Origin of the sequence: Citroniella saccharovorans, assembly GCF_035481615.1 — a bacterium.
GTDB classification, from domain to species: domain Bacteria; phylum Bacillota; class Clostridia; order Tissierellales; family Peptoniphilaceae; genus Citroniella; species Citroniella saccharovorans.
Genome location: NZ_JAYKOT010000003.1, coordinates 1,211,097 through 1,266,981 on the forward strand (window position 1 = coordinate 1,211,097; position 55,885 = coordinate 1,266,981).

67 protein-coding genes, 3 pseudogenes and 1 other annotated feature (2 of these 71 only partly in view) are annotated in these 55,885 nt (G+C 31.1%); of the genes and pseudogenes, 5 read left to right on the top strand and 65 right to left on the bottom strand.

What is annotated here, in order from left to right:
• From rpoB to VLK81_RS08515, 14 genes and pseudogenes are all read right to left on the bottom strand, one after another.
• Positions 1 to 3,167: the 5' portion of a DNA-directed RNA polymerase subunit beta gene (rpoB, locus tag VLK81_RS08445; RefSeq protein WP_324620179.1), read on the bottom strand. 700 nt of this gene lie to the left of the window's left edge; the window shows 3,167 of its 3,867 coding nt (coding positions 1-3,167); its start codon is at positions 3,165 to 3,167; its stop codon lies off the left edge, out of view.
• Between the two features lie 321 nt (positions 3,168 to 3,488).
• A complete protein-coding gene (rplL, locus tag VLK81_RS08450; protein WP_324620180.1) occupies positions 3,489 to 3,875 on the bottom strand; it encodes a 50S ribosomal protein L7/L12 in 387 nt (128 codons plus the stop codon).
• 16 nt (positions 3,876 to 3,891) lie between these two features.
• Positions 3,892 to 4,449 carry a 50S ribosomal protein L10 gene (rplJ, locus tag VLK81_RS08455; protein WP_324620181.1) on the bottom strand — a complete coding sequence of 186 codons (558 nt, stop codon included), beginning with the start codon at positions 4,447 to 4,449 and terminating at the stop codon, positions 3,892 to 3,894.
• A 26-nt stretch (positions 4,450 to 4,475) separates the two neighbouring features.
• Positions 4,476 to 4,598, bottom strand: a sequence feature (ribosomal protein L10 leader region).
• Positions 4,599 to 4,645: 47 nt separating this feature from the next.
• A pseudogene (rplA, locus tag VLK81_RS08460) lies at positions 4,646 to 5,375 on the bottom strand (50S ribosomal protein L1).
• Positions 5,376 to 5,418: 43 nt separating this feature from the next.
• Positions 5,419 to 5,844: a 50S ribosomal protein L11 gene (rplK, locus tag VLK81_RS08465; protein ID WP_324620182.1), complete on the bottom strand. Its 426-nt coding sequence runs from the start codon at positions 5,842 to 5,844 to the stop codon at positions 5,419 to 5,421.
• Between the two features lie 80 nt (positions 5,845 to 5,924).
• A complete protein-coding gene (nusG, locus tag VLK81_RS08470) occupies positions 5,925 to 6,485 on the bottom strand; it encodes a transcription termination/antitermination protein NusG (RefSeq protein ID WP_324620183.1) in 561 nt (186 codons plus the stop codon).
• Positions 6,486 to 6,494: 9 nt separating this feature from the next.
• A complete protein-coding gene (gene secE, locus VLK81_RS08475) occupies positions 6,495 to 6,716 on the bottom strand; it encodes a preprotein translocase subunit SecE (protein ID WP_324620184.1) in 222 nt (73 codons plus the stop codon).
• Between the two features lie 22 nt (positions 6,717 to 6,738).
• Positions 6,739 to 6,888, bottom strand: coding sequence for a 50S ribosomal protein L33 (gene rpmG / locus VLK81_RS08480; protein WP_324620185.1), 150 nt, complete (start codon positions 6,886 to 6,888; stop codon positions 6,739 to 6,741).
• Between the two features lie 377 nt (positions 6,889 to 7,265).
• Positions 7,266 to 7,613, bottom strand: coding sequence for a type II toxin-antitoxin system PemK/MazF family toxin (locus tag VLK81_RS08485; RefSeq protein ID WP_324620186.1), 348 nt, complete (start codon positions 7,611 to 7,613; stop codon positions 7,266 to 7,268).
• Between the two features lie 6 nt (positions 7,614 to 7,619).
• Positions 7,620 to 8,777 carry an alanine racemase gene (gene alr / locus VLK81_RS08490; protein ID WP_324620187.1) on the bottom strand — a complete coding sequence of 386 codons (1,158 nt, stop codon included), beginning with the start codon at positions 8,775 to 8,777 and terminating at the stop codon, positions 7,620 to 7,622.
• A gap of 8 nt (positions 8,778 to 8,785) precedes the next feature.
• Complete coding sequence (locus VLK81_RS08495; RefSeq protein ID WP_324620188.1) at positions 8,786 to 9,130, bottom strand: ADP-dependent NAD(P)H-hydrate dehydratase; 345 nt, start codon at positions 9,128 to 9,130, stop codon at positions 8,786 to 8,788.
• A pseudogene (gene acpS, locus VLK81_RS08505) lies at positions 9,102 to 9,988 on the bottom strand (holo-ACP synthase). Before acpS ends, VLK81_RS08495 begins: the two are co-directional and overlap by 29 nt.
• Complete coding sequence (locus VLK81_RS08510) at positions 9,985 to 11,259, bottom strand: amidohydrolase (RefSeq protein WP_324620190.1); 1,275 nt, start codon at positions 11,257 to 11,259, stop codon at positions 9,985 to 9,987. The pseudogene acpS and the gene VLK81_RS08510 overlap by 4 nt, the downstream one beginning before the upstream one ends.
• The gene (locus tag VLK81_RS08515) at positions 11,259 to 12,605 is read right to left on the bottom strand and encodes a GTP pyrophosphokinase (protein ID WP_324620191.1); all 1,347 of its coding nucleotides are present in this window, start codon (positions 12,603 to 12,605) and stop codon (positions 11,259 to 11,261) included. Before VLK81_RS08515 ends, VLK81_RS08510 begins: the two co-directional genes overlap by 1 nt.
• 144 nt (positions 12,606 to 12,749) lie before the next feature.
• On the opposite strand from VLK81_RS08515, the gene VLK81_RS08520 reads away from it, so the two are divergent.
• A complete protein-coding gene (locus VLK81_RS08520; protein ID WP_324620192.1) occupies positions 12,750 to 13,256 on the top strand; it encodes an inorganic diphosphatase in 507 nt (168 codons plus the stop codon).
• A gap of 296 nt (positions 13,257 to 13,552) precedes the next feature.
• Here VLK81_RS08520 and VLK81_RS08525 read toward each other — a convergent pair whose 3' ends face one another.
• The 3 genes from VLK81_RS08525 to VLK81_RS08535 all read right to left on the bottom strand — a co-directional run bounded on the left by VLK81_RS08525 (position 13,553) and on the right by VLK81_RS08535 (position 16,437).
• Positions 13,553 to 14,479 (bottom strand): 2-keto-3-deoxygluconate permease, encoded by a 927-nt coding sequence (locus VLK81_RS08525; protein WP_324620193.1) that lies wholly within the window; start codon positions 14,477 to 14,479, stop codon positions 13,553 to 13,555.
• Between the two features lie 17 nt (positions 14,480 to 14,496).
• Positions 14,497 to 15,681: an amidohydrolase gene (locus tag VLK81_RS08530; protein WP_324620194.1), complete on the bottom strand. Its 1,185-nt coding sequence runs from the start codon at positions 15,679 to 15,681 to the stop codon at positions 14,497 to 14,499.
• A gap of 372 nt (positions 15,682 to 16,053) precedes the next feature.
• Positions 16,054 to 16,437, bottom strand: coding sequence for an ATP-binding protein (locus tag VLK81_RS08535; protein WP_324620195.1), 384 nt, complete (start codon positions 16,435 to 16,437; stop codon positions 16,054 to 16,056).
• A gap of 170 nt (positions 16,438 to 16,607) precedes the next feature.
• Between VLK81_RS08535 and rd the strand changes: the two genes are divergently transcribed.
• Positions 16,608 to 16,769: a rubredoxin gene (rd, locus tag VLK81_RS08540; protein WP_324620196.1), complete on the top strand. Its 162-nt coding sequence runs from the start codon at positions 16,608 to 16,610 to the stop codon at positions 16,767 to 16,769.
• 41 nt (positions 16,770 to 16,810) lie between these two features.
• On the opposite strand, the gene VLK81_RS08545 is transcribed toward rd, so the two are convergent.
• The 18 genes from VLK81_RS08545 to VLK81_RS08630 form a co-directional block, all read right to left on the bottom strand.
• A complete protein-coding gene (locus VLK81_RS08545) occupies positions 16,811 to 17,488 on the bottom strand; it encodes a TMEM164 family acyltransferase (RefSeq protein WP_324620197.1) in 678 nt (225 codons plus the stop codon).
• 116 nt (positions 17,489 to 17,604) lie between these two features.
• Positions 17,605 to 18,192, bottom strand: coding sequence for a ribosome biogenesis GTP-binding protein YihA/YsxC (yihA, locus tag VLK81_RS08550; RefSeq protein WP_324620198.1), 588 nt, complete (start codon positions 18,190 to 18,192; stop codon positions 17,605 to 17,607).
• Positions 18,193 to 20,523: an endopeptidase La gene (gene lon / locus VLK81_RS08555; protein WP_324620199.1), complete on the bottom strand. Its 2,331-nt coding sequence runs from the start codon at positions 20,521 to 20,523 to the stop codon at positions 18,193 to 18,195. It lies immediately after the preceding gene.
• A gap of 76 nt (positions 20,524 to 20,599) precedes the next feature.
• The gene (clpX, locus tag VLK81_RS08560; RefSeq protein ID WP_324620200.1) at positions 20,600 to 21,817 is read right to left on the bottom strand and encodes an ATP-dependent Clp protease ATP-binding subunit ClpX; all 1,218 of its coding nucleotides are present in this window, start codon (positions 21,815 to 21,817) and stop codon (positions 20,600 to 20,602) included.
• A gap of 8 nt (positions 21,818 to 21,825) precedes the next feature.
• On the bottom strand, positions 21,826 to 22,416 hold the full coding sequence (clpP, locus tag VLK81_RS08565; protein ID WP_324620511.1) for an ATP-dependent Clp endopeptidase proteolytic subunit ClpP: 591 nt from the start codon (positions 22,414 to 22,416) through the stop codon (positions 21,826 to 21,828).
• A gap of 33 nt (positions 22,417 to 22,449) precedes the next feature.
• On the bottom strand, positions 22,450 to 23,796 hold the full coding sequence (gene tig, locus VLK81_RS08570) for a trigger factor (protein ID WP_324620201.1): 1,347 nt from the start codon (positions 23,794 to 23,796) through the stop codon (positions 22,450 to 22,452).
• Between the two features lie 72 nt (positions 23,797 to 23,868).
• Entirely contained in the window at positions 23,869 to 24,597 is a 729-nt protein-coding gene (locus VLK81_RS08575) for a DegV family protein (RefSeq protein WP_324620202.1), read from the bottom strand.
• A complete protein-coding gene (locus VLK81_RS08580; RefSeq protein ID WP_324620203.1) occupies positions 24,566 to 24,694 on the bottom strand; it encodes a hypothetical protein in 129 nt (42 codons plus the stop codon). The genes VLK81_RS08575 and VLK81_RS08580 overlap by 32 nt, the downstream gene beginning before the upstream one ends.
• Positions 24,694 to 26,040: a phosphoglucosamine mutase gene (gene glmM / locus VLK81_RS08585; RefSeq protein ID WP_324620204.1), complete on the bottom strand. Its 1,347-nt coding sequence runs from the start codon at positions 26,038 to 26,040 to the stop codon at positions 24,694 to 24,696. The genes VLK81_RS08580 and glmM overlap by 1 nt, the downstream gene beginning before the upstream one ends.
• A complete protein-coding gene (locus tag VLK81_RS08590) occupies positions 26,037 to 26,237 on the bottom strand; it encodes a hypothetical protein (RefSeq protein WP_324620205.1) in 201 nt (66 codons plus the stop codon). The genes glmM and VLK81_RS08590 overlap by 4 nt, the downstream gene beginning before the upstream one ends.
• Positions 26,185 to 27,402 carry a CCA tRNA nucleotidyltransferase gene (locus VLK81_RS08595; RefSeq protein WP_324620206.1) on the bottom strand — a complete coding sequence of 406 codons (1,218 nt, stop codon included), beginning with the start codon at positions 27,400 to 27,402 and terminating at the stop codon, positions 26,185 to 26,187. The genes VLK81_RS08590 and VLK81_RS08595 overlap by 53 nt, the downstream gene beginning before the upstream one ends.
• On the bottom strand, positions 27,395 to 28,612 hold the full coding sequence (locus tag VLK81_RS08600) for a CdaR family protein (RefSeq protein WP_324620207.1): 1,218 nt from the start codon (positions 28,610 to 28,612) through the stop codon (positions 27,395 to 27,397). The genes VLK81_RS08595 and VLK81_RS08600 overlap by 8 nt, the downstream gene beginning before the upstream one ends.
• A complete protein-coding gene (locus VLK81_RS08605; RefSeq protein ID WP_324620512.1) occupies positions 28,587 to 28,877 on the bottom strand; it encodes a DNA integrity scanning protein DisA nucleotide-binding domain protein in 291 nt (96 codons plus the stop codon). Before VLK81_RS08605 ends, VLK81_RS08600 begins: the two co-directional genes overlap by 26 nt.
• Positions 28,843 to 29,424, bottom strand: a complete 582-nt coding sequence (locus VLK81_RS08610) for a diadenylate cyclase (protein WP_324620208.1) — start codon at positions 29,422 to 29,424, stop codon at positions 28,843 to 28,845. The genes VLK81_RS08605 and VLK81_RS08610 overlap by 35 nt, the downstream gene beginning before the upstream one ends.
• 1 nt (position 29,425) lies before the next feature.
• Positions 29,426 to 30,616: a CapA family protein gene (locus VLK81_RS08615; RefSeq protein ID WP_324620209.1), complete on the bottom strand. Its 1,191-nt coding sequence runs from the start codon at positions 30,614 to 30,616 to the stop codon at positions 29,426 to 29,428.
• Between the two features lie 82 nt (positions 30,617 to 30,698).
• Positions 30,699 to 30,956: an HPr family phosphocarrier protein gene (locus VLK81_RS08620; RefSeq protein WP_324620210.1), complete on the bottom strand. Its 258-nt coding sequence runs from the start codon at positions 30,954 to 30,956 to the stop codon at positions 30,699 to 30,701.
• A 54-nt stretch (positions 30,957 to 31,010) separates the two neighbouring features.
• Positions 31,011 to 31,562 (bottom strand): rubrerythrin family protein, encoded by a 552-nt coding sequence (locus VLK81_RS08625; protein WP_324620211.1) that lies wholly within the window; start codon positions 31,560 to 31,562, stop codon positions 31,011 to 31,013.
• 77 nt (positions 31,563 to 31,639) lie between these two features.
• Positions 31,640 to 32,131, bottom strand: a complete 492-nt coding sequence (locus tag VLK81_RS08630) for a ferritin (RefSeq protein WP_324620212.1) — start codon at positions 32,129 to 32,131, stop codon at positions 31,640 to 31,642.
• Between the two features lie 188 nt (positions 32,132 to 32,319).
• Here VLK81_RS08630 and VLK81_RS08635 point away from each other — a divergent pair, with 188 nt between their 5' ends.
• Entirely contained in the window at positions 32,320 to 33,603 is a 1,284-nt protein-coding gene (locus VLK81_RS08635) for a S41 family peptidase (RefSeq protein WP_324620213.1), read from the top strand.
• A 77-nt stretch (positions 33,604 to 33,680) separates the two neighbouring features.
• Here the strand turns inward: VLK81_RS08635 and VLK81_RS08640 are convergent, their stop codons facing one another.
• From VLK81_RS08640 to gcvT, 7 genes are all read right to left on the bottom strand, one after another.
• Positions 33,681 to 34,313 (bottom strand): phosphatase PAP2 family protein, encoded by a 633-nt coding sequence (locus tag VLK81_RS08640; RefSeq protein ID WP_324620214.1) that lies wholly within the window; start codon positions 34,311 to 34,313, stop codon positions 33,681 to 33,683.
• Between the two features lie 86 nt (positions 34,314 to 34,399).
• Complete coding sequence (gene lpdA / locus VLK81_RS08645; RefSeq protein WP_324620215.1) at positions 34,400 to 35,806, bottom strand: dihydrolipoyl dehydrogenase; 1,407 nt, start codon at positions 35,804 to 35,806, stop codon at positions 34,400 to 34,402.
• Positions 35,807 to 35,820: 14 nt separating this feature from the next.
• A complete protein-coding gene (gene gcvPB / locus VLK81_RS08650) occupies positions 35,821 to 37,287 on the bottom strand; it encodes an aminomethyl-transferring glycine dehydrogenase subunit GcvPB (RefSeq protein WP_324620216.1) in 1,467 nt (488 codons plus the stop codon).
• A complete protein-coding gene (gene gcvPA / locus VLK81_RS08655; RefSeq protein WP_324620217.1) occupies positions 37,280 to 38,635 on the bottom strand; it encodes an aminomethyl-transferring glycine dehydrogenase subunit GcvPA in 1,356 nt (451 codons plus the stop codon). Before gcvPA ends, gcvPB begins: the two co-directional genes overlap by 8 nt.
• Positions 38,636 to 38,646: 11 nt before the next feature.
• Positions 38,647 to 39,018 (bottom strand): glycine cleavage system protein GcvH, encoded by a 372-nt coding sequence (gcvH, locus tag VLK81_RS08660; RefSeq protein ID WP_324620218.1) that lies wholly within the window; start codon positions 39,016 to 39,018, stop codon positions 38,647 to 38,649.
• Positions 39,019 to 39,046: 28 nt separating this feature from the next.
• Positions 39,047 to 39,319, bottom strand: a complete 273-nt coding sequence (locus VLK81_RS08665; protein ID WP_324620219.1) for a glycine cleavage T C-terminal barrel domain-containing protein — start codon at positions 39,317 to 39,319, stop codon at positions 39,047 to 39,049.
• Complete coding sequence (gene gcvT / locus VLK81_RS08670) at positions 39,246 to 40,130, bottom strand: glycine cleavage system aminomethyltransferase GcvT (protein ID WP_324620220.1); 885 nt, start codon at positions 40,128 to 40,130, stop codon at positions 39,246 to 39,248. The genes VLK81_RS08665 and gcvT overlap by 74 nt, the downstream gene beginning before the upstream one ends.
• A gap of 91 nt (positions 40,131 to 40,221) precedes the next feature.
• Here gcvT and VLK81_RS08675 point away from each other — a divergent pair, with 91 nt between their 5' ends.
• A complete protein-coding gene (locus VLK81_RS08675) occupies positions 40,222 to 41,349 on the top strand; it encodes an aldo/keto reductase (protein WP_324620221.1) in 1,128 nt (375 codons plus the stop codon).
• 78 nt (positions 41,350 to 41,427) lie between these two features.
• On the top strand, positions 41,428 to 42,261 hold the full coding sequence (locus tag VLK81_RS08680; protein WP_324620222.1) for a zinc ribbon domain-containing protein: 834 nt from the start codon (positions 41,428 to 41,430) through the stop codon (positions 42,259 to 42,261).
• A 154-nt stretch (positions 42,262 to 42,415) separates the two neighbouring features.
• Here VLK81_RS08680 and VLK81_RS08685 read toward each other — a convergent pair whose 3' ends face one another.
• The 23 genes and pseudogenes from VLK81_RS08685 to rpsH form a co-directional block, all read right to left on the bottom strand.
• The gene (locus tag VLK81_RS08685) at positions 42,416 to 43,624 is read right to left on the bottom strand and encodes a glycosyltransferase family 4 protein (protein ID WP_324620223.1); all 1,209 of its coding nucleotides are present in this window, start codon (positions 43,622 to 43,624) and stop codon (positions 42,416 to 42,418) included.
• Positions 43,625 to 43,730: 106 nt separating this feature from the next.
• Positions 43,731 to 44,120 carry a 30S ribosomal protein S9 gene (gene rpsI / locus VLK81_RS08690; protein ID WP_378143118.1) on the bottom strand — a complete coding sequence of 130 codons (390 nt, stop codon included), beginning with the start codon at positions 44,118 to 44,120 and terminating at the stop codon, positions 43,731 to 43,733.
• Positions 44,121 to 44,132: 12 nt separating this feature from the next.
• A complete protein-coding gene (gene rplM, locus VLK81_RS08695; RefSeq protein WP_324620225.1) occupies positions 44,133 to 44,561 on the bottom strand; it encodes a 50S ribosomal protein L13 in 429 nt (142 codons plus the stop codon).
• A 358-nt stretch (positions 44,562 to 44,919) separates the two neighbouring features.
• Entirely contained in the window at positions 44,920 to 45,654 is a 735-nt protein-coding gene (gene truA, locus VLK81_RS08700) for a tRNA pseudouridine(38-40) synthase TruA (RefSeq protein ID WP_324620226.1), read from the bottom strand.
• 1 nt (position 45,655) lies between these two features.
• Positions 45,656 to 46,468, bottom strand: a complete 813-nt coding sequence (locus tag VLK81_RS08705; protein ID WP_324620227.1) for an energy-coupling factor transporter transmembrane component T family protein — start codon at positions 46,466 to 46,468, stop codon at positions 45,656 to 45,658.
• Positions 46,469 to 46,497: 29 nt separating this feature from the next.
• Positions 46,498 to 47,322 (bottom strand): energy-coupling factor transporter ATPase, encoded by an 825-nt coding sequence (locus VLK81_RS08710; protein WP_324620228.1) that lies wholly within the window; start codon positions 47,320 to 47,322, stop codon positions 46,498 to 46,500.
• Entirely contained in the window at positions 47,319 to 48,158 is an 840-nt protein-coding gene (locus tag VLK81_RS08715; protein WP_324620229.1) for an energy-coupling factor transporter ATPase, read from the bottom strand. Before VLK81_RS08715 ends, VLK81_RS08710 begins: the two co-directional genes overlap by 4 nt.
• Positions 48,159 to 48,337: 179 nt before the next feature.
• Positions 48,338 to 48,679 (bottom strand): 50S ribosomal protein L17, encoded by a 342-nt coding sequence (rplQ, locus tag VLK81_RS08720; protein WP_324620230.1) that lies wholly within the window; start codon positions 48,677 to 48,679, stop codon positions 48,338 to 48,340.
• 26 nt (positions 48,680 to 48,705) lie between these two features.
• A complete protein-coding gene (locus tag VLK81_RS08725; protein ID WP_324620231.1) occupies positions 48,706 to 49,644 on the bottom strand; it encodes a DNA-directed RNA polymerase subunit alpha in 939 nt (312 codons plus the stop codon).
• A gap of 44 nt (positions 49,645 to 49,688) precedes the next feature.
• A complete protein-coding gene (gene rpsD, locus VLK81_RS08730) occupies positions 49,689 to 50,276 on the bottom strand; it encodes a 30S ribosomal protein S4 (RefSeq protein WP_324620232.1) in 588 nt (195 codons plus the stop codon).
• 17 nt (positions 50,277 to 50,293) lie between these two features.
• Positions 50,294 to 50,686, bottom strand: a complete 393-nt coding sequence (rpsK, locus tag VLK81_RS08735; protein WP_324620233.1) for a 30S ribosomal protein S11 — start codon at positions 50,684 to 50,686, stop codon at positions 50,294 to 50,296.
• 11 nt (positions 50,687 to 50,697) lie between these two features.
• Positions 50,698 to 51,061, bottom strand: a pseudogene (rpsM, locus tag VLK81_RS08740) (30S ribosomal protein S13).
• A 15-nt stretch (positions 51,062 to 51,076) separates the two neighbouring features.
• Positions 51,077 to 51,190, bottom strand: coding sequence for a 50S ribosomal protein L36 (gene rpmJ, locus VLK81_RS08745; RefSeq protein WP_324620234.1), 114 nt, complete (start codon positions 51,188 to 51,190; stop codon positions 51,077 to 51,079).
• Positions 51,191 to 51,207: 17 nt separating this feature from the next.
• Complete coding sequence (infA, locus tag VLK81_RS08750; protein WP_324620235.1) at positions 51,208 to 51,426, bottom strand: translation initiation factor IF-1; 219 nt, start codon at positions 51,424 to 51,426, stop codon at positions 51,208 to 51,210.
• A 24-nt stretch (positions 51,427 to 51,450) separates the two neighbouring features.
• A complete protein-coding gene (locus tag VLK81_RS08755; RefSeq protein ID WP_324620236.1) occupies positions 51,451 to 51,711 on the bottom strand; it encodes a KOW domain-containing RNA-binding protein in 261 nt (86 codons plus the stop codon).
• Positions 51,712 to 51,745: 34 nt separating this feature from the next.
• A complete protein-coding gene (locus VLK81_RS08760) occupies positions 51,746 to 52,387 on the bottom strand; it encodes an adenylate kinase (RefSeq protein WP_324620237.1) in 642 nt (213 codons plus the stop codon).
• Between the two features lie 14 nt (positions 52,388 to 52,401).
• The gene (secY, locus tag VLK81_RS08765; protein ID WP_324620238.1) at positions 52,402 to 53,679 is read right to left on the bottom strand and encodes a preprotein translocase subunit SecY; all 1,278 of its coding nucleotides are present in this window, start codon (positions 53,677 to 53,679) and stop codon (positions 52,402 to 52,404) included.
• A complete protein-coding gene (gene rplO / locus VLK81_RS08770; RefSeq protein ID WP_324620239.1) occupies positions 53,680 to 54,129 on the bottom strand; it encodes a 50S ribosomal protein L15 in 450 nt (149 codons plus the stop codon). It lies immediately after the preceding gene.
• 16 nt (positions 54,130 to 54,145) lie between these two features.
• Positions 54,146 to 54,319 carry a 50S ribosomal protein L30 gene (gene rpmD, locus VLK81_RS08775; protein ID WP_324620240.1) on the bottom strand — a complete coding sequence of 58 codons (174 nt, stop codon included), beginning with the start codon at positions 54,317 to 54,319 and terminating at the stop codon, positions 54,146 to 54,148.
• Between the two features lie 10 nt (positions 54,320 to 54,329).
• Positions 54,330 to 54,845 carry a 30S ribosomal protein S5 gene (rpsE, locus tag VLK81_RS08780; RefSeq protein ID WP_324620241.1) on the bottom strand — a complete coding sequence of 172 codons (516 nt, stop codon included), beginning with the start codon at positions 54,843 to 54,845 and terminating at the stop codon, positions 54,330 to 54,332.
• A 13-nt stretch (positions 54,846 to 54,858) separates the two neighbouring features.
• Entirely contained in the window at positions 54,859 to 55,218 is a 360-nt protein-coding gene (gene rplR, locus VLK81_RS08785) for a 50S ribosomal protein L18 (RefSeq protein ID WP_324620242.1), read from the bottom strand.
• A 14-nt stretch (positions 55,219 to 55,232) separates the two neighbouring features.
• Positions 55,233 to 55,772: a 50S ribosomal protein L6 gene (rplF, locus tag VLK81_RS08790; RefSeq protein ID WP_324620243.1), complete on the bottom strand. Its 540-nt coding sequence runs from the start codon at positions 55,770 to 55,772 to the stop codon at positions 55,233 to 55,235.
• 37 nt (positions 55,773 to 55,809) lie between these two features.
• Positions 55,810 to 55,885, bottom strand: the end of a protein-coding gene (gene rpsH / locus VLK81_RS08795) for a 30S ribosomal protein S8 (protein WP_324620244.1). 320 nt of this gene lie beyond the right edge of the window; the window shows 76 of its 396 coding nt (coding positions 321-396); its start codon lies beyond the right edge, outside the window; the stop codon is at positions 55,810 to 55,812.

Below are 55,885 nucleotides of genomic sequence, written 5' to 3' on the forward strand. Positions count from 1 at the left end.
TATTCTCCAGTTCTTCCATCTCTAAGGGCTATCTTTCCAGATTTATCATAGCCCGCCATTTCAAGTGCTTCTTCTATGTTTTTATCACTAGCCCCATCAAATACTGGTGTTGCAACCTTCCAGCCAAGCTTTCTAGCTGCAAGTCCAAGATGGACTTCAAGAACTTGTCCAAGATTCATACGAGATGGTACGCCAAGTGGATTTAAAACTATTTGAACTGGAGTTCCATCTGGTAAAAATGGCATATCTTCTACAGGAAGAAGTCTTGAAACAACCCCCTTGTTACCATGACGGCCGCACATTTTATCTCCAACATTTATCTTTCTCTTTGTTGCTACATAAACCCTAACAACTTTATTAACTCCTGGTTGAAGCTCATCTTTGTTTTCTCTTGTATAAACTTTAACATCTACAACTATACCAGTTTCTCCATGAGGAACTTTTAAAGAAGTATCTCTAACTTCTCTAGCTTTTTCGCCAAAAATAGCTCTAAGAAGTCTTTCTTCTGGTGATAGTTCAGTTTCTCCCTTTGGAGTAACCTTTCCTACTAATATGTCTCCAGATGTAACTTCAGCTCCAATCATTATAATTCCATCTTCATCTAGGTTCTTTCTTGCTTCTTCAGATACATTTGGAATATCTCTTGTTATTTCTTCAGGTCCAAGCTTAGTTTCTCTTGCCTCACTTTCATGTTCTTCTATGTGAACGGAGGTTAAAGTATCGTCAATTACTAACTTTTCATTTAAAAGCATGGCATCTTCGTAGTTATATCCTTCCCAAGTCATAAAAGCAATAAGGATATTTTTTCCAAGTGCGATTTCTCCCATATCTGTTGAAGGGCCGTCACAAATTATTTGACCAGCTTTAACCCTATCTCCCTGCCTAACAATTGGTCTTTGATTGATAGTAGTACCTTGGTTACTTCTCTTAAATTTTAATAATCTATATGTTTCTACTACATTGTCTGAATCTCTTTTAATTTTTACTGAATTTGCAGATACACTAACTACAGTTCCATCTGAATTTGCTACTACTGTAGATCCAGAGTCCTTTGCAGCCCTATGCTCAATACCAGTACCGATAATAGGTGCTTCAGATTTTAAAAGTGGAACCGCTTGTCTTTGCATGTTTGAACCCATTAGAGCACGAGTAGCATCATCATTTTCCAAAAATGGAATCATGGCAGTACCAACAGAAACTATTTGCTGAGGTGAAACGTCCATGAAATCTATCATATCTCTAGGGTAGATATCATTTTCACCATTTATACCACGTCCAGAAACTCTCTCATTTACAAATCTACCATTTTCATCAAGAGGTTCATTGGCTTGAGCGATTATATATCTATCTTCTTGGTCTGATGTTAAATATAAAAAGTCATCTGTTACAATTCCATTCTTTTTATCCACAATTCTATAAGGAGTTTCTATAAAGCCATATTTATTGATCCTAGCGTAGGTTGTCATAGAAGTAATTAGTCCTATGTTAGGTCCTTCAGGTGTTTCAATTGGACAAATCCTACCATAGTGTGAGTCGTGAACGTCTCTTACTTCAGCTCCTGCTCTTTCTCTAGAAAGTCCACCAGGTCCTAAAGCTGACATTCTTCTCTTGTGAGTAAGCTCTGCTAAAGGATTTGTTTGGTCCATGAATTGAGATAACTGAGATGAACCGAAAAATTCTTTCATAGCAGCCGTAACAGGTCTAATATTTATTAGAGCTTGAGGAGTTGCAAGATCTGGGTCTTGAGTTGACATCCTCTCTCTAACGACTCTTTCCATCCTAGATATACCAATTCTAAATTGATTTTGTAGAAGCTCACCGACATTTCTAACCCTTCTATTTCCTAAGTGGTCAATATCATCAGTTGATCCTACTCCGTATGAAAGATTAAATTCATAAGAAACAGTAGCCATAATATCTGATCTAGTTATATGTCTAGGAGATAATTCATTTTTTCTTCTTTTAATAGCTCTCTTTAATTCATCATCATTTTCATAAGACTCAGCTAAAATTTCTTTCATAACAGGGTAGTACACTTTTTCTGATAAACCTATATCGCTTAAATCAATCTTAATGTCAAAAGCGGCTAGGTCAACAAAGTGGTTACCAGTAACCCTGACTGTTTGTCCTTCATTTATAATATCAATTGTATTTATCCCTGCATTTTCTATTTTGATAGCATCTTCTTCTGATAGGATTTTGCCTTTTTCAAAAACAATTTCACCAGTTTCAGGGTTTATGGCATCTTGACCAAGTTCAAATCCAGTAATTCTTGCAGAAATTCCTAATTTTTTATTAAATTTATATCTTCCAACTTTTGCAAGATCATATCTCTTAGGATCAAAAAACAAGTTATGAATTAGAGGTTCAGCTGATTCGATAGCAGCTGGGTCCCCTGGCTTAAGCTTTTTGTAAATTTCAAGAAGTGCATCTTCTCTAGTTGGCTCTATATATATAGAATGATTAGTATCATCTTTAGCTCCACTATCTCTTTTTGGCTCTTTGTCAATTGACTCATTAAGCTCTTTTATATCTCCAAAAAGTTCAATCATTTCTTCTTTTGTATCACAAATAAGAGCCCTAATTAGTGTAGAGATCGGTAGTTTTCTAGTTCTATCAATTCTAGCATTGATAACTCCAGCCGCATCAGTTTCGTACTCAATCCAGGCCCCTCTATTAGGAATTACAGTTGATGAAAATAATTTATTTCCAGATTTATCAACTTCCATATTGTAATAAACCCCAGGGCTTCTAACAAGCTGACTTACAATTACTCTCTCAGCCCCATTAATAATAAAGGTACCATTGTGAGTCATCTTAGGAAAGTCACCCATAAAGACTTCTTGTTCCTTGAGTTCTCCGGTATCTTTATTTATAAGTCTAACTTTAACCTTCAAAGGTGATGAATAGTTTGCATCCCTTTCCTTAGCTTCCTGTTCAGTATATTTAGTTTCATCTTCCATCTTGTAATCAGCAAATTCTAATATTAAAGAACCTGCATAATCTTCTATAGGTGAAAGATCTTCAAGTACCTCCTTAAGTCCTTCTTCTAAAAACCATTTATAGCCTTCCTTTTGAACGGCTATTAGGTCTGGAAGTTCTAAAACTTGGGGAATTCTTGAAAAACTTACTCTCTCAGTGTATCCAAATAGTTCCTTGTGCGCCATTAAATTAAACACCCCTTCAGATTTAATAGTTAGATATTTATATGTATTTATACAAATATCGATAGTATCCCATCATCTTTTATAGCAGTATTAAATATTATCATATTTATATAAGCCTTGTCAAGCTTTTTTATGAAAAATCTTTTTAAAATTCTGATTAATATTTAATTCTAAAAAATTATTTTATGTATTAAAAAATTTTATAATTTAAATATATTTAAAATAAATATTTTTTCTATTACTATTTAAAAAAGTGTTATTTTAAATTATTTTTGAGAATAAAAAAAGCACCTCTAATCAAGGTGCTTGTCTTGTTCTAAATTAAGCTAATTCTACAGTAGCTCCTACTGCTTCTAATTTTTGTTTAATTTCTTCAGCTTCTTTTTTAGCTACGCCTTCTTTAATTGTCTTAGGAGCACCGTCAACTAGAGCCTTAGCGTCTTTAAGTCCAAGACCAGTTATAGTCTTAACTTCCTTAACAACTTGGATCTTTTCAGCTCCAACTTCTTTAAGAACTACGTCAAATTCAGATTTTTCTTCAGCTGCTGGTGCTGCTCCTGCTGCTGCAGGTGCTGCTGCTACTGCTGCTACTGGAGCTTGAGCTGATACTCCAAATTCTTCTTCTAGTGCTGAAACTAGGTCTGATAATTCTAATACTGTTAATTCTTTTACTTCTTCAATTAATTTTGTAACTTTTTCTGATGCCATTTATAAATCTCTCCTTTTAATTTAAAAATTTTTTATTAAGCTGCGCCTTCAGCTTCTTTTTTTCTTTAACTGCATTTAATGCATATACTATCTTAGATAGTGTTTGGTTTAATACGCTAGCAAATCCTGAAATTGGAGCATTTAATCCTCCAAGAACTTGAGCAATTAGGACTTCTCTAGAAGGAAGTTCTGCTAATTGTTTAATCTTTTCAATTTCAATTATTTTTCCGTCAAGAATTGCTGCTTTGATAACTAATTTGTCATTTTCTTTTGCAAAATTATGAGTAATTTTTGCTACTTCTACTGGATCATCAAAGCCAAAAGCAACAGCGTTTGGTCCTTTTAAATGTTCAGTAAAATCTTCATGTCCTGTTTCTTTGAATGCAAGATTCATCATAGTATTTTTGTAAACCTTGTATCCAACATTCTTTTCTCTGTATTTTTTTCTAAGATCAGTTAATTGTTCAACTGTTAGTCCTCTATACTCTACAAGAATGATGGCTTCAGATTTATTAATATTTTCAACTATTTCAGAAACAATTTCTTTTTTCGCATTTAAAACATTCTCTTTCATAATTCACCTCCCAAGTGGCTACTTATATAGGTATTAAAAAGGGTCTTTTCAAAGCATGAAAAGACCCGGTAAATTCTTTTATAATTTCACCTCTGTAGGATTATTAAGGATATTCCCCCTACGGTCTTCGGTAGCCTTATTTTTACTAATATATAATAAACTATATTTTATATAAAGTCAAGTATTTTATGAAAGATTAGTTACTATCTTTATCCCTAGCTTGAGCTGCTTCCATAAGTTTAGCTCCATTAATCTTAATTCCAGGGCCCATTGTTGAAGCAATTGTAACATTTCTAAGGTATTTACCTTTTGCAGCTGCTGGTTTAGCTTTTATTATTGCTCTAAGAATAGTAATTAAGTTGTCATATAATTTTTCTTCTCCAAATGATACCTTTCCAACAGGAACGTGAATTATATTTCCCTTATCTAGTCTATATTCAACTTTACCAGCCTTAGTATCAGCTACAGCATCTTTAATATCAAAAGTAACTGTTCCACTCTTAGGGTTAGGCATAAGTCCCTTTGGTCCAAGAACCTTACCAATTCTACCTACAACTCCCATCATGTCAGGAGTAGCTATTGCTACATCAAAATCAAACCAATTTTCTTTTTGGATTTTTTTCTGCGTATTCTTCTGCTCCTACATAATCTGCTCCAGCTTCTTCAGCTTCCTTAGCTTTTTCTCCCTTAGCAAATACTAAAACTCTAACATTTCTACCAGTTCCATGAGGAAGAACAACTGCTCCTCTAACTTGTTGGTCTGCATGTCTTGAGTCAACTCCAAGTCTTACATGAAGTTCAACTGTTTCATCAAATTTAGCCTTTGCTGTTTTTTCTACAAGTGAGATAGCATCCTTTAATTCATATAATTCACTTCTATCAACAAGAGCTGCTACCTCTTTATATCTTTTTCCTATTTTTGCCATTTAATCCTCCTTGTGGTATTAGCGGAAATCCTCCCACTTTTAATTATTCTTCTACTGTTACTCCCATACTTCTTGCAGTACCTTTAATCATTTCCATAGCTGCTTCTATAGATGCTGCATTTAAATCTTCCATTTTCTTTTCAGCAATCTCTTTAACTTGCGCTTTTGTAAGTTGAGCAACCTTGTTTTTATTAGGAACTCCAGATCCCTTTTCAATTCCTAGAGCTTTTTTAATTAGCACTGGAGCAGGTGGAGTCTTTGTAATAAATGAGAATGATCTGTCTTGATAAACAGTTAGAACAACTGGAATTATAAATCCGTCTTGATCTTGTGTTTTTGCGTTAAATTCTTTTGTGAATTGCATAATATTTACACCATGAGGTCCTAGTGCAGTACCTACTGGTGGTGCAGGAGTTGCCTTTCCTGCAGGAATTTGTAATTTTACTATTGCTTGTACTTTTTTAGCCATTTCTTCCTCCTAAAAAGTTCGTGGTATGGCGGGGCACCCCTTCCACTCATATCTATTAAAAATTTAATTAATTTTCAAATTTAAATGATTTCAATATCTTTGAAATCAAGCTCAACTAATGTATCTCTTCCAAAAACTGATAAATAAGCTTTAAGCTTGTTTTGATCTTTCTGAACAGAATCAACTAGACCAGTAAAATTTTTAAATGGTCCTTCAGTAACTTTAATTTTGTCACCTACATTTATATCTACATTAGATGAATATTCTTTCACCCCATAGGAGTTAAACTCCCTTTCAGTTAATGCAACCGGTTTTGATCCCGGTCCAACGAAACCTGTTACCCCTCTAGTATTTCTTACTAAATACCATGAAACATCTGTTACAATCATTTTAATAAGAACATAAGAAGGAAATCTCTTTCTTTCTTTTCTAACACTTACACCATTTTTAACTTCGGTGTATTCTTCCATAGGAATAGCTACCTCAAAAATATCGTCCTTGTAGCCCCTATTTTCTACCATCTTTTCAATATTAGTCTTTACTTTGTTTTCGTGTCCTGAGTATGTGTGAACTACATACCATTTTGCATCTTTTTCTCTTTCTTTGTATCTTTCTAGATTGCTTTCATTAGACTCTTGCATTTACTACTCCTAGCGGATTAATAAATTTAAAAGCTTTGTAAAAACAAAATCTAAAAGATATACAAATAAAGATACTGCGATAGAAACAACTATAACAACAAGTGTATAGTTAACTGTTTCTTTTTTAGTTGGCCAAACAACCTTTTTAAATTCAGAAACAACTCCACTTAAAAAACCTTTAGTTTTTATAGAGCTGGTCTTGGTGTTTTTTGTTTCTACTGGATTTGCCAATTAAACCCCTCCTTATTTGTTTCTACCTTGTTTCCTTGTGATTAGTGTGCTTTTTGCAGAACTTACAATATTTTTGAAGTTCAATTCTGCCAGTTGTCGTTTTTTTGTTCTTAGTAGTAGTATAATTTCTATTCTTGCACTCTTCGCAAGCTAGTGTAACCCTATCTCTCATGTAACTATCCCTCCCCATCTAAGATTCATTAGAGATACCTCTAATTACATCTATATAAAATATCATAAGCAAGGATACTTGTCAAGAGAAAATTTTTAAACTAAAATTTTAAAATAAGAGTTTACTTGTAAATAGCCCTGCGATTTTTAAGAAAAATATAATTATTACACCAAAAAATATAATTTAATTTTTAAAAATCCTTTTTTTATTATACTAAATATTTGATAATATAAAAAGTCTAATAAAGTAAATATATTATAAATGATAATAAAAAAAATAAATTAGTGCTAGTAGTATGAAACTAACACCAATTTATTTTATGAAAAATTCAATTTAAAAGACTTACTTACTAGTCCTTACTTAATAATATATGTATCTTAGAATTTTTTTGTTTCTAATGATATTTTTAATGCATCATCTATCTTTCTCATAGTATCTTCATCAAACTTTCCAATTTTTTCTCTTAATCTTTTTTTGTCAATAGTCCTTATCTGCTCCAGAAGAACTACTGAGTTTTTTGGAAGTCCGAAGCCCTGCTCAACTTCAACATGGGTAGGAAGCTTAGTTTTGTTAATCTGAGATGTAATAGCAGAAATAATAATAGTGGGTGAGTATTTATTTCCAACATCATTTTGAATAACTACAACAGGTCTTGTACCGCCTTGCTCGGAGCCAATAACTGGAGATAGATCTGCATAGTATAAATCTCCTCTTTTTACCTTCATATTCTATCAAGAATTATTTAATAAATAATTCACCACCTTTGTGGTTTTCCCTCCCTTCTTGTAAACTCTTGAAACCCTTCTAGGAATTCTAGAAAGAATTTCATAGCTAATAGTATTATCCATATCAGCAATATCGTTAACTGTAATTTCCTTATCTCCGAAGATAGTAACTGTTTCTCCAATTTCATGGTTTAAATTTTTTAATTCTACCATAACTTGATCCATACAAATTCTTCCTAATATCTTTGCTTTTTCTTCACCAACTAATATATACCCATTGTTTGATAAGGATCTAGGTAGTCCATCAGCATATCCAGCCATAATTGTAGCAACTTTAATATCATGAGGGGCTGTGTATGTCCTCCCATAACCTATTGTATCTCCCTTTTTTACATCTTTTATATAAGAAATTTTAGACTTTAGACTCATTACTGGTCTAAGGTCAGTTTTTGTATTTTCTTTTACATAACTAGATGGATAAATTCCATATAAACCTATGCCTAGTCTCACCATGTCCATAGAAAAATCATACATTAGAAAGGCAGCGTCATTATCTACATGCCTTATGTTAAATTTTATGCCTTTAGAATTTATTTTCTCTAACATATTGTAAAAGGTTGAAAACTGTTTTTCTGTAAATACTTTGTCATTTTCATCAGCTGATGCGAAATGTGTGAAAACTCCCTCTAAAATTATATTTTCTAACTTAGAAATTTCTACAATATCTTCTATAGATTTTTCATTTGGCAAAAATCCAACTCTTCTCATGCCTGTATCTAGTTTTATATGTACTCCAAGTTTTTTCCCTGATGCTTGAAGTTTTTCATTTAATTTTTTGCAAGAATTTAAAGTAAATATACTTGGCTCAATATTATATTTAATTGCATAGTCAAGATATTCATCTTCTACCTGAGTTAAAATCATTATGTTTTTTTTAATTCCAGATTTTCTTAGTTCAATTCCCTCTGAAATTGATGAAACAGAAAAATAATCTACAATATCTTCAATTTCTCTTGCAACATCAACAGCACCATGTCCATAAGCATTAGCCTTTATAACTGCTGAAATTTTCTTAATTGAAGATTTTTCCTTAAATGATTCTATGTTATGTCTTAAATTATCTAAATTAATTTCCGCCCAGGTAGGACTTATTATATTTTCCATACTGCCCCCTAATCAACTTTAATTGGACTTTTAAAATTTTGGTAAATTTTTATAGCCTTTGGTAAACACCTTATAATATCCCTTGCTATAACAGAATAGTCTGTAAGTTCAAAGCCAGCAATTTCTCCGCTTAATCCGTGTAAAAAAACACTCAATTTTGAAGCTTCAAATATATTAGAATTAGAAGCTAAATTTGAAGCTATTATTCCCGATAAAACATCTCCCGAACCAGCAGTAGCAAGGGCAGAAGATCCAGTTTTGTTTATATATGTAGAGCATCCATCAGTTACAAGACTCTCATGTCCTTTTAAAACTACCACACAATTATACAATAAAGCAAATTTTTTTTGCAATTGAAAGCCTGTTAGCTTTTACATAATCTAGATCTTCTTGGATAAGTCTAGACATTTCCATTTCATGTGGTGTAATTACAGAATTTTTTAAATATTTAAGAAGACTTCTATTTTTAGAGATAAAATTTAAGCCATCTGCATCAATAATCTTTCTAGTATCAAGTTTAAGTATTTTTTCAAAAGCTTATAATCAATATCTTTTCCCATTCCCATTCCAATAGCTATTGAGTCCATCTTTTCTAAAAATTCAAACAATTCTTTATTGTCTTCTAGCTCCATAATGATATTTTCCACAAGTTTTATTTCTAAAATATTTTGTATTTCCTTTGGAACTATTGTATAAGATAATCCCGAACCCGCCTTTAAACTTGCAAGAGATGAAAGATAAACTGATCCTGTCATAGATTTGCTGCCGCCTATTATAGCTGTTTTCCCAAAATCTCCCTTATGAGAATCCTTACTTCTCTTTTTTAAATCTGCTAGGCTTTTTACTAATTCTTTAACCTCACCAAGTCTTTTAATATCTAGTATATTATTTCCTATAAAAGCTGATGCTATTACAAAATCTTTCTCGTGAGAAATGGAAATATCTATATCTAAGATATCCTTATATCTAGCAGATGGAGCACCTAAATTATCCCAAAATAAATTTATATCCTTAAAGCTAACTATCCCAATACCACTTCCAAGAGCTTTACTTATAGCTTCCTTGGCCGCATAGATTCCTCCTAAAGTTTCTACTTTATTATTCTTTGACTCTATGTAATTTAATTCATTGTCATTTAAAATTCTTTTTTTAAGAAGGCTTAAATCCATCGTTTTAAGCCTTCTTAAATCTAATATATCTAATCCAATCATTTGTATGCTTCTTTTCTCTTGTTAGCTAAATTCATAAGAGTATCTTGGCCTAATATTTTTAATTTCCCGCCTTCTAATAGTATCTTTCCATTAACTATAAGGCTATCTACATTTGAAGAATTTGCAGAATAAACAAGGCAAGATATTAGATTGTTTAATGGGTTTAAATTAACTCCACTTAAATCTATGATAGCAAGGTCAGCTAAAAATCCTTCTTTTATTTTTCCAAGTTCATTTTCCATGCCAATTGCCCTAGCTCCATTTACTGTAGCCATTTCTAAAACTTTGTATGCTTTTAGACTTGTTGGAGAATTAGACTTAACCTTAGCAAGAAGTGATGCAAATTTCATCTCTTCAAACATATCTAGATTATTATTTGATGATGAGGAGTCAGTTCCAAGTCCAACATTTATTCCCATATCTAGCATTTTTTGTACATCAGCTATACCACTAGCAAGCTTTAAGTTTGAGCATGGATTGTGAGCAACTGATACATTTCTCTTGGCTAAAATTTCAAAGTCCTTATCCTCTAAGTGAACGCAATGAGCGGCTATTGTTTTAGCATTAAAAATACCCATATCATCTAAATATTCTACAGGAGTTTTTGAAAATTCTTTTATGGTATTTTGAACTTCACTTAAAGTTTCTGAAAGATGGATATGAAGTGGGGTATTCAATTTTAAGGCAAGGTCCCTAAGTTTAATAAAAGATTCTCTAGAAACTGTATATACAGCATGAGGACCAGGGTTTACTGTAACAAGATCACTATCCTTAAATTCTAAGAAGGCCTCTTCTATTTCTTCAATTTTTTCATCGATTGGCTTTTCATTATCTATTACTCCATAAGAAACAAGTCCCCTTACGCCCATTTCTTCCATAGATCTTGCTATAAGGCTAGAAGGGTTATACATATCTACTAGTGTGCTTGTTCCAGATTTTATAGCTTCCATTATGGAATATTTTGTAGCAAGCTCTATATCCTCAGGAGTAAGTTTTGCTTCTCTTGGCCAAATTTCCTTTTCAAGCCAATCCATTAAATTTAAGTCATCAGCAATATTTTTAAAAAAAGACATTCCAAGATGGGTATGAAGATTTATTAATCCAGGAATAACTAACTTACAAGTTCCGTCAATTTTATATGCATCTTTAGCATCAATTTTATCTTTTGAGATTTTTACTATCCTATTGCCTTCAATTAATATATTTACATTTTCATATATGAGGTTTTCCTCTATCATTGGAATAGCTTTTATATTTTTAAGTAAAATCATTAAACTTCAATCTCCTTTTTTAACCTTTCTTTAAATAATTCTATATCCTTTTCCCCAATATCTGACTCTAAGCTTCTAACTGTATCTTCTACTATGATTTTAAGAGACTCAAGGTTTCTATTGGTAAATACATCGCAGGAATATTCTAAAGAGATAAATTCAAATACAGCTTCAACTAGGTGGTTTGTAATATTATCTTTTTCCTTTTCTGTTAAATCAAAAAGTGAGACAGTTTTTCTAATATTTTTAGTAACTAGATAGACAATAAATTCTATAAATGAAATAAATACCTTTGTTTTATCATCTGACTCAAGCTCAAAAATAATAGTCAAAATAAGATTCCACTTTAAATCAAGATTCATTAGAGAATAAATAGCAAGTCCAAAATTTTTTTCAATATTACCTTTTATACTGTCAAGAGGCCCAAGCTCTATATAAGATCCAAAAGTAAAGTTTTCTTTTTTAAGCTTATTTAATTTCATAATTATTTTATTGAAATAATCATCTTCCATAACGCCATCAACATATCTGGCATTGGCAAATAAATACTCTACTATTAAATCAATTGGCTTTCTAAAGTCCAATAAAATTCCAGTATTATCTTTAAAGGAAATTAAAAATATATCATGAATAATCTTGCTTACAAATTTTTTTAGCTGATTTAATTTAGCAACATCTTCATCTTCTTCTAAATTGTAAAGTTTATTGTAAACAACCATTAGTTGAGAGTCTACCATAGTAAGTGTATCTTTAATTGAATACATTACCTCTCTAATAAACTCTTCAGTAATAACATAAGAGTAGTTTTTATATAAAATTCTATGGTCAATATCTCCCCAGAATATATTAACAAAAGACTTTATTTGAAGCTCAAAATGATACTTAGATGAATTAGTTTCAAACTTTCCATCAATCTTGTAAATATCAAATCCATTGTGCTGCTTTTGAGGCTGAGTTTCATTGATTTTTAATTTTATATTCTTTGAATAATCACTATAAAAATAGCCATCTATATCTTCAATATAGAAAATTTCTTTTAACTTTTTGTAAATTGAAGCCTCATCCTTAATAAACCTACACTCTATCCTAAGCCCTATAAGGTCACTCATACTATCAATAACTTTTTTAGGATCGCCATATTTTAAAAAGTAATTTTGCCTTAGGATTTTTTCCTTTAGAGATTCTTCACTCTTAACCCTATTGGTAATATTTAAAAAATAATCGTCGCCTTTAAACATTTTTTCAAAAACTTTCATAATTCCATCGGCAACTATTTCAATTTCTTCTCTTTTTTCACTTAAAATATCTCTGGTTTTATCTATAAAATCAAAAACTTCTAATTTCAAAATTTAGCACCTACATTTCTTTTGATTTGTATAAATATTATAACATGAAGATAGTTTTTTGTCTTTTAGAAAAAATCTATAATTTCACTTTAAAAAAGATAAAAATATGATATAATATAGAAAAGAATTTATGGAGGTTTAATAATGTTTGATGAAAAAGATGCAATTGTAGATGCAATAATAGAAATCCCAAAGGGATCTTCTAATAAGTATGAATATGACCATGAGTTAGGTAGATTTCGTTTAGACAGATGTCTATACTCCCCTATGTTTTATCCTGCAGATTACGGTTTTATAGACGAAACCCTATCAGGTGATGGAGATCCTATAGATATTTTAGTATTAACTACATACCCTACCTTCCCAGGATGTGTAATAAGAGCAAGAGTTGTTGGAATGTTCCTTATGACAGATGACAAGGGAAGAGATGAAAAACTTATTGCCGTTCCAGTTACTGACCCAAGATTTGAACATGTGCATTCACTTGGAGACCTATCTAGCCACCTTGAAAAAGAATTTGACCACTTCTTCCACGAATACAAAAGACTTGAAGAAAAAGAAGTTACAATAGATGGATGGTATAACGTTGGAGATGCAGTTAAATCCTTACAAGCTGCAAGAGAAAATTACAAAAATAAAAATAATAAATAAAAAAGTAAAATCTGATTTATTTCCTCTTTTACTAGAAATTTAAGTAAGAGAGGTTTTTTATATCGAAAGAAAAAAATTTATAAAATCTTAAAAATGTAGAATTCCCTAAGTTTAAACTGTATGAAAATTGAATATCTAGAAAAAGCTAAAGTTTTTAGACTTAAAAATAATTAATATAGTTAAGTTTAAGCTTTTATTTTCAATAATAATCGAGCATAGATAAAAAAACCAGAGTAAGATAAACTAACTCTGGTTTTCACTCTAATTTTTAATTTATAGACTTATTAATAAATATATTAAATTTCTTTTTGCTTATATAATTTGTTGCATATATATGGAGATACAAATGATGTAATTATAACTCCAAATGTTACAATAGCCGCAGCTCTAGGTGCATAAGCATATAAGGCGGAATTTTCAGCTGCCATAAGCATTGGAATACTAGCTGATAGACCTGCTATAGTTGCTAGACCTCCAGCAGACACTCCATCTCTTTTTAAAAACTTTCTCTCTACAAATAACATAGGTAGGAAAATTAAAATATAATATATAATTGCCATTATAATTCCTGAAAAACCTGCTTTAACCGCTTCAAATAAGTTGATACTGTTACCAACAGACCAACCAAGAGCAAAAATCATAAAAGGCATACCAGTAGAAATAAATTTTCCTAAATCCTTATCTATATTACCTATAGCAACACCCAAAATTAATGGAATGATAAGTGAAACTATTGACATATAATCAATGTTTGTAGGCTGTGATAATCCAAAAATAAGCATAGCTACAACAGGAGTTGCAAAAAGAGAGATAAATCCAAATGCTGACATATCAACCTCATCTCCGCAGTCTTCCATAATAGCTAAAAATAAAGAAGGATTAAGGGAAGTAATTGTACAAATAAATCCTACCAAGCTTATCCCTAAAAAACCATCAAGGCCAAAAATATTATAAAATAAAATAGCAAAGATGGCACTTATTGCAGTTCTAACAAAAATTAAAACCCCATAAATTTTAAGAACACTCTTAATACTACTTAATTTCACAGTACAGCCAGAAATAAAAATCGTAGCTCCCAAAATAAAGCTTAAACTTTTTGGTCCAAAAAGAGCTTCAGTAACTCCTCCAATATTAAATAAGTTTGGAAAAAAAGTATGGATTATTGCCGATATCATCATAGGAACAAGCAAGGTTCCACCAGGAATTTTTTTCATTAATTTCATAATTAAATCCCCCTAAACTATTTTTCAGATAAATATTTTAAAGTTGCAGCTCCCATAGCCTTTGCTGCAATAATCATAGAATCTTCATTAATTGTAAATTTAGGATGGTGATGTGGGTAAGCTTTACCATCAGGCTTTGCACCAATATAAAAGAAACAAGCTGGAATTACTTGTGAATAATATGAAAAGTCTTCTGACTGAGCTTGAGGACCACAGTCTTCAATCCCAACGATTTCTGGAATATTCGCTTCATTAACAGCATCAACAACAAGCTGTGTCATATTGTCATCATTGATAAGAACAGGGTAATCATTTTTATAATCCAAATCAATTTCGCAGCTAAAAGCTTTTTCCATTCCTTGACAAATATTTCTAACTTCTCTTTCAATAATCTCTCTTGACTCATCAGACATACATCTTACATCGCCTTCAAGAGTTACAGAGTCTTTAATAATATTAAATTGACCCACTCCATCAAAAGAACCAATAGTAACAACTCCAGGAGTCATAGGATTAACTCTTCTTGAAACAATGGTTTGAAGGCTTAAAACTAAATTACTAGCAATAACAATAGCATCATTAGCTTCATGAGGAGCAGCCCCATGTCCACCCGTTCCCTTAACAACAGCAACAAATTTTGCACGGGCTTGTTGAGTAGGTCCCTTATGATAATAAATTTTTCCAAAATCCATTTGACTCATAACATGGCAGCCAATAATACTATCAACTCCATCGAGGACACCATCTTTAATCATTAGGCTAGAACCTCCTGGTGGCATTTCTTCAGCTGGCTGATGTATAATAACAATCTTTCCAGAAAAATCTTCTTTCATTTCTGTAAGTGCGTCTGCCAAGACCATCAAATATGCGGTATGAGCATCATGACCGCAAGCATGCATAACTCCCTTATTAGTAGAAGCATAGTCTAAGCCAGTTTCTTCAGTGATTGGAAGTGCATCAAAGTCAGCTCTTAAAGCAAGAGTTTTTCCAGGCTTACCAGAGTCAATGGTAACTTTAATACCATAACCCCCAATATTTTTTTCAACCTTGACTTCTTTATTATTTTCATAGTGCTTAAAAATATACTCACTTGTTTCTTTTTCTTCATATGATAATTCAGGATGCTGATGAAGCCATCTTCTATATGTTAACATTAGGTCTTTTTTAGAATCTATTAAAGAAAATAATTTATCATATTTCATAAATAATTCCTCCCTTCATTCTATATTATTATACCCATTTTTTAAAAAAAGTTACCACGCAGAAGTGATAAAAAACCAATATAATAAAATTTAAAAAAATGCTTTTTGTAATCACTAATATATCCCCATAAATATCAATATTCTTAATATAAAGTTTATATTAAAAATAAAAAGATAATGCTTAATAATAAGTGATAGGCTCCTCTTGTTATATTAAAAAGTAAACATTAAACTTATTAAATTTTTTTCTTAATTATTTAGATATTAAATATTTATAAAAAAAGAAACAAAAAAAGAAGCCCAAAGGCTTCTTTTGAAAAAGGAGACCCCTTATAAAAGGGAATAAAATGAAAAAATTAAAAAATTTTATGATTACAAGTTTCTATATACAATAACTCTATTATTATCTATCTCAAATGAATCGGATAATTCTTTAACTATTTTTAATCCTCTTCCGCTTGGCTTTACGCTCAAGGGATCATACTTTAGACATTCTGGAGGTATTCCGCATCCCTCATCTTTAACAACTATTTTTATAGATTCTTCTTTAAGGTCAATAAATATACCAAGCTTTTTATTTGGATTTAATGAATTTCCATGCTTGCATCCATTTATGACAAGTTCGTTTATGATAAGTTTTATGTCTAAAAAAGCTTCCCTATCTTCAATATATTCTTTTAGATGATTTTCAATCGTTGCAACTTTAAAAAGTACATCAGTTAAGTCCGATTTAATTTTTCCTCTATATATATACATAATAAACACCTCAAAAATTATCTACTATATAGATACCCAAATTTTGAAATAAAAAACATATTTCTACATAAAAATAATAATTTTAAAAAATAAGAATTATTTTTTGAAGTATTTACTTATTTTTGGGTATAATAATATTGTAACTACTTTACGAAAGGAGATTATTATTTATGGAAAAATGGGTTTGTGGACCATGTGGATTCGTTTATGATCCAGAAGTAGGCGATCCTGATTCTGGTGTTGAGCCAGGAACAAAATTTGAAGATCTTCCAGATGATTGGGTTTGCCCAGTTTGCGGAGCTACAAAGGATATGTTCGAAAAGCAAGACTAGTAAATTTTTAAAGGAAAGCAGATGCTTTCCTTTTTGCTTTTTTAAATTGGATATTTTTCCTTTAAGAATTTATAATATTTTTCAGTGAGCGAAAATAGTATATAAACAAATATTATAGTAATAGGGATATAAAGACTCTCTGGAAACATCTCTCCAAAAGGTCTGTCTTTTAAATAGAAATAATTTCCATTTAATATAGGATTAATAATTAGAACCACACTTATATAGGCTAAAAATAAAATATAAGCCTGCTTTTTATATATTTTCACACTATGGTCTAGATGATAGGCAAAATAAGTATAGCTTCCTCCTAATAGGTTATAAATATGGTTTATTATAAAGCTTAAACCCATAGGATGAGTAATAGTGTCTATCCTAGATGGATAGATAAAGCTTAGAAGGGCAAAACTAGCAAAGTAGGCTTGTAGATGCGCTATTTTTTCATTCTTATTTATAAGAAATATAAAAAGTAGTATTGAAGAAACTCTGCATGCATGCAGTGGAAGTCCATCTGAAAAATCAAAACCATCTTTATTAAAGTAAGTTTTATACATTATTATTTGCTGAAAAAGAATTATTCCTATTAAATATAAGTCAATTTTCTTTCTATTTTTACATATTACCTGCCTTTTTCTAAATAAAAGGTAGGTAAATAGAATTAATATTCCTATATAAATAAAATGCATTGGTCCAAAAATTTTTATATACTCTTCTTCCAAAATCTACCTCCTATTTTCAAAATATATTATTTTTAAAAATGTTTTGATTAAAAAATTTAATTGCTTTTTGTAGTGAGAAAATATAATAAGCTGAGTCAAAATTTTGACTCAGCTATTTATTTTTTTATAATCTTTTCAATTAGAGAAAGAATTTTTTCCCTATTAGTTTTATTTTCTGCAGAAAAAGGGATTATTTTATCTCTTTCTACGCCTAGTTTTTCTGATATTTCTTTTTTTGCTTTATCAAACTTACCTTTTGATATTTTATCAGCCTTAGTTGCTATTACATATCCAGTAAAGCCATTTGCTATAATATATTCATACATATCAAGGTCATCATCTGTTGGTCTATGTCTAATATCAACAACAAGAAATATTTCTCTAAGATTTTCTCTATCTTCTAAATATTCTTCTATAATTTTAGCCCACTTTATTATTTCACTTTTAGGTGCACTTGCAAAGCCATATCCTGGTAAGTCTACGAGCCTAAACTCATCATTTGCTAAATAAAAATTAACTGTTCTAGTTTTACCTGGTTTAGATGATGTTCTAGCTAGATTTTTCCTAGCCAAAACTGCATTTATCATAGAAGATTTACCTACATTTGATCTTCCTGCAAAGGCAATCTCAGGAAGCTTTTCTTTTGGATATTGCGATTTAAAACCTGCAACCTGTTCAAGACTTGAGAAATTTATTTTTAGCATTTAATCCACCAGTGAAAGAGAAATTACTTCTGGGATATATTTTACAAAATGAATATCAAGTTTTTTTCTAACTGACTCTGGTATATCTTCTAAATCTCTTTTATTTTCTTCAGGTAATATTATAGTATTTATATTATATCTATGGGCTGCAAGAATTTTTTCCTTAACTCCACCAATAGGGAGAACCCTTCCTCTTAATGAAATTTCCCCAGTCATAGCTATATCTCTTCTAACTTTTTTCTTTGTTAAGCTTGAAACTATGGCTGTTGCAATTGTTACTCCAGCACTAGGCCCATCTTTTGGAATTGCTCCTTCAGGAACGTGAACGTGAATATCCTTGTCCTTATAAAAAGTCTTATCTTTTATATCAAACTTATCTAAATTAGATCTTATATAAGAAATAGCAGCATAGCAAGATTCTTTCATTACATCTCCCAAAGATCCTGTTAGAGTTACTTCTCCCTTTCCTGGCATTATACTTGATTCAACTTGAAGTATTTCTCCACCAACGCTAGTCCAAGCAAGACCAGTTACAACACCTACCATTTCCTCTTTATCAAATATATCGTCTGTGTAAATTTCCTTGTCTGCATATTTCTCTAAATTATTGAGACCTATATTTATTTTATCTTTATCACGCTCATACATATCTTTAATGCTTCGTCTTATAACTCTTGAAAGAATCCTTTGTAGATTTCTAACTCCAGCTTCTCTTGTGTAATCTTTTATAAGTTTTTTAATAGCAGAATCGGATATTGAAAACTCTTCTTTGTTTAATCCGTGTTTTTCCATGGCTTCTCTTAAAAGATAATCTTTTGCTATATGAAATTTTTCAACTTCAGTATAAGAAGAAACTTCAATAACTTCCATTCTATCTAAAAGAGCATCTGGAATAGTACTTACTGAGTTAGCGGTTGTAATAAACATGACCTTACTTAAGTCAAAAGGAATTTCAAGATAGTGATCAGTAAATTCATCATTTTGACTTGGATCTAGTACTTCTAGTAAGGCTGAAGCTGGATCCCCTCTAAAATCTGTAGATAGTTTATCTATTTCATCAAGTAAAAAAACTGGGTTAGATGTTTTAGCAGAAATAATATTATTTATTATTCTACCTGGCATAGATCCAATATAGGTTTTTCTATGTCCTCTAATTTCAGCCTCATCCCTAACTCCTCCAAGTCTCATAGAAGTAAATTCTCTACCAGTTGCCCTTGCAATTGACCTTGCAATAGAAGTTTTTCCAACTCCAGGGGGCCCAACTAAAAGAATTATAGGTGCAGAATCTGCTTTAGTTTTCTTTAATACGGCTAAAAATTCTAGAACTCTTTCTTTTACATCCTTTAATCCATAATGGTCATTATCTAAAACTTCTTTGGCTTTTTTTAAATCTAATTTATCTTTAGTAAGCTTTCCCCAAGGAAGATCAAATACATAGTCTAAATAAGTTCTAATAACTTGATTTTCAGGAGATTGAGGTGGAAGATTTTCAAGTCTATTTATTTCTTTCTGAATTTTCTCCTTGCTAGATTTTGGTATTTTTAATTTCTTAAGTTTACTTTCAAAAGATGAAATTTCATCTTCATCTTCATCATCACCAAGCTCTTTTTTTATTACGCTTAATTGTTCTCTTAAGAAATATTCCTTTTGCGTCTTATCTAGGCCTTCTTTAACCTTTAAATTAATCTTCTCCTCAATTTCAAGCATTTCTATCTCTTTAGATAAGATTGATTTTAGGCTCTCTAATCTTTTAATGGTATCGAGCTGAGATAAGATTTTGATATGATCCTTACCCTTCAACTGAATGAGTGAAACTGTAATATCAGCAAATTTTCCAGGATCTTCTATATCTTCAAGCCCAATAATAGCTTCTTTTCCAAGATTTGGGTTGAACTTAGCATATTTTTCTAAATCTTGAAGAATCAGCCTCATAAGTGCTTTTTCTTCTTCACTAATTTCTATATTTTCTTCATTGTAGGTAAATTCAACTGCATCTGCTAAATAATATCCATCTATTTCGTGTATATTATTTATAGCAGCCCTATTTAAGCCCTCAATTAAAACTCTAGTTGCTCCATTAGGTAACTTTAAAGTTTGTTTAATCTTAGAAACTGTTCCCATTGAATATATATCGGTAAACTTAGGTTCTTCCACCATAATATCCTTTTGGGTCGCAAGTAAGATAAGATTATCATTCATCATGGCCTTATCGAGAGCATTTAATGATATTTCTCTTCCAACGTCAAAATGAATTACCATATTTGGAAAAATATATATTCCCCTAAGTGGAATAAGAGGTATTGAAATTTGATTTTCTTTATATTTGTTCATAAAACTTCCTTTTTCTTTATAATAAATAAGTGCTACAACTAAAAGATTAAATAGCTTAGCACTTATACTTCTTCATTTACTTAGTTAATATTGGGTCTTTCTTTTCAAGAACAACATCTTTTGTTATTGTGCATTTTTTTACACCATCCATACTTGGTAAATTAAACATTATATCAAGTAGGATTTCTTCTATTATTGATCTTAATCCTCTAGCACCAGTTTTCCTCTTATATGCCATAGAAGCAATTTCTTTTAAGGAATCTTCCTCAAAGATAAGCTTTACCCCATCTAATTTAAAAAGCTCTTGATATTGCTTGATAAGAGCATTTTTAGGTTCTGTTAGGATTTTAACTAAAGCATTTTCATCAAGTTCTTCAAGTGAAACAATTAGTGGAATTCTACCTACAAATTCTGGAATCATTCCATACTTTAATATGTCTTCGGGTCTAATATCTTTTATAAGTTCAGAATATTTTTTACTTTTTGATAAGCTTGTTTTAGCACCAAAGCCCATTGCCTTTGTTTCTTTTCTTTTTTCAATAATCTTTTCTATTCCATCAAAAGCTCCGCCTACTATGAAAAGAATATTTTTTGTATCTACTTCAATATATTCTTGTTGAGGGTGTTTCCTTCCACCTTGAGGTGGAACATTTGCAATAGTTCCCTCTATGATTTTTAAAAGGGCTTGCTGAACTCCTTCTCCTGAAACATCTCTAGTTATTGATGGATTTTCAGCTTTTCTAGTTATTTTATCTATTTCGTCAATATATATAATACCTCTTTCGCAAAGTTCAACATCATAGGAAGCTGCTTGAAGAAGTTTTAATATAATATTTTCTACATCTTCTCCAACATATCCAGCTTCTGTTAAACTAGTTGCATCTGCAATTGCAAAAGGTACATTTAGTATTTTAGCTAAAGTTTCTGCAAGTAAAGTTTTACCAGATCCTGTTGGTCCAACTAAAAGTACATTTGACTTTCCAATTTCAACCTCAGAGTTTTCGTGATTTATTCTTTTGTAGTGATTATAAACGGCAACCGATAAAGCTTTTTTAGCATTGTCTTGAAGTATAATATAATCATCAAGAATATTTTTAATTTCTTTTGGCTTAGGAACATCACCAATGCTTAAATCTAAATTTTCCTCACTTATTTCTTCTTCACTTAAAATCTCATTACATAATTTGGCACATTCATTACAGATATAAACCCCAGGACCAGCAATTATTCTATCAACCTCGTCCTGACTCCTTCCACAGAAAGAGCAGGTTATATCGTCTTTTTCATCAGTCATAAAATCTCCTATTTGTCCTTACTTTTTACTATTACCTCGTCAATTATTCCATACTTTACAGCTTCTTCACTTGTCATGTAAAAATCTCTATCTGTATCTTTTTCTATTTTCTTAAGTGGTTGACCAGTTCTTTCTACCAAAATATCATTTAATAATTTTCTTACCTTTAATATTTTTTCAGCTTGAATTTTTATATCTTCAGCTTGTCCTTGAGCACCACCTAAAGGTTGGTGGATCATGATATCTGCATTTGGTAGAGCGTATCTTTTACCCTTTTTACCAGCAGCGAGTAAAAATGCCCCCATAGAAGCAGCTTGTCCTATACATATTGTAGAAACATCACATTTAACATACTCAATAGTATCATAAATAGCAAGTCCTGCTGATACAGATCCTCCTGGAGAATTTATATAAAGGCTAATATCTTTTTCTGGATCTTCAGCTACTAAAAATAAAAGCTGAGCTACAACTAAATTTGCGACTTGGTCATTTATTTCACCAGATAGGAAAATTATTCTTTCTTTAAGAAGTCTAGAATATATATCATAACTTCTTTCTCCCCTACTTGTTTGTTCAACAACAACAGGTACCATCATAATATTACCTCCCTTTAAGAAGACTTAAAGCTTATTCTACTTTTCAGTTTCTTCCTTTTCTTCTTCTTTATTTTCTTCTTTAGCTTGCTTTGAAGGGTCAACCTCTTCAAATTTAAAATTATTTATCATGTGATCAAAAGCTTTTTTATTTGTAGCAAAAGATTTAATTTGGCTTGTATCTTCTTTTTCTAAGAAATCATTTACAAATTTTTCTTCATCATCTGAGTTATAAACTTTAGCAAGTTCTTTAAGTTCTTTTTTAATGTCTTCTTCATCAGCTTCTATATTTTCCTTATCAATATAAGATGAAAGAACAATTTCTTCAAGAACTCTTTGTTTAGATCCTTCTCTAAAATCATTTCTCATATTTTCCTTTTGAGTTCCGCTATGTTTTAAATAATCGTCAAATGAAACTCCCATTTGAGTAATTCTTTGAGCAAAATCATTGATATCACTATCAATTTGATTTTCAATCATAATCTCTGGAATTTCTACATCAGTCATATTTGCTAGAGCTTTTATAACTCCATCTATTTTTAGTTCTCTTTCTTTTGCATCTAGGTTTTTTCTAATTTTTTCTTCTAAATCCTTTTTATATTCATCAAGAGTATCAAATTCTGAAACGTCCATAGCAAAATCATCATCAATTTCAGGATATTCTTTTTCTTTAACTGAATTTATATGGCATTTGAATATTGCTTTTTTTCCTGCTAAATGCTCATGATAATCTTCAGGGAAGGTAACTTCTACGTCAAGGTCATCACCTTTTTTAGCTCCAATTAAGCCTTCTTCAAATCCTGGTACAAAGTGTTTAGATCCAATTACTAAATCATATCCTTCAGCTTTTCCACCTTCAAAAGCTTTTTCATCTACAAATCCTTCATAGTCAAGATTTACAGTGTCCCCTTCTTTGATTTCGCTGTCTTTTTCAACAAGTCTAGAATTTTTTTCTTTTTCACTATTAATAGCTTCTTCTAGCATTTCTTCTTTATATTCAACCTTTGGATATTTTATTGTAAGGTCTTTATAATCTTCAAAAGTAGCCTTTGGAGCTTCTGTAACTGTAAGCTCAGCCTTAAATCCATTTTCGCTTAGATCTTTTATATCTACCTTAGGATAGTCAATTGGATTAAGTTCTAATTCTTTTAGTGCTTGTGGATATTTTTTATTTAAAGCAATATTAGCTGCATCTTCATAAAAAACTTCTTTTCCATAGTTAGCTTCAATAATCTTTAGAGGAACTTTTCCCTTTCTAAAGCCAGGAATTTGAAAAGATCCCTTATTTTCATTGTAAGCTTCTTTAATAGCATTTTTAAATTCTTCTTGATTTACCTCTATTATAAATTTTGTAATATTTTTTTCCTTTAAAATAACTTCTACCATTTTTTCCTCCTATAAAAAATCGATTTTTAACAAGTAAATATTATAACATACTTTGTAACATTTACAAATTTTCTAGTATGATATTATAATTCCACCATTGTCAGCATATACTGAAGACAATAGTTTAGTTTTCAAAACATAGATATCTTTTACATTTGTATATTGTTTTATTTTTTCACTAAGTCTATTTGCATTTTCTTCGCTATTAAAATGAGTTATTACAACCGTAGCGCCGTCAAGCTTTTCCTTGTCTTCCAAAACAATATCTAGAAGTTTTTTTTGTGCTGCTTTAAGTCCCCTTGCTTTTGCCTTAAGTTTAATTTCTCCATTTTGACCTGATAAAACAGGTTTTATAGATAAAAGTTCTAGTACAAATCCAGCTATAGTTGAAAGTCTACCATTTTTTCTTAGATTCTCAATAGAGTCAAGTACAAAATAAGTTCTCATATTTTTTATGAACTTCTCCACCATTTCTACGATTTCATTAAAATTAAATCCCTTATCTATATATTCCTTAATCTTTAGTACTATAAGCGATTCTCCAGCAGAAGCTGATTGCGAATCAAAAACATGAACATTTTTTTTACATTCTTCCAAAAATAAATTTTTTGCTAAATTAGCATTTTGAAATGCTGCTGAAAGCTTAGATGAAATAGTTACACAAAATGTCTCCCCTTCTTTTTTAATACCATTTAAGAAATCTCCTGGACTAGGTGCAGCAGTTGTAGGAGGATTTTCACTTTCAGATAAAAGTTTAATTAACTCCTCATTAGATATGTTCTTGTCTATTTTTTTTTTCATTTATACTAACAGAAAAATCTACATAAGTTGGATTTATCTCTTTTATAATCTCTTCTGGAAGTTCACAAGAAGAATCAAGTACAAAATTATACTTCATTATCCAAGCCTCTTTTCTATAAGATTTTTTAAAACATTTGCCTTCTCCTCCAGTTTTGCCTTATCCTTTCCTTCAATCATAACTCTAACTAATGGCTCTGTTCCTGAAGCCCTGATAAGAACTCTGCCTTCTCCTTCAAATTCTTTTTCAATTTCTTTTATTAATTTGCTAATTTCTGGATCGTTGTCATAGTTTTTCTTATTTTCATTTTTTACTCTAGCATTTAATAAAACTTGAGGATAGGAGGTTACCATCTCATTAAGATAGGAAAGTTTCTTCCTTTCATTTAGCATAACTTCTATAAGTTTTAAACTAGATAAAATCCCATCTCCAGTTGTATTATCATTTAAAAATATAAAATGTCCAGACTGTTCTCCGCCAATAGCACCTTTATTTTTTTGCATTTCTTCAAGTACATATCTGTCTCCGACACTTGTATGGACTAGCTCAATATTGTTATCTCTACAAAATTTTGTAAGACCAATATTTGCCATAACTGTTGCTGTAATTTTATCGTTGTCTAGAAGACCTTTCTTTTTCATGTATAAACCTACAGCTCCAAGATAATGATCTCCATCCATAATATTTCCTTTTTCATCAACAGCAATTAATCTGTCTCCATCTCCATCATAAGAAATTCCAATATCACAATTATTTTCTAAAACTATATTTTGAATAATATTTGGATGAGTAGATCCGCAGTTTTCATTTATATCAATTCCAGAATAATTTTCATTCACAATAATTACTTTTTTAGCTCCAAGCTCTGTAAATACACTTCTAGCTATAGTTGAAGTAGCACCTCTAGCTGTATCTATTGCTATCTTAAGTCCAGATAGATTGGCATTTACTGTAGACTTTAAAAAATCTATATATATTCTGTGAAGACTCTCACCTTTTCTGAATACTCCTACTTTATCATCTACTGCATCTTCACCAAATTTTTCAGGATGGTCAATTAAGTCTTCAATTTTTAGTTCGGTTTCGTCTGATAATTTAAAGCCATCTTCATTAAAGAATTTAATTCCATTAAATTCATAAGGGTTGTGGGAAGCTGAAATCATAATACCAAATGCACAGCCAAGTTTTCTAGTTAAGTAAGCAATAGCTGGTGTTGGAATTATGCCTGCATCTATAACATCTATCCCCTCAGACATTATTCCAGCTGCTGCAGCTGTAAAAAGCATCTCACCAGACAGTCTAGTGTCCCTTCCTATAATAACTTTATTTTTATAGTCAGACTTAAGTATATAAGATGCACTTTTACATGCCATATAGGATAAGCTTGCTGTAAGCTCTCTACCAGCTAGCCCCCTAATACCATCTGTTCCAAAATATTTTCTCATTCTTCCTCCGATTTTTTCATAGTTTTTGCTACATTCATAAGAAAATTATAATCATTTTTTGTTTTATCTTCAATAATTAAATTAAATAGTTTTTCTAAAGTTAAACCAATTTCTCTACCTTCTTTATACCCAAGCTTTTTTAAATCATTGCCATTTATTTTTAAATCTTTTAAAGATAAAGGTTCTTTTTTTTTCAAGAATTTCCTTTAAAATTCTTCTACCATTTTCTATATTCTCTAAAAAATCTTGGTGGTTAGTAGCTTTAATATCTGCTTCTTGAAGATAAAAAAGGTCATAAATATTTTCACCCATTCTATTAAATAGTTTTTTAATTGATTTTTTAGTGTAGGTGTTGCAAGCATCCATATGTCTTTCTATTAAATTAGTTACCTTATCTATAGTTCTATTTGAAAATCTATATTTTTTTAAAAATTCCCTGGCATACTCTGAAGATACTTTTTGATGATTAAAGAATCTTCCCTCTCCTCTTTCATCTAAAAAAAAAGTATCAATTTTACCCGTGTCATGATAAAGTGCAGCTAGCCTCTGATAAATATTTTCCTCAGTCTCATCTAATGTCTTAAGGCTATGTTCAAAAAGATCAAGATTGTGAAAGCTTGATTTTTGATCAAAGCCTAGCATCCTTGATAGATTTTTGTCTATTATTTCTAAAATTCCTAAATCATTTAAAAGTCTAATTGAATCTGATGGCTTCTTTGAAAGAAGCATTTTAATAAACTCATCTCTTATTCTTTCCTTGGATAATTTATCTATCTTATCCTTGTTCTTAATAATGCTTTCTTTTAAAGACTTGTCTAGGTCAAATCCAAGGGATGAAGAAAATCTTACTGCCCTTAAAATTCTTAAATAGTCTTCTTCTATTCTTTTTTCTGGCTCCCCAACTGTCCTAATAATTTTCTTATTAAGATCATTAATTCCATCATAATAATCTTTAAATCCTAGAGTCAAACTATATGCCATTTGATTTATAGTGAAATCTCTTCTCAATGCATCATCTTCATAACTTTTTGAATATGATACTGAATCTGGATGTCTATTATCCTTTGAAAAACTATCTTTTCTATAAGTTGTAATCTCCAAAGCCCTATTCTCAACAACAACAATTACTGTTCCAAAGCTTTCTCCAACTGAAATACTTTTATTGTTTTTAAAAACTTTTTTTATTTCAGTTGGAGTGGCATCAGTGGTAATATCAAAATCGCTACACTTTCTATTAAGTAAAATATCTCTAATTGATCCACCAACAGCAAATGCTTCAAAGCCATTTAGTTCCAATTTTCTAAGAGCATACTTAACATAATCTGGTAAAGAGTTGAAAATTTTTTCTTCAATATTAGTCATTTTTACTTGTAATGTCTACCTTGATAGTATTTGGAGATAGACTAATTAAATCCACCCCATCTATTTTTTCAAACTTTATCTCTTTTGAAACACTTGACACTCCATCATCTTTTAAGTCAACATATAAATTAATATTATCAGAATTTATCTTTTTTATAGTAGACTCGTAGCCTCTAATAGTAACAGCTACTAAATTAATTTCGTTTGAAATCTTACTATTTAAAGAAGGGTTTAAATTTTTCATATCAATCTTACTAGTTTTTATATTTAAAGTTTTATCTATAACCTTATCCAAAAGAATTTCTACTTTGTAATTATTATTTGAAGAGGATAAGGAAATTCCATCTTCAATTTCAAAGTCTATATCGTAGCTTCCAGAATCTGTGATTAAAGAAAGATCAATTGGTTTTGTTTTAATTTTTTCAAGCTTTTCAACCTTTTCAAGATCTCCTATAACACTTACTTCTGGAGGAGTCTTTTTGATATCTATCTTTTTAAGTCCATCTTGTAATTTTCCAGTAGTCACAATCTCAATTGGGATGGATTTAACCATCTTGACATTAAATGATGCATTCACAAACTTTTGAGAAATAGTAACTCCATTTACCTTGTTTCCTTTAGCATCAGCCGGATATACCTCTAAATTCATAGTAGTGTTTTTATTAATTGAATTTATATTTACATTTCCAACTACTTGCGTAACTAAGTCGACCTGACTAGATGGTCCTGCAATAGAAATTCTCTCTGGAAAAATTGAATTTGTTTCAACTATTAAGTTATTATTTGGTTTATTTTCAAAAGGAATTTTTACTTGAACAGTTTTTGATATTTCCTTTTCAATTCTTATAGGAACAGAATTTATAGATTTTGATACTATGTTTAAGCCTTCAGGCAAGGTTACTTGTATAGGAAGCTCCCTATCATTTTCGTTGTACTCAGCTAAATTTACTTCGGCCTTAATATCAGAGGTTTTTAAATTCATAAATCTATTTGTACTACCCCTAAGTCTTAAGTTTATAGTTTCTACTTTATCTCCAACAATTGCAAGGTCCCTTTCATTAATTGAGCTTTCATTGAGATAGGTTATAGGAATGTTATTGTAAGTATTTTCTATAGTAGGGTTTACACTTGCAATAACTATATACCAAAGCATAATAGCAGCTATAAGTGAAAAGAACTTAAGCTTAAGATTTTTCTTCAGTATGTTCATCTTTTGCACCTCCCCAAAGTCCAAATAATCCAGATTCTTCTTTATTAAATATCTTATTTAATATAGTTTCCAGAGTTTTATCATCAATATATCTTGAAATTTCTCCATTTGAAGCTATAGAAACTGCTCCAGTTTCTTCAGAGACGATAATTACCTTAGCATCACTTCTTTCAGAAACTCCAAGTCCAGCCCTATGTCTAGTTCCAAGTTCCTTTGAAAGATTTTTATTATCAGTTAATGGAAGAAAACATGCAGCTGCTCTTATTTTTTTCTCCTCTAATAACTACAGCCCCATCATGCAGTGGTGTATTTGGTATAAATATATTAATTAATAGTTCACTCGATATATCAGCATCAAGCATCGTTCCTGTTTCTATAATCTCATTTAGTCCTGTTTCCTGTTCAATAACAATTAAGGCTCCAATTTTTTGTCTGGATAAAGATTGAACAGCAGCCACAATCTCCGCTGTTAACTTATTTATTTTTTCGCTTCTAATTTCTCTCATTGGCTTAGATAGAAAATTGCTTCTTCCTATGTATTCCAATCCCCTTCTTAGTTCTGGTTGAAAAACAATCATTAAAGAAAATACCCCATAAAATAAAGTATTATCTAAAATCCACTGCATAGTATAAAGATTTAGCATTTTGGTAACTTGGGTAAATACAAAAAGTGCCAAAATTCCCTTCATGAGCTGTTCGGCTCTTGTTTCTTTAATAAGCTCCATAAACTTATAAATTACAAATGCAACTATAAGTATATCGATAATATCAGCTATTCTTATATTAACTAAATATGTCATTACTCTTCCCATTTTAGTCTCCTTCCAGGATTTCTAGAGCTTTTTCTCTAGCCCTATCAATCCTATCTATTGTTTCATTAGATAACTTATCTTTTTTGTTTGAGTAGTTAATAGTATCTATTACCTCATATCTCTGATTTTGATTTTTATCCTTGTAGGAATTGACCCATATAGGAACATATGACGCTTCCTTTAAAACAGCCTTATCATCATTAATTGAGACTTTAAATCTAGCAACAGCACCAAATTCTGTATTGAAATTGTCAAGAGTTTCAATCCTCTGATTTGAAATAAAATTACCCAGTGAATAGCAAATAAACTTGTCATCACCATAACCACTAACTACTTTTGCTTTTTGCAAAACATGAGGATGAGACCCTATTACAAGATCTGCACCATTTTCAAAAAGAATTTCTGAAAAATCTTTTTCATTGATAGTTAAATCTTCCATATATTCTGTTCCCCAATGCATAAGAACTACAATAAAATCTGATTTTTCTTTCGCTTCTTTTAATTCTTTTTCTATAATTTCTTTACTTGGTTTAACTACTAAAAATGGTTCATTTTCCGGAATTTCTTTTTCATTGTTATTCAGAAATTCACTATAGGAAATAAAAGCAAATTTTATGCCTTTAACCTTAAAATATCGAATTCTGTCTTTTTCCCTCTTAGATGTTCCAATTGTACTAAGTCCTCTTTCATTGAAAGCATCAATAGTCTTTAAAAGTCCCTCTCTTCCATAATCCAAGGAATGATTAGTCCCAAGATTTACTAGATTAATTCCAAGATAATTAAAAGCATTACATATTTCAAATGGACCATTGAATTTAGGATAGGCAGAAATTGGATATAAATCAGGCACCATTGTCCCATCATAAGTTATAACATTTATATCAGATCCCTCAAATAAATGTTTAATAGTTTTAAAATTACTTGTAAAATCATACTCACCAGTAGCATTATTATAAGCTGAATTTATGATATCCATATGATAAACAGCATCTCCTGCAAAAGTTAGTGTTACAGACTTATAGTCCTTTTCGTTTTGCTGAAGCTCATTCAAATAAATTTTCTTTTTATTTTCTACTGACTTGTTTACAAGTTTTTTTATTGTTATAACCGATATTGAAATAACTAATATAAAAATAGTCAATGAAATAAAAAATTTTATATAATTAATTCTGTATTTTTTTCTTTTTTTCATAACATAAACCTCTATATAATTTTATCATAATTAAGCCTTTATGTCACAAAAAAATAAAAAAAGAGCGATATAATCGCTCTGGTTAAATATCCTCTTTTAAAAGTCGTATTAGATTTTTTAATGCTTCCTCTTCATCATGGCCACTTGTCCTAATTGTAAGTTCATCACCCTTTACAGCTCCCATAGATAAAACCTGCATAATAGATTTAGCATTAAAGCTTCTATCATTTTTAATAACTAAAATATCAGACTTATACTTTACGGCCTCTCTTACAAACATCGAAGCTGGCCTAGCATGAAGTCCAATTTCATTATTAAGTATCACTATTCCTTCTGCCATAAACTTAACCTCGATTAAAAAAATAGGCAGGCAAAAATGTCTGCTAAGTATATACTAGTAAGCTATAAATTTATCTCTAGTAGCTCCGCAAATTGGGCATTTATCTTCTTCGCCATCTAGAGAAACAAATCCGCAAATTGGGCAAAGATAAACATTGCCATCTTTAAGTTTTACATCTTCTTTTTTATCTACATATTCTTTTGCAATTTCAAACATTTTAGCATGAACTTTTTCAGCTTCGATTGCAAACTTCATAGCTCTAACAGCAGTATCTTCATTTTGCATTTCTGCAACGTGAATAAATGCAGGATACATTTCGTTAGCTTCAAAAAGTTCGCCATCAATTGCTCCTTGTAAGTTTTCTGATGTAGTTCCTATACCAAAGCCAGCCCCAGCAGTAACTTGATAGTCACCCTTAACATCTTTTAATGCTTTGAAATGTAATGTTGCGTGAATCTTTTCTGCATCAGAAGTAGCTCTAAAAAGTTTTGCAACATTTTTAAATCCATCTTTCTCTGCAACATCTCCCCAAATATTATACCTAGTTCTAGCTTGAGATTCTCCACCATATGCAGATCTTAGGTTAGCAGCTGTCATATCTTTCATTAATCTTTCCCCCTTTATATTTTTTATTATAATAACTAAGCTTAAAAGGCATTAGTGCCTTTTAAGCTGTGAATATATTATTCTCTATGGCCAAGTACAGTATCATACATGAATAATGCACCAACATTATCTCCACAAAGTTCTAGTTTTTCAACAATTTCAGTAAAGTTTGCTTCTTCTTCAACTTGTTCATGAATAAACCAATCTAAGAACTTTTCAGTTTCATAGTCTTCTTCATCTCTTGCTTCTTTATAAAGTTTTTTAATTTCAGAAGTAATAAGATATTCATGTTCCAAAGCAGCTTTAAAGATATCTACTAGCTTAGAATAATCTTTACTAGATCCTTCTAAATCTTTAAATTCAGGTTTTTCACCCTTTTCTAATAGAAAATTATAGAATTTTTCTGCATGAGATACTTCTTCAGCAGCTTGAACCTTTAGCCATTTATGAGAACCATCAAAATTATTATCTGCTGCCCATACTGCAAGTGATCTATAAAGCCATGCAGAATTATATTCTAGATTCATTTGGTCATTTAACATCTTAATCATTTTGTCATTTAATTTCATCCTAACTAATACCTCCTAAAAGTTTTGTGTTGTTAATCAGATATAAATAAAATATTAGGGTATATACCTTAATATAATGTACTAAAGTCCAAAATAGTACTTTATATCTGAGCTACATAGTATATATACCCAAGTATTAAATAAACTATCATAAATTATGATATAATTATCTTAATGGGAGGAATAAAATGACAAGAAGAAAATATAGAAGACGAAGAAAAAAATATCGTATCAATTTTAAAAAATTTGTACCATTTATACTTATATTAATTTTGATAATATTCTTACTTTCTAGAATAATAGCTTTTATTAAATCGCCAAAAAAGAAAAAAGATGATTCTCTTTCATATCTTACTGCATCTGAGATTAGTGCAGAAGACAAGGTAAAAGATCTTGACTACTTAGCAAGTATAGTTAAAAATTCCTATATTAAATATGACTTCGTAGATATAGAAAAAAGAAAAGTCTTTGAAGAAAAGCTCTCATACTACAAAAATAACTCACAAAACCTTAATGATATTCAATTCAGAGCAGCCATAAGTGAAATTTTAGCTAGCCTTGGAGATGAAGATTTAAAACTTCTTTCAAAAAATGATATGGAATATTTTAAAAGCAATAATTTTAAAGATAGTATGTGGGAAAAAACTTTAAATAACACTTCAGTAGAAAATGCAATGAAAGATATTCCGCAAATTTCTAAAAAAAATTCAACTAATAAAAATATTAACTCTGAAATTGTGGCTAAAGAAGTTTCCAATGGTATATTATATATTAGGCCAAGTGAGTTCTATAAGGAGAATATTAATAGTGACCTTGAAGTACTTAAACCATTTTACAATAAAATTTCTAGCTATAAGGGTATTATTATTGATATTTCAAACCGTGGTGGTAGGGACTATAAATATTTTTATGATGTATTTTTAAAACCTCTTAGTTCAAATGACCTTTATGCTTTTCTAAGACTTGCTAAAAGAAATGAATTTTTCTCAAGCTTTGGTAATGATTTCAATAAGATTCATAAAGAATTTTACTCTATAAAAGAAGAATTTAGAATTGGAGAAATTCCACAAGAAGTAAATATTGATAATTCAATTAGAGAAAAATTTAAATCATACTATAGACTAGATATGAACTCTAAAAACAACCCTGCCTCTAGGTTTAATGGTGAAATTTACCTTGTGCAAAACGATCTTACAGAAGGTGCATGTGACCTGTTCGCTTTCCTTTCAAAAAGTTCTGGATTTGCTAGTCTTGTCGGGTCAAAATCTAAAGGTGGACTATATACTGATGTTATGCCGCAGGGAATAATAATTCTACCTGAATCAAAGTATCCAGTTGGAGTTCCATTTGTTGTATGCCTTGGAGAAAAAGGCGCCTTCACTCAAGATGGAACTATTCCCCAAATAGAAATGAAAATAGATTCTAACGCAGCTTATATTAACACATTAACAGATATAATTAACAGTAATTAAAAAAAAGGCTATCAGTTTAAAATAAACTAGATAGCTTTTTTTAATTTGTTTTCAAAAGTAATACTTTTTTAGTGCTTTTATTTTCTTAAAAATAATAACTTTAAAACATAACTATTCTTGTATAAAAATATTGCCCAAGCTGATGAGGATAATCCCAATAAAAATCCAACTATAACATCACTAGTCCAGTGAACCGACAAATAAATTCTTGATATAGCAATTAAAATACTAACTATAAATCCAGTTGCAATTATTGATGGCATACCTCCAGACATAGAAGAAAGTAGATAAGCTAATGAGATGTATACACTTGTTCCAACAGTTGCATGTCCTGAAGGATATGAATATCCTATTGTATTTACCCTTCTTTTTTCGAGAATTGGTCTTGCCCTCCTAAAAAGGAGTTTGAAAAATTGAGAAGAAAATATAGAAAATCCAAGAGCGTTAATAACAAGGCTTGCTGAAGTATATGATCTATCCCTTATTAATATAAATAAAATAGGCGTTATTATGATAATTAGTGATTCTACATTTCCTAATCTTGTTATTTTGCTAAAAACTTTAGTTAGAGATTCGCTTTTATTTTTATCTATTTTACTTTGAATTTTTCTGTCTATACTATTTTCTCTATTTTTATACATATTAAGACCAACAACAATAGTTATAATTATAATTATTGTTGTTGCTATTATTATATAAAATAATTCCATTTTGCCTCCAAATATGTAAAAAGCTTTTATTAAAGATAGAGCAAAGAAAACTTTGCTCTATCAGTTTTAATCAAAATTGATTAGTATTATTTTGCAGGAGCTGAGTGAATTGATGCACCTTCGAGTTGGTGTACAGCTTCCATAAATGCTTCAGATAAAGTTGGATGTGCATGAACAACCTTTGCAATATCTGATACGCTTAATTTATTAGCAATAGCAATTGCTCCTTCATGGATTAAGTCATTTGCATGAGGTCCAACAATATGAACCCCTAGAATTTCTGAAAGATCTTCTTTTGCAATAATCTTTACAAATCCTTCAGCTTCTCCTAGAGAAACAGCCTTGCCATTTCCACTGAAGTTGAATTTACTCTTAACATACTTTATTCCCTTTTCTTTTGCTTCTTGTTCAGTAATACCTACTTGAGAAACTTCTGGGAATGAGAATGTTGCAGCAGGAACAACGTCAATAACAATTTCTGATGATCCTTTTACTAATTTTTCTACAAGACTAACTCCTTGGAAGCTTGCCCAGTGAGCAAGTTGCATTGAGTTTTTAATAACATCTCCAATTGCATAAACTCCCTTAGCAGTTGTTTCAAGATTTTCATCAACTACAATTCCTCTATCTACTTCAATTCCAGCAGCTTCAAGGTTAAGTCCATCGTAGAATGGTCTTCTACCAGTTGCAATAAGAAGAGTCTTTGCACTAACTTCTTTAGTCTTATCTTTTCCTATAATATCTGCTGTTACTTTATAGCCTTCGCCGTCTTTTTCAATAAGGCTAGCTCTAGCACCCTTAATAAGTTCAATTCCAGCTTTTTTAAGGAATGAAGGCATTCTCTTTTGAATTTCTTCATCTGCTGATCCTAAAACTTCATTAGTAATTACAGATACCTTAGTTCCAAGTTCATTGTAGATACATCCGAACTCTAAACCAATAACTCCACCGCCAATTATAGCCATAGATTCTGGAACATAGTCAATGTCAAGAAGTTCATCACTTGTCATAATGCCTTCTAGGTCAGCACCCTTGATTGGAGGAACGAAAGGTACTGAACCTGTAGCTATAACGATATAGTCAGCAGTTTCTTCTCTTTCTCCACCCTCTTTAAGAGCAATTTTTATAGTTTTACTATCTACAAAAGAAGCAAGTCCTTCAATTAGTTCAAGATTTTTATAGGATCCAACTAAGAATTCTATACCTGACCTAATTTGAGTTACAACTTCATTTTTTCTTTCTTGAAGTCTTTTTCCATTGATATTGTAGTTATCAAATTCAAAGCCAAATTCTTCTTTTCTATTAAAACTATTAGCTATTTCTGCGTTCTTAAAATAAGTCTTAGTTGGTATACATCCTCTATTTAAGCATGTACCACCTAGTTCTTTTTTATCTTTATCAATTAATATTACATCTAGTCCAAGTTGAGCCGCTCTTATAGCAGTTTCATATCCTCCTGGACCAGCACCTATTACAATTATTTTTTTAGTCAAATTTTATCACCTATCTATTTTTCTGGTTCTACATACACTAAAATAGTATCTTTTGCTGCCTTTGTTTCATCAGGTCTTGATACTGGTGTATTGTGTGGAGCTTCGTTAAGAATACTTGGATCTTCTTCAGCTTCTTTAGCAATTTCAATAAGAGCATTTGCAAATGCATCTAATGAAGCCTTGGACTCAGTTTCAGTTGGTTCAATCATTATAGCTTCATTAATAATTAGAGGGAAGTAAACTGTAGGAGCATGGAATCCCTTATCTAGAATTCTCTTAGCAATATCAAGAGTATTAACTTCACTCATAACTCCCTTTAAGCCTGCAAGTACAAATTCATGCTTGCAAATTCTATCTAGTGGAAGTTTGTAGTATTCTTTTAGAATTGCTTGAAGATAGTTAGCATTTAATACTGCAACTTCAGAAGCTTTCTTAAGTCCATCTCTACCCATAGTTAAAATATAAGTGTAAGCTCTTACACAAATAGCAAAGTGTCCGTAGAAATCCTTAACCTTTCCTAAAGTATATTTTTTATCATAATCAAGGAAATATGTTCCATCATCTTTCTTAGAAACTACAGGAACTGGTAGGAATTCATGTAAAAATTCTTTACATCCTACAGGACCTGATCCAGGACCTCCACCACCGTGAGGGGTTGACATTGTTTTATGAAGGTTATAGTGAACGCAGTCAAAACCCATATCTCCAGGTCTTGCATGGCCCATAATTGCATTTAGATTAGCTCCATCATAATAGCATAATCCGCCGGCTTCATGAACGATTCTAACTATATCCTTAATGTTTTTATCACTCATACCAACAGTGTTAGGGTTTGTAAGCATAAGTCCTGCTGTATCGTCCCCTACTGCTGCTTGTAGTGCATCAAGGTCAACCATACCTTCTTTATCTGATTTTATTTCAACAATTTTATATCCTGCCATAGCAGCTGTAGCTGGGTTAGTACCATGAGCTGAGTCAGGAACTATAATTTTATCTCTCTTAGTGTCTCCATTTTTTTCGTGGTAAGCTCTAATTAGAGAAACGCCAGTATATTCTCCATGAGCACCTGCTGCAGGTTGAAGAGTAATATGGTCCATGCCAGCAACTTCTGCAAGGGATTTTTGAAGTTCATACATTAATCTTAATGCACCTTGAACATCTTCAATATCTTCCATAGGATGAATATTTCTAAATCCGTTAAGAGCAGCCATATCTTCATTGATTCTTGGATTGTACTTCATCGTACAAGATCCAAGAGGATAAATACCTTGATCAAGAGAATAGTTTTTGCTAGAAAGATTAGTGTAGTGTCTAACAACATCAAATTCACTTACTTCTGGAAAATTAAGCTCTTCTTTTGTTAAATATTCACTTGCTATAACTTCTTCTATATTACATTCAACATCTAACTCTGGTAATCTATAACCAGTTCTACCAACTTCAGAGACTTCAAAAATTAATTTATCATAATTACTAAGCATCTTTTCCGCCTCCTGTCATAACTTTTACAAAGCTATCCATTTCTTCTTTAGTTCTCTTTTCAGTAACAGCTAGAGTAACTGCTCCCTTTAGGTCCTTATAATATCTTTCAGTCTTAAATCCGCCTATAAATCCAGCTTCTTTAACTTTCTTATTTAGCTCATCAACATCACCATCATAGATTAAAGTAAATTCTTTAAAGAATGGTTTGTCATTAAGTGGTTTAAATTTTCCTGATTCAACAAGTTTATTATATAGATAGTGAGCCTTAGAAGTAGATTGAACCGCAACTTCTTTAATACCTTTCTTGCCCATTACGCACATATAAATTGTTGCTGCAAGAACATTTAGTCCTTGGTTAGAACAGATATTTGAAGTAGCTTTTTCTCTTCTAATATGTTGCTCTCTAGCTGATAGAGTTAGTACATAACTTCTTTTACCATTTTTATCTACAGTTTGACCAACAACTCTACCAGGAAGTTTTCTCATGAAAGATTTCTTAGCAGCCATATATCCTAAATATGGACCACCAAATGCAACTGGAATACCAAAGCATTGAGCATCTCCTACTACAACATCAACATCCATTTCACCAGGTTTCTTTAAGATAGCAAAGCTTAATGGGTCTGCAGAAAGAATAAAAGATACTTTCTTATTTTCATGAGTAATTTTTGTAGCTTCTTCTACACTTTCAATATTTCCGAAGAAGTTTGGAGATTGAATAATAACAGCTCCAACATCTCCATCTATTTTATTTTTTAAATCTTCTAAGTCTGTTACTCCATCTTTTATTTCAATTTCAACACATTCTAAACCTTGACCATGTAGATATGTGTTTAGAATTTGTCTAGTTTGAGGAGAAACTGATTTAGAGACTAAAGCTTTTTTCTTTTTGTTTGAATTTACGCACATAAGTGCAGCTTCAGTAACAGCTGTACCACCATCATATAGGGAAGCGTTTGCTATATCCATTCCAGTTAGTCTTGAAATAAGAGTTTGGAATTCAAATATATATTGAGTTGTACCTTGGCTTATTTCAGGTTGATATGGAGTATATGAGGTAAAAAATTCAGCCCTACTAGTAATGTGGTTAATAATAGATGGAATGTAGTGATCATATGCCCCTACACCTAGGAAGGAAGTTTTGTCAGATAGTGTTACATTTTTACTTGCAAGATCTGTTAGATATTTTGTAACTTCCAATTCGCTTTTTGCTTTTGGAAGATCTAACTCCCTGTTTAAGGAAACATCACTAGGGATGTCCTTAAACAAGTCGTCAATTGACTTTACGCCAATTTTATCTAACATTTCTCTTTCATTTTCTTTAGTTAGAGAAATGTATGGAAACATATTATGCCTCCTCAGATAAGAACTTTTTCGTAATCTTCGTCGTTCATTAATTCGTCAGTGTTAATATCATCAGATTCTAACTTAGCAATCCAAGCTCCGTATGGGTCTTGGTTGATTAGAGCTGGGTCATCATCTAATTCTTCATTAACTTCAACTACTTTACCAGCTATTGGTACAAAAGTATCAGAAGCAGCCTTAACTGATTCTATTGATGCTACTGTATCGCCAGCTTCAAGTTCATCATCAACTTCTGGAAGTTCAACATAAACAATATCTCCTAGGTGATCTTGTGCATAATCAGCTAGACCTATTGTAAATGTATTGCCTTCAACTTTAATCCATTCATGATCTTTTGTGTAAAATAATCCTTTTTCTACTTTCATTTCTAATCCTCCTCTTTGAATCTATTATTTATTTCTGTAAAAATTTTCTGCTAATAAGAACTGCTGGAACTACTCTTTTTCTAATTTGAACTTCTACTTCGTTTCCTTTAACAGCTTCATCAGCATCAATTATTACATTCGCAATTGGTTTGCCTAAAGTTGGTGAAAGATATCCAGTTGAAATATGACCGATTTCCTTACCATCTTTTAAAACAGGATATCCATGTCTAGGAATACCCTTGCCAGTTAACTCTAGGCCGATGATCTTCTTTTTCGATACCCTTGTTATATTCTTCTTCAAGTGGTTTTCTACCGATAAAGTCATCTTCTTTTTTGAAGTCTATAGCAAATTTTAAACCAGCATGAAGTGGATTATTTTCTTCATCCATTTCATTACCATAAAGAGGCATAGATGCTTCAAATCTTAATGTGTCCCTACAACCTAATCCACATGGAACTGCACCCTTTTCAATAAGTTTTTCAAAAATTTCAGCTCCATCGTTCCAGTCAGCGTAGATTTCATATCCTAATTCTCCAGTATATCCAGTTCTAGAAATAAGAACTTTTTTACCATCAAAATCTACACCATCAACAAAGTGATAATATTCTAAATCTTCTAGATTATAATCTATTAATTTTTGTAATAATTCTTGAGATTTTGGTCCTTGAACAGCAATTTCAGCATATTTGCTTGAATCATTTACTACTTCTACATCATATCCTTCTTTATGATCAAGTATCCATTTGTAGTCTTTGTCGCAGTTAGCTCCATTAACTACTAAAAGGAATTTTTCATCATTATATTTACTAATTAGAAGGTCATCTACAACTCCTCCCTTATCATTTAACATGATTGAGTATTGACATTCGTTGTCTGAAATCTTTCTTATGTCATTTGATAAAAGGTAGTTAATAAATTTTACTGCATCTTTTCCTGTAATAAAAATTTCACCCATATGAGAAACGTCAAAAATACCAACATTTTCTCTTACAGCATTATGCTCTTCAGTAAGAGAGGTAAATTCACTTGGTAGTGCCCATCCTGCATATTCTATCATGTTTCCACCAAGTTTTACATGAACGTCATAAATAGGTGTTTTCTTTAATTCCATAAAATCTCCTCCTTTTTTGTATGTGTTATAATAAACATATACACAATGTTAAGGTTTCCCTTAACTTGATTATATAGGAGTGATTAAAAAAATGCAATACCGATATATTACAAATGACAAAATTAAAGTATCCAAACTTGGCTTTGGAATGATGAGATTACCTGTAGTTGAGGGAAATAATGGCAAAATTGACAAAATAGAAGCTATGAAAATATTAAAATATGCTTATGAAAATGGCGTAAATTATTTTGATACTGCTTATGTTTATCACGATGAAACTTCTGAAAGTATGCTTAAAGATTTTATAAAGGAAGTTGGTAGAGAAAATATATTAATAGCTGATAAACTTCCAGTTTGGCTATGTGAAACTTACGAAGATTTTGAAAAATATTTAGATATTCAGTTAGATAGACTTGGAACTAGCTATATAGATTTTTATTTAACCCACTCTCTTTCAAAAAAAACTTTTGAAAATATGAGTAAAAATAATGTTTATAAATTTTTAGATATGGCAAAAATAAGCGGTAAAATTAAATACGCTGGTTTTTCATTTCATGATGAATATGATGTATTTGAAAAAGTAGTTGACATCTACGATTGGGATTTTTGCCAAATTCAGCTAAATTATTTGGATACAGAGTATCAAGCAGGTCTTAAGGGACTAAAATATGCAAGAGATAAAAACCTTGATGTTATTATAATGGAACCTATGAAAGGCGGAAGCCTTATAAATTTACCAAAAGACGCTCTTAAAATAACCTATGATAACTGTCCAAATATTTCTCCAGCAAAGCTTGCACAAAAATGGGTCTATGAAAAAGATATTTCTCTTATTTTAAGTGGAATGTCTACCATGGATATGGTTAGAGAAAATATGAGTATTGCTTCACTTACTGATCCTATTGTTCTTTCAGAAAGTGAAAAAAATGCAGCTAAAGAAGTAAAAAAATTACTTGATTCTAGAGTAAAAGTTCCATGTACTGAATGTAATTATTGTATGCCTTGCCCTAGTGGTGTTTCTATACCGGATGTTTTTTCAAAGTACAATAAAAAATATGTATTTGAAAAAAAAGAGAAAATGGAGGAAAAATATAAAAAAATGTTTGAAGAAGGAAAAGATGCTAGTAAGTGTGTTGAATGTGGATTATGTGAGAAAAAATGTCCACAAACTATTAAAATTATCACTAAACTTAAGGATGCACACAAGGATTTAATCTAATTTTATATAAATTATAAACAATTATAGAATAGTGTGGTATAATGAAATTGTATAATAATTTATAAAAGGAGGGATTTTATGAAATGTAGAAAATGCGGAGCAGAATTAGGTGAGGCTAAGTTTTGTCCAGAATGCGGCGAAAAAAGAATAGATTTAGAAGAAAATTTATTTGAAGAAACAACTTATTCTAAGACTGAAAGTGAAAATCGTGAAAATAATGAAGCATTTGATGATAATACCTACACCTATAAAACTGATTATAAAAAATCAAATAGTTTCAAAATGTCTGAACCAAAACTTGATTTAAAATCAGATGGGCTTTATAATGCAATAGTTGCTTTTAGAAGATTTCTTGATCCTTTAATGATATGGATTAGAAATAATAAACCACTTTCAACTATACTCTTGATAGCTGCCCTACTTATATCCAACTTTAGTGTGTATATAGCTTTAGGTGCATTTGGGCTGAAAAATCTAGCTGGAATTATAATTGTTTTTTATCTTCTTGGAATTGGATTAAATTTTTTATTTGTTAAACTTGTAAGCTCATTTGCTTTAGGTAAATATAAAGTTCATCCATTTTCTAATACTAGGGTTTTATTGTTTATGAATATCGCTGGCCTAGTATCTTCAATTATTGGCCTTTTAAATGGTAAGAACGCTATACTATTAGGAATTATAATAGCTATAATCACAACCCTTATCTCATCTTTTATTTTTGTAAGCTTGTCACTAGATCTATTTGATAATAGATTTTATCAAACAGTTGGTGTAAGATTTATGCTTACTGAATTAATTGTAACAATTCTAATTTCATTATTAGCAGGAGTAATTATTGCAATAATTGCTGCAAACATATTTAATAATATTGGAAATTCATTTGATTCATTTGATTCATTTTTCAATTATTAAGTAAAAAAATCTAAATGGCATAAGGATATATCCTCATGCCATTTTTATTTATAAAATAATTTGATAGTAATTCTTATATTTTTCTTAAAGTTTATATTTTTCCAAAATCCTATTTTTATACCGAAAATAAATAAAACAATTCTACTAGTAATTCTTAAATATTAGTACTATTTTCTTTTACCAATAATACAAGCTCCTTATCAATTTTACTAGCTATATTATACCAAGAATGTTTTTCAATTATTTTGCTAACATCTGTGTATTGACCATTTACTACCCTATCAATAGAAAGATTTATCTTATCTCTAAGTCTTTTAACAAATGAATCAATATCTTCTTTATAAGGCTCATCCAAATTCTTTAATCTTGGAAGACTAACTTCTTCAAACTCATAGGAATTTAAAACTTCCTCACCCAGAAGCTCTTCAAGGCCCTTTATCTTAGTAGTTACTACCTTCATGCCAGAAGCTAGTGCTTCAAGGCATACTAGTCCCAAACCTTCATAATAGGATGGAAGGACAAATATATGAGATGATGTAAAAATTTCTGCAAGTTTTTCTTGAGCTAACTGCTTATGGACCTCGGCGTCAAGTTTCCTAGTTAGAAATCTAAACTTAAAATACTCCTCATTATCTTTAGCTCCTACCATAATAAGTTTAGCATTTTCAATCTTTTTGAAGGCAGCTATTAGTTCATATACACCCTTAGCACTTGAAAATTTACCTGCATAAACAACCTTAATTTTATCCTTTGACTTCTCAGCCTTATGAAAAATATCCTCCCTATATCCACCGCCAAGAACTTCTATCTTGCTTTCATCCATATCAAAAATTTTTGAAATCTCTTTTTTTTGTGTATTTGATAAGGAAAAAACTAGATCTAAATCTTTGATATTTACAGTCATATCTTTAAACACTTGGCTTTTAGATAAGTTTCTCAAATCAGTCCCATGGCAAACACCAACTAGTGGTCCCCTCCAAACCTGTCTTATAATACTTGTAAGTAAAAAAAGATGGTGGGAAATAATAATATCAGGACGAAAGTCCGATATGGCTGTAAGGACTGAATCTAAAAATCTAAGGCGCCAAGTTTCGTACTTCCTTTTGTTAATAGAAAAATAACTATCAGTCTTATAAGGCATTTCTTCACTCATTCCAAAAAGATTAAATCCGTCTTTTTTTTTGTTGAAATAAGCTGGGAAAGATGGATAGCACCTTGTTATGCTATCTTCGTATCCTGTATTTGCCCCAAAAACTATAGCGTTTTGATGACCTAGTTGCTCCATCTTGGAAACAACATTTCTAAAGTATATACCCGATCCTGTTTTGGCTGGTAATTGGCTTATAATATGTAGAATTTTCATAATTTCTCCTTACTCAAGAATCTTAATTTCATTTTATACTTATAGGGATAAAAAATCAAATAAAAAACCCCAACTCCAAAAGGAGTTGAGGCATAAATTGCAAAAATTATCTCTTTGAGAATTGTGGACTCTTTCTAGCTTTTTTAAGACCATATTTCTTTCTTTCTTTCTTACGAGGGTCTCTAGTTAAGTATCCAGCTCTTTTTAAACTTTCTCTATATTCAGGATTTACATTTAGAAGTGCTCTTGCAATGCCGTGTCTAATAGCTCCAGCTTGTCCAGTAAAGCCTCCACCATTTACATTAACATAAACGTCAAACTTACCTAAATTTTCTGTTAGTTCAAGAGGAGATTTTGCTAGTACTTTTAAAGTATCAAAAGCAAAATAATCTTCTAAATCCTTTTTGTTTACAATAAACTTACCAGATCCAGGTAATAATCTTACTCTAGCTACTGAAGATTTTCTTCTTCCAGTTCCAATATATTGTGCCATCATTATCCTCCTATCCTAAAACTCGTACTTTTCTGGCATTTGAGCTTCGTGTTCATGACTATCTCCAGCATAAACTCTAAGCTTTCTGTACATGCTTCTACCTAACTTGTTGTGAGGTAGCATACCTTTAACAGCTAATTCAACTGCCTTTTCAGGATGTCTTTCAAGAAGTTTATCATATCTGATTTCTCTTCTTCCTCCTGGATAACCTGTATGGTAAATATAGTGTTTTTGTGTTAACTTATTACCTGTAAGTTTAATTTTTTCTGCATTAATTACAATTACATAGTCTCCTGTATCTACATTTGGAGTAAATATAGGCTTTTTCTTTCCTCTTAGTATTGCAGCTACTTCGCTTGCAAGTCTACCAAGAACCATGTCTGTAGCGTCAATTACATACCATTTTCTTTCGATATCTTCTTTTTTTGCTACGTATGTTTTCATTCGAAAATCCTCCATTCTTTAAATTCTTTAGCTACCATCAGCAATTTAGACTCCGCACTTGTGCTGATTCCTAGCGGTTTTATAGATCCGAGTTTTATATTCCGCCCTCCTCGGCCACGCAGCGGTCAGCTAATCTATTTAAAGAAAGTCTTTAAATAAAAAAGCCTAGTCACTTTGAGTGACTTACCTATTATATAACAATATTTATTTTTAATCAAGTATTTTTTTATTTATAATTTAAATTATATCCTAATTAATATTTGCTTTTAATTGCTATTATTAATTTTAATAATAAGTATGCCTTAAAAAACTTTTAAAAAAGGACCACTTTCTAAAGTAGTCCATAAGTCTAATTATTTTAATATTTAACATCAAATAGATAAAGACCAGATCCAGTTAGTGTAGGACCAGCATACTTTCGATTTTTTTTTGCAAAAATTAATGGGATCTCTTCTTTTTTTATTTTTCCTCTACCTACTTCTACTAAACATCCTGCTATTATTCTTACCATGTTTCTTAAAAAAGATTCTCCAGTAATTTTTATATAAATTATCTTGTCTTTCTTATAGAGTGATAGGTCTAATATATTTCTTACAGGATTTATATTTTCTTCCAAAGCTTTTGTAAAAGATGTAAAATCTTTTCTTCCTATAAATTCACTTGAAGCTTCTTTCATTTTTTGAAAGTCAAGTTTATAGTCAATTTGCGCATAGTAATTTCTGTATATAGGAGACATATACTCTGTATTCATAATTTTGTAGATATAAGTTTTTGATTTTGCTGAAAAGCGAGAATTAAAATCCATATCCACTTCTTTACTATAAAATACATCTATATCATCTGGAAGATATTTCTTTAAATGATAGTAAAACTTACTTGGGCTTATTTTACTCTTAGTCTTAAAGTTACATACTTGTTTGTAGGCATGAACTCCCTTATCCGTTCTTCCAGAGCCAATTACTTTTACTCTCTCACCTGTTAGTAAATAAATTGCTTCAGTTATCTTTTCTTCGACAGTAATGGCATTTTCTTGAATTTGCCAACCGCTATAATTTGTTCCATCATAGCTCACTTTTAGCATAATATTTTTCATGTCAAAATTTAAAATTTAAACTCTTATCAGCCATAACAACAAGAGCGAAAATAAATACAGAGAATAAAGTAGCACCATAGTCAAATTTATCTACCTTTAGTTCATTAAGTCTAGTTTTATTTTCTCCTCCATGATAGCATCTTGACTCCATTGCAGTTGCTAAGTCGCTTGCCCTTCTTAAAGAATTTATAAAAAGTGGAACGAGTAGTGGAACCATGCTTTTAGCTTTTTTTATTAAATTACCTGATTCAAAATCTGCTCCTCTTGCTATTTGAGCTTTCATTATTTTATCTGCCTCTTCAATTAAAGTTGGTATAAATCTTAAAGCTATTGTCATCATCATTGCAAGTTCATGAGCTGGAAAACCAAATCTTTTAAGTGGAGAGAAAATATATTCTAGTGCTCCTGTAAGCTCTATAGGAGATGTAGTAAGTGTAAGGATTGATGTTCCAACAACTAGAAGAACCAAGCGGATAGCCATAAAGGAAGCTCTTAAAAGGCCCTCTCTAGTTATACTAAAGATGAAAACTGAAAAAAGTTCTTCTCCAGGTGTAAATATTACATTGATTACAAAGGTAAGTATAATTATAAACCTAAGAGGTTTTAATCCTTTTAAGAGATAATCTGGCTTAAGTTTTGAAAGGTAAGTTGCTAGAATGAGAAATGCAATTATTGGAATATACATAAATATTGAACTTAAAAGAAAAATTGTCACCATAAAAAGTGTAACAATTAGAATCTTTATTCTTGGATCCATTTTGTGAACCCTACTAAAAGTATTGATATATTGACCTATTGTAATATCTCTAAACATTTCTATCACCAAAATACTTCATAATTTCATCACTTGCATCTTCTACATTTAAAATATCTGTATTTATCCCATCGAATTTTTTTTCCTAAAGCTCTCATAAGAGATGTTACTTCAGGCACATCAAGTCCTATTTCATTTAGCTTATCTTCATTTTCAAAAACTTTGATAGGTTTATCATCAAGTAAAATTTTACCATCTTTAACAACTAAAATCCTATTTGCGAGTTCTGATGCTTCTTCCATACTATGAGTTACAAGTATAATTGTAATTCCCAAATCATCATGAAGCTTTTTTATATATCCAAGAATTTCCTCTCTTCCTCTTGGATCTAGTCCAGCTGTAGGCTCATCAAGAATTAGTAGGTGAGGGTGCATAGCTAAAACGCCAGCTATTGCAACCCTTCTTTTTTGTCCTCCTGAAAGATTAAATGGACTTTTATCTTTTAAACTTTCATAATCAAGTCCAACAAGATTCATGGCATCTTTTACTCTCGCTTCTATTTCATCTTTATCTAGTCCCATATTTTTAGGACCAAAGGCAATATCTAAAAAAACAGTTTCTTCAAAAAGCTGATGCTCAGGGTATTGAAAAACCATACCTACCTTTTGCCTAATTGTTTTTAATTTGTCGCCTTTTTCTTTTGTGTTTATTGAATATGTTATAACATCTCCAAAGCTTGGCTTATATAGTCCATTTATTAGCTGAATTAAGGTAGATTTTCCAGATCCTGTGTGACCGATAAGTCCAATAAAATCTCCCCTATTAATCTCTAAATTAATCCCATTAATCGCTACTGTTTCATTTGGCCTATTTTCATTATAGACATATTTTACATCTTTAAATTCTACTATCATATTAACTCCAAAAATTCTTGTGGATTAAGTGGCACTTTTGTATCATTAGAAAATTTAAATCCTCTTGATTTGAGATTAAAATAAAGTTCAAGTGACTGAGGAACATCTAAGCCAAAAGACGTTATTTTTTCCAAATTTGAAAAAACTTCTCTTGGACTTCCATCTAGTTTTATCTCCCCGTCATCTAAAACAATTACCCTAGAAGCTAAGGTTGCTTCTTTCATGTGGTGGGTAACATTTACAACTGTAATTCCCTTTTTTTTATTTAAATAATCTATCTCGCCTAATATCTCTTTTCTACCAATTGGATCGAGCATGGCAGTTGCTTCATCAAAGATAATTAATTTAGGCTTAATCGCTAAAACGCCTGCTATAGCTATTCTTTGTTTTTGCCCACCTGATAGTTCATGAGGAGCTTTTAATGCATACTTTGACATTTCCACATCCTCTAAAGACTTATCTACTATATTTCTCAGCTCTGGATTTTTTATTCCAAGATTTGATGGCCCAAATGCTACATCTTCTTCTACTATAGCTTCAACTAATTGATTGTCTGGGTTTTGAAAAACCATTTGAACATTTTTTCTAAGCTCAAGCTCCTTACTTTCATCCCTTGTATTAATTCCAAAACATACAACGTCTCCATCACTTGGTATAATAATTCTATTTAAAAGCTTACAGAGAGTTGATTTACCAGAACCATTATGGCCAAGGATAACCACGTACTCTCCTTTTTTTATACTTAAATTAATATTTTTTAATACCCTTGTTTCAGCTCCATCATAATCAGTGTAAGAGTATGAAACATTTTTCAAACTCACAATATTTTCACTCATATTGTCCCCTTTATATCTATATAATCTTAATAAATATCATATAAACTATTATACTAAGTAATAGCCAAATTTCCAAATAAATTTAATTTTTTATTATAATTTTACAGATAAAAAGTTAAAAGAAAAAATTCATAAAATTTATTTTAGAAATAAAAAAAAGCGGGAAACACCCGCCTTCTTTACACAAGTTCTAATATTACCATTTCGCTTGAATCTCCTCTTCTTGGTCCAAGCTTAATAATTCTTGTATATCCACCATTTCTATCACTGTATTTTGGCGCAATTTCTACAAATAGCTTATCTACAATATTGTCTTTATAAATGAATCTATAAGCCATTCTTCTTGAGTGTAAATCTCCTCTTTTTCCAAGAGTAATCATCTTGTCTGCAAGTCTTCTAGTTTCTTTTGCACGAGTTAGAGTAGTTACAATCTTGCCATGTTCTAAAAGTGATTGAACTTGGTTTCTAAGCATCCCATCTCTATGGTCAGCTCTTCTACCTAGCTTTCTTAAATTTGCCATTTATTTTCCTCCTTCCATAAAAAGAGTTATTCTTCTTTAAATCCTAAGCCAAGATCGTTGAGCTTTTCCTCAACTTCTTGTAGGGATTTTTTACCGAAGTTTTTAATTTTACTCATTTCTTCATAAGTGTTATTGACTATATCTTCAACAGTGTGAATTCCAGCTCTTTTTAAACAGTTAAAACTTCTTAGTGAAAGCTTTAAGTCTTCAATGTTCGTACTTAAAATTTTCTCAATTTCTTCATCTCCAGATTTTGCTTCATCTTCAGATGAATGAATATTTGGAAGATCTAAGAATAGTGATAAGTTATCAATTATGATTTTTGCAGCCTTTGCAGTAATTTCTTTAGCTGATACAGTACCATTAGTCCAAACTTCAACAGTAAGCTCGTCATAATCAATTACTTGACCTACTCTTGTATCCTTAACAGCGAAGTTTACTTTTTCAACTGGAGTAAAGGAGGCATCAATCGGAATAGTCCCTATAGGGTCCTTATCAGACTTATGATTATCGCTAACGCTATATCCCTTTCCGTCAATGACTTCAAGTTCCATATATATTTTACCTTCTTCATTTAGAGTACAGATATGTTTGTCTTTATTGATTATTTCAATATCTGCATCTTCAGAAATATCAGAAGCCTTGACATCTTTTGGCCCATTACATTCTAGCACTAGAGTTACATTTTCCTTGGTCCTTTTTACTAATGCAATATCTTTAAGATTTAAAATAATTTCAGAAACATCTTCTACTACACCTTTAATTGTTGAAAATTCGTGAAGTACTCCCTCAATTTTAATCTTAGCAATAGCGGATCCAGGAAGAGTTGATAATAGAACTCTCCTTAGACTGTTTCCAAGTGTTGTACCATAACCCCTTTCTAGAGGACTGACTAAAAATTTACAGTGACTTTGGTCATCAGAAACACTTAAAACTTCTATAGTAGTATTTAGTTCTTCAGGCATATACCAAAACCCTCCTTTTAGTATATTTGATGAAAAGTAAGCTATTATTTAGAATAAAGCTCAACTATAAGTTGTTCTTCAATTGGGAAGTCAATGTCTTCTCTAGTAGGTAATCTAAGTACCTTTCCTTCATATTTTTCTGCATCAACTTCTAACCATGAACTAGCTCCCCAAACTTTTTCTTCTGTTTCTTTAAATATACCATTTTTTCTTGAAGTTTGCTTAACTGAAACAACATCATTTACAGATAATCTGTATGAAGGTATATCTACTTTTTTTCCATTGATTAAAAAGTGTCCATGTGTAATTAATTGCTTTGCTTCATCTCTTGTTCTAGCAAAGCCCATTCTATAAACAATATTATCAAATCTAAGTTCTAAAAGAGTAAGTAGGTTTTCACCAGTAATGCCATCCATTTTACTTGCTATTAAAAATAATTTATGGAATTGTTTTTCTAATACTCCATAAACGAATTTGGCTTTTTGCTTTTCCTTTAATTGCATACCATATTCGCTAACCTTTGCTCTTGAGTTTCCTGGATTTCTATTAGATTTTTTATTGTAACCTAAAACTTGAGGTTCTACTCCTAAAGCTCTAGCTCTTTTTAATATAGGTCCTGTGTATCTTGCCATTATCTCACCATCCTTTACTATACTCTTCTTCTTTTTGGTGGTCTACAACCATTGTGAGGAATTGGAGTAACATCTTTAATCATACTTATTTCAAGTCCTGTAGCTTGAAGAGATCTAATAGCTGCTTCTCTTCCTGATCCTGGACCTTTAACATACACTTCTACAGATTTTAAACCATGTTCCATAGCTTTTTTAGCTGCTGATTCAGCTGCTTCTTGTGCTGCAAAAGGAGTAGATTTTCTTGAACCTCTAAAACCTAATTGTCCAGCTGAAGCCCATGAAATTACATTGCCATTTGTATCAGCAAGTGTAACCATTGTATTATTGAAAGTTGAAACAATATGAGCTTGGCCTTTTTCAATATTTTTACGTTCTCTTCTCTTTACACGAGTTGGTTTTCCCTTAGCCATAATCTACCTCCTTACTTATTCTTAGCTGCTAGCTTTCTAGGACCTTTTCTAGTTCTAGCATTGTTTTTAGTATTTTGACCTCTTACAGGAAGACCTCTTTTATGTCTAAGTCCTCTGTAACAGTTAATTTCTCTTAACCTCTTGATGTTCATAGAAACATCTCTTCTTAAATCCCCTTCAACAGGGTACTTGTCAAGCTGATCTCTTATTGCTCCGATTTCAGCTTCTGTAAGATCTTTTATTCTAGTATCTGGATTAACGCCAGCATCTTTAAGAATCTTGTTAGATCTACTTCTGCCAACTCCATAGATATAAGTTAAGCCAATCTCAACTCTTTTTTTCTCTAGGTAGGTCGACGCCTGCAATTCTTGCCAAATTATTTACCTCCTATTAACCTTGTCTTTGTTTATGTCTAGGATTTTCGCAAATCACCATAACTTTACCTTTTCTTTTGATGATTTTGCATTTTTCACATATTTTTTTAACTGATGGTTTTACTTTCATTACTTCCTCCTAATAATTTACTTCTTTCTCCAAGTAATTCTACCTTTAGTTAAGTCATAGGGTGAAAGTTCAACAGTAACCTTATCTCCTGGTAAGATTCTTATATAATTCATCCTAAGTTTACCTGAAATGTGTGCTATTATTTCGTGACCATTTTCTAGTCTAACTTTAAAAATCGTATTTGGCATAGAGTCTACTACTACGCCTTCAACTTCTATAACATCTTTTTTAGACATTCAATCCTCCTTATAAAAGCCTTGTTATATTAAGGATAATAAATCTCGTAATATTCTATTTCTATTTTCTGGGCTAAGTCCTTCACTACTTTCAATATCAATAACATCCTTATATAAGTAAAGATGTTTTATATTTTTTAGTTTAGGATTCTCAAAACCTCTATCTCTACCGTTAACTACAAGTACCCTATTATTTTCAAGGACACTTTCGATGACATAAATTTTATTAAAATCTCGACCGGACTTAGACCTTACAACTCGGCCTTTAATAACTTCAATGGTCATTTTCTAGCAAACCTCGAAAGAAGTGATAAGATTTCTATCTAAGAGCATCTAAAATTTCCTTTGAGATTTCATCTATAGCTTTAGTTCCATCAAAGTTTTTAATTTTACCTTGCTTTTCGTAGTAATCAATAAGGACTTTTGTGCTATTATTATAAACATCAATTCTATTTTTTACAGTTTCTTCTTTATCATCATCTCTTTGAATTACATTTTTTCCACAAAGATCACATTTACCATTTTCTTTTGGTGGATTGTTATCAATATGATAAGAAGCTCCGCAATTTTCACAAACTCTTCTTCCGCTTAGTCTTTTAACAAGAACTTTAGCGTCTACATCAATATTTATAACCCAATCTAATTCTAAAGATCTTTCTTTTAAACCTTCATCAAGAGCCTTAGCTTGATTTAAAGTTCTTGGAAAACCGTCCAGTAAAAAACCATCCTTACAGTCATCTTGGTCTAATCTGTCCCAAACAATTCTAGTTGTTAGTTCATCTGGTACTAGTTCTCCTTTTTCAAGATAACCCTTTACTTCTTTTCCAAGTTCTGTTTCTTCCTTGATATTTTTTCTAAAAATATCTCCAGTTGAAATATGAACTATATTTAAAGCATCTTTAATATTTTGCGCTTGAGTTCCTTTTCCGGCTCCTGGAGGGCCGAGTAAAATAAGTCTCATTTAATCCTCCTAGCTTACTTGTTTAAAAAACCCTTGTAGTGTCTCATTAATAACATTGATTCCATTTGTCTAAATGTTTCAAGTACAACACCAACTACGATGATTATTGAAGTACCACCAAATTGAATGTTTAGTGAGAAAATAGCTGAAAGAATTGTAGGTAATACATAAAGTATTGCTAGTGCTAAAGCTCCAACAAATGTAATCCTTGTTAAAATTCTATTCATATATTCACCTGTAGGTCTACCAGGACGAATTCCTGGGATAAATCCACCTTGTTGTTGTAAATTTTTTGAATATTCAACAACATTAAATTGAATAGCTGTATAAAAATATGCAAAAACAAATATTAATAAAACAGCTAATACATTCATAATAACAACCCCTGGCATCATTGACATAGAGAAGTACTTATCAGCAAAAGTTCTGAAGCCTCCTCCTATTAATAAACCAAGAGTTTGTGGAAGAGCAAGTAGTGAAGAAGCAAAGATTATTGGCATAACCCCACCCATATTAACTTTCATAGGAATATGAGTAGATTGTCCGCCATACATCTTTCTACCAACAACTCTTTTTGCATATTGAACAGTTATTCTTCTTTCACCTTCACTTATTAAAATAACTCCAACAATAACAAGTAAAATAGTAGCTAAAATTAAAATAGCTTTTATAGGATTAATTGTTCCATTAATAACTCCCTTACCCCAAAGTCTAGCAGTATGAGGTAATCTTGAAACAATACCTATAAAGATTAGAATTGAGATACCATTTCCAATTCCTTTTTCTGTTATTAAATCTCCAAGCCATACTAAAAACATTGAGCCTGCAACTACAACTAAAATGATTGCAGCTTCTTGTATAAATCCCTTTGCTACAATCGCTTGAGCAAAAAGTGTATTTGAAATTGCAATACCTTCTAAAACAGATAGTATTACAGCACCATATCTTGTATACATTTGAATTTTCTTTTGTCCAGCTTCGCCTTCCTTAGAAAGTTCTTCTAAAGATGGTATAGCATAAGTTAAAAGCTGTAAAATAATTGATGATGTAATATATGGATAAATACTAAGTGCAAATATTGAAAACTTACCTAAAGATCCCCCAGAAAGAAGGTCCATAAAGGAAAGAATATTTCCACCCATTTGATTAAATATACCTTTTAAAATTGAACTATCCACAAATGGAACTGGTATAGCATTGCCAAGTCTAAAAACTACGATCATTAAAAGTGTGAATAGTAATCTTTGTCTTATTTCTTTAACCTTTAAGGCATTATTAAATGTCTTAAACATTTAGATCACCTCGCTCTTTCCTCCAGCCTTTTCGATCTTTTCAATCGCTGATTTTGTGAATTTATTTGCTTTTACATTTAGTTTTTTAGTAATTTCTCCATCGCCTAAGATCTTTAATCCATCAACAAGATCTCTTTTTTTGATAAGGCCATTTTCTATTAATACTTCTGGAGTAATTTCAGCTCCATCTTCGAACATTTCTAGCTCACTAACATTAACTGTAGCAAATTTTTTCTTAAAAATGTTGTTGAAGCCTCTCTTAGGAAGTGATCTGAATAAAGGAAGTTGTCCCCCTTCAAATCCAGGTCTTACTCCACCGCCACTCCTTGAGTTTTGTCCGTCTCTACCTCTTCCAGCAAGTTTTCCCCAGCCTGAAGCGTGTCCACGACCTACTCTTTTTCTCTTCTTAACTTCTCCGCCTTTTGCAGGCTTTAAGTCGTGTAGTCTCATGAAATATCCTCCTAAATTAGATTTCTTCTACTTCTACCATAAAATCAACTGCTTTAATCATACCCCTAATTGCTGGAGTATCTTCCTTTTCAACAACTTGTCCAATTTTTCTAAGTCCAAGAGCTTCAACAGTTCTTCTATGTTTTTCAATTCTACCGATATTACTTCTAATTAATTTTATTTTTAACATTTTAAAACTCCTATCCTAAAAGCTCTTCGACGCTTTTACCTCTAAGTCTAGCAACGTCTTCAGCTCTTTTTAAAGATTTTAAACCTTGAATAGTAGCATTAACAATATTTCTTGCATTTGCTGTTCCTAGTGATTTACTTCTTACATTTTTAATTCCTGCAAGTTCGCAAACCGCTCTTACTGCTCCTCCGGCAATAACTCCAGTACCTTCTGCAGCAGGCTTTAATAAAACTCTTCCTGCACCATAGATACCTGTAATTTCATGTGGAATAGTGTTATTAACAATTGGAACATTAATAAGATTTTTCTTACCATCTTGTATAGCTTTTTTTATTGCTTCAGGAACTTCAGCTGCTTTACCTGTACCAATTCCAACTTTTCCATTTCCGTCTCCTACAACAACTAGTGCTGTAAATCTGAAATTTCTACCTCCACGAACTACTTTAGTTACACGGCCGATATGAACAACTCTTTCAAGTAATTCATCTTTAGATTCTTTTTTAGACTCTTTTTTGAATTTGTCCATTTTCTACCTCCTACTAAAGCTTTAAGCCAGCTTCTCTAGCTGCTTCACAAAGAGCCTTTACTCTTCCATGATACTTATAACCACTTCTATCGAAAACTGCTTCTGTAATACCTTTTTCTATTGCTTTTTTTCCAATTGCCTCTCCAACCTTTTTGCAAGCTTCAATATTTAAGCTTTCTGATTTAAGGTCTTTATCTAAAGTTGATGCACTTAGGATTGTAACTCCTTTAACATCATCAACTAATTGGCAATAAATGTTACTATTTGATTTATATACAGTAAGTCTAGGTCTTTCGAAAGTTCCGGTAACTTTTTTTCTAACTCTTAGGTGTCTAGCTTTTCTATTTGCTTTTTTATCTACCCTATTTAACATTTCCTTTCTCCTTTCTACTTACCAGTCTTACCGACTTTTCTTCTTATATGTTCATTTTCGTATCTAACACCTTTTCCCTTATATGGTTCAGGTGGTCTTTGATCTCTTATTACCGCTGTATAATTACCTAGTTGTTGTTTGTTAATTCCATTAACAACAATAGTTAATTGATCCGGAACTACAGTTTCTATTCCTTCTGGATCTGTAAATTTTATTTCATGAGAATATCCAAGATGTAAGATAAGATCTTTGCCTTGCTTTTGCGCTCTATAACCAGTACCTTCTATAATAAGTTTTTTTGAAAAACCATTAGTTACACCTTCTATCATATTAGCTACAAGTGTTCTAGAAAGTCCATGTAAAGACTTATATTTTTTATCTTCTGAAGATCTTTCAAAAGTTATTACATTATTCTCAATATTTATTTTAATACCACTATCTATCTTTTCGCTAAGAGTTCCCTTAGGTCCTTTAACTTCAACTAAATTATTATCATGAAGTTTAACTTCTACACCTTGTGGGATCTCGATTGGCTTAAGGCCGATTCTTGACATATATTCCTCCTTAAAACTAAGCTATAAATATTATCTATTACCAAACGTAACAGATAACTTCTCCACCTACACCAAGTTCTCTTGCAGACTTATCAGTCACAATTCCCTTGGAA

What these genes read in the sequence shown, in the direction of transcription:
- alr (WP_324620187.1), bottom strand. Translation starts at nt 8,777, where the DNA reads ATGGAAAATATAATAAGTCCTACCTGGGCGGAAATTAATTTAGATAAT.
- rplM (WP_324620225.1), bottom strand. Translation starts at nt 44,561, where the DNA reads ATGAAAACATACGTAGCAAAAAAAGAAGATATCGAAAGAAAATGGTAT.
- rpmG (WP_324620185.1), bottom strand. Translation starts at nt 6,888, where the DNA reads ATGAGAGATAGGGTTACACTAGCTTGCGAAGAGTGCAAGAATAGAAAT.
- VLK81_RS08600 (WP_324620207.1), bottom strand. Translation starts at nt 28,612, where the DNA reads ATGAACATACTGAAGAAAAATCTTAAGCTTAAGTTCTTTTCACTTATA.
- rplR (WP_324620242.1), bottom strand. Translation starts at nt 55,218, where the DNA reads ATGTTAAATAGGGTAGATAAAAAAGCAAATAGAAAAGCTAGACACCTA.
- rplF (WP_324620243.1), bottom strand. Translation starts at nt 55,772, where the DNA reads ATGTCAAGAATCGGCCTTAAGCCAATCGAGATCCCACAAGGTGTAGAA.
- VLK81_RS08510 (WP_324620190.1), bottom strand. Translation starts at nt 11,259, where the DNA reads ATGATTTTACTTAAAAATATAAAAGCTATTCCAATGATAGAGGAAAAC.
- rpmJ (WP_324620234.1), bottom strand. Translation starts at nt 51,190, where the DNA reads ATGAAAGTAAAACCATCAGTTAAAAAAATATGTGAAAAATGCAAAATC.
- VLK81_RS08710 (WP_324620228.1), bottom strand. Translation starts at nt 47,322, where the DNA reads ATGATAGTAGAATTTAAAGATGTAAAATATGTCTATAATGAAAATAGG.
- VLK81_RS08485 (WP_324620186.1), bottom strand. Translation starts at nt 7,613, where the DNA reads ATGAAGGTAAAAAGAGGAGATTTATACTATGCAGATCTATCTCCAGTT.
- rpsE (WP_324620241.1), bottom strand. Translation starts at nt 54,845, where the DNA reads ATGGACAAATTCAAAAAAGAGTCTAAAAAAGAATCTAAAGATGAATTA.
- rd (WP_324620196.1), top strand. Translation starts at nt 16,608, where the DNA reads ATGGAAAAATGGGTTTGTGGACCATGTGGATTCGTTTATGATCCAGAA.
- secY (WP_324620238.1), bottom strand. Translation starts at nt 53,679, where the DNA reads ATGTTTAAGACATTTAATAATGCCTTAAAGGTTAAAGAAATAAGACAA.
- rplL (WP_324620180.1), bottom strand. Translation starts at nt 3,875, where the DNA reads ATGGCATCAGAAAAAGTTACAAAATTAATTGAAGAAGTAAAAGAATTA.
- gcvPA (WP_324620217.1), bottom strand. Translation starts at nt 38,635, where the DNA reads ATGTTTCCATACATTTCTCTAACTAAAGAAAATGAAAGAGAAATGTTA.
- rplK (WP_324620182.1), bottom strand. Translation starts at nt 5,844, where the DNA reads ATGGCTAAAAAAGTACAAGCAATAGTAAAATTACAAATTCCTGCAGGA.
- VLK81_RS08610 (WP_324620208.1), bottom strand. Translation starts at nt 29,424, where the DNA reads ATGGGAAGAGTAATGACATATTTAGTTAATATAAGAATAGCTGATATT.
- VLK81_RS08520 (WP_324620192.1), top strand. Translation starts at nt 12,750, where the DNA reads ATGTTTGATGAAAAAGATGCAATTGTAGATGCAATAATAGAAATCCCA.
- rpmD (WP_324620240.1), bottom strand. Translation starts at nt 54,319, where the DNA reads ATGTTAAAAATAAAATTAATTAGAAGTAATATCGGTAGAATTGAAAAA.
- VLK81_RS08715 (WP_324620229.1), bottom strand. Translation starts at nt 48,158, where the DNA reads ATGAGTGAAAATATTGTGAGTTTGAAAAATGTTTCATACTCTTACACT.
- clpX (WP_324620200.1), bottom strand. Translation starts at nt 21,817, where the DNA reads ATGACTGATGAAAAAGACGATATAACCTGCTCTTTCTGTGGAAGGAGT.
- VLK81_RS08685 (WP_324620223.1), bottom strand. Translation starts at nt 43,624, where the DNA reads ATGAAAATTCTACATATTATAAGCCAATTACCAGCCAAAACAGGATCG.
- rplQ (WP_324620230.1), bottom strand. Translation starts at nt 48,679, where the DNA reads ATGGCAAATTTAAGAAAGCTAGGTAGAAGAGCTGACCATAGAGATGGG.
- lon (WP_324620199.1), bottom strand. Translation starts at nt 20,523, where the DNA reads ATGAACAAATATAAAGAAAATCAAATTTCAATACCTCTTATTCCACTT.
- VLK81_RS08630 (WP_324620212.1), bottom strand. Translation starts at nt 32,131, where the DNA reads ATGAAATTAAATGACAAAATGATTAAGATGTTAAATGACCAAATGAAT.
- VLK81_RS08615 (WP_324620209.1), bottom strand. Translation starts at nt 30,616, where the DNA reads ATGAAAAAAAGAAAAAAATACAGAATTAATTATATAAAATTTTTTATT.
- rpsD (WP_324620232.1), bottom strand. Translation starts at nt 50,276, where the DNA reads ATGGCAAGATACACAGGACCTATATTAAAAAGAGCTAGAGCTTTAGGA.
- VLK81_RS08640 (WP_324620214.1), bottom strand. Translation starts at nt 34,313, where the DNA reads ATGGAATTATTTTATATAATAATAGCAACAACAATAATTATAATTATA.
- VLK81_RS08530 (WP_324620194.1), bottom strand. Translation starts at nt 15,681, where the DNA reads ATGAAATATGATAAATTATTTTCTTTAATAGATTCTAAAAAAGACCTA.
- infA (WP_324620235.1), bottom strand. Translation starts at nt 51,426, where the DNA reads ATGTCTAAAAAAGATGTTATAGAAGTTGAAGGCGTAGTAGTAGACTCT.
- VLK81_RS08575 (WP_324620202.1), bottom strand. Translation starts at nt 24,597, where the DNA reads ATGAAAAAAAAAATAGACAAGAACATATCTAATGAGGAGTTAATTAAA.
- gcvT (WP_324620220.1), bottom strand. Translation starts at nt 40,130, where the DNA reads ATGGAATTAAAGAAAACACCTATTTATGACGTTCATGTAAAACTTGGT.
- gcvH (WP_324620218.1), bottom strand. Translation starts at nt 39,018, where the DNA reads ATGAAAGTAGAAAAAGGATTATTTTACACAAAAGATCATGAATGGATT.
- VLK81_RS08595 (WP_324620206.1), bottom strand. Translation starts at nt 27,402, where the DNA reads ATGACTAATATTGAAGAAAAAATTTTCAACTCTTTACCAGATTATGTT.
- rplJ (WP_324620181.1), bottom strand. Translation starts at nt 4,449, where the DNA reads ATGAAAGAGAATGTTTTAAATGCGAAAAAAGAAATTGTTTCTGAAATA.
- VLK81_RS08680 (WP_324620222.1), top strand. Translation starts at nt 41,428, where the DNA reads ATGAAATGTAGAAAATGCGGAGCAGAATTAGGTGAGGCTAAGTTTTGT.
- VLK81_RS08625 (WP_324620211.1), bottom strand. Translation starts at nt 31,562, where the DNA reads ATGAAAGATATGACAGCTGCTAACCTAAGATCTGCATATGGTGGAGAA.
- VLK81_RS08525 (WP_324620193.1), bottom strand. Translation starts at nt 14,479, where the DNA reads ATGAAATTAATGAAAAAAATTCCTGGTGGAACCTTGCTTGTTCCTATG.
- VLK81_RS08580 (WP_324620203.1), bottom strand. Translation starts at nt 24,694, where the DNA reads ATGAAGTATAATTTTGTACTTGATTCTTCTTGTGAACTTCCAGAAGAG.
- VLK81_RS08725 (WP_324620231.1), bottom strand. Translation starts at nt 49,644, where the DNA reads ATGCCTGAAGAACTAAATACTACTATAGAAGTTTTAAGTGTTTCTGAT.
- yihA (WP_324620198.1), bottom strand. Translation starts at nt 18,192, where the DNA reads ATGCTAAAAATAAATTTCTCAAGTCTTGAACAGGTTGCAGGTTTTAAA.
- VLK81_RS08535 (WP_324620195.1), bottom strand. Translation starts at nt 16,437, where the DNA reads ATGTATATATATAGAGGAAAAATTAAATCGGACTTAACTGATGTACTT.
- nusG (WP_324620183.1), bottom strand. Translation starts at nt 6,485, where the DNA reads ATGCAAGAGTCTAATGAAAGCAATCTAGAAAGATACAAAGAAAGAGAA.
- rpsK (WP_324620233.1), bottom strand. Translation starts at nt 50,686, where the DNA reads ATGGCTAAGGGAAAACCAACTCGTGTAAAGAGAAGAGAACGTAAAAAT.
- VLK81_RS08705 (WP_324620227.1), bottom strand. Translation starts at nt 46,468, where the DNA reads ATGTTTAGAGATATTACAATAGGTCAATATATCAATACTTTTAGTAGG.
- rplO (WP_324620239.1), bottom strand. Translation starts at nt 54,129, where the DNA reads ATGAGACTACACGACTTAAAGCCTGCAAAAGGCGGAGAAGTTAAGAAG.
- VLK81_RS08755 (WP_324620236.1), bottom strand. Translation starts at nt 51,711, where the DNA reads ATGACCATTGAAGTTATTAAAGGCCGAGTTGTAAGGTCTAAGTCCGGT.
- gcvPB (WP_324620216.1), bottom strand. Translation starts at nt 37,287, where the DNA reads ATGCTTAGTAATTATGATAAATTAATTTTTGAAGTCTCTGAAGTTGGT.
- tig (WP_324620201.1), bottom strand. Translation starts at nt 23,796, where the DNA reads ATGGTAGAAGTTATTTTAAAGGAAAAAAATATTACAAAATTTATAATA.
- VLK81_RS08675 (WP_324620221.1), top strand. Translation starts at nt 40,222, where the DNA reads ATGCAATACCGATATATTACAAATGACAAAATTAAAGTATCCAAACTT.
- VLK81_RS08635 (WP_324620213.1), top strand. Translation starts at nt 32,320, where the DNA reads ATGACAAGAAGAAAATATAGAAGACGAAGAAAAAAATATCGTATCAAT.
- VLK81_RS08620 (WP_324620210.1), bottom strand. Translation starts at nt 30,956, where the DNA reads ATGGCAGAAGGAATAGTGATACTTAATAATGAAATTGGACTTCATGCT.
- glmM (WP_324620204.1), bottom strand. Translation starts at nt 26,040, where the DNA reads ATGAGAAAATATTTTGGAACAGATGGTATTAGGGGGCTAGCTGGTAGA.
- VLK81_RS08760 (WP_324620237.1), bottom strand. Translation starts at nt 52,387, where the DNA reads ATGAGACTTATTTTACTCGGCCCTCCAGGAGCCGGAAAAGGAACTCAA.
- rpsI (WP_378143118.1), bottom strand. Translation starts at nt 44,120, where the DNA reads ATGATGGCACAATATATTGGAACTGGAAGAAGAAAATCTTCAGTAGCT.
- truA (WP_324620226.1), bottom strand. Translation starts at nt 45,654, where the DNA reads ATGAAAAATATTATGCTAAAAGTGAGCTATGATGGAACAAATTATAGC.